The 42331-nt window shown below is 65.5% G+C and carries 42 protein-coding genes and 1 pseudogene (1 of these 43 running past the window's edge); 27 read left to right on the top strand and 16 right to left on the bottom strand.

Features of this window, described 5'->3' with window-relative positions; translation table 11 throughout:
• The first annotated feature begins 165 nt into the window (after positions 1–165).
• Complete coding sequence (gene gcvP, locus VN706_20475; GenBank protein HXT18018.1) at positions 166–3069, top strand: aminomethyl-transferring glycine dehydrogenase; 2904 nt, start codon at positions 166–168, stop codon at positions 3067–3069.
• Positions 3070–3072: 3 nt separating this feature from the next.
• Here gcvP and gcvH read toward each other — a convergent pair whose 3' ends face one another.
• Both gcvH and coaE read right to left on the bottom strand, forming a co-directional pair.
• A complete protein-coding gene (gene gcvH / locus VN706_20470; GenBank protein ID HXT18017.1) occupies positions 3073–3462 on the bottom strand; it encodes a glycine cleavage system protein GcvH in 390 nt (129 codons plus the stop codon).
• 56 nt (positions 3463–3518) lie between these two features.
• Entirely contained in the window at positions 3519–4148 is a 630-nt protein-coding gene (gene coaE, locus VN706_20465; GenBank protein HXT18016.1) for a dephospho-CoA kinase, read from the bottom strand.
• Positions 4149–4280: 132 nt separating this feature from the next.
• On the opposite strand from coaE, the pseudogene folE reads away from it, so the two are divergent.
• From folE to VN706_20440, 5 genes and pseudogenes are all read left to right on the top strand, one after another.
• Positions 4281–4847 (top strand): annotated as a pseudogene (gene folE / locus VN706_20460) (GTP cyclohydrolase I FolE).
• A gap of 152 nt (positions 4848–4999) precedes the next feature.
• On the top strand, positions 5000–5485 hold the full coding sequence (locus VN706_20455) for a hypothetical protein (GenBank protein ID HXT18015.1): 486 nt from the start codon (positions 5000–5002) through the stop codon (positions 5483–5485).
• Positions 5482–5880, top strand: a complete 399-nt coding sequence (locus tag VN706_20450) for a prepilin-type N-terminal cleavage/methylation domain-containing protein (protein HXT18014.1) — start codon at positions 5482–5484, stop codon at positions 5878–5880. Before VN706_20455 ends, VN706_20450 begins: the two co-directional genes overlap by 4 nt.
• Positions 5880–6791, top strand: a complete 912-nt coding sequence (locus tag VN706_20445) for a prepilin-type N-terminal cleavage/methylation domain-containing protein (protein HXT18013.1) — start codon at positions 5880–5882, stop codon at positions 6789–6791. Before VN706_20450 ends, VN706_20445 begins: the two co-directional genes overlap by 1 nt.
• Positions 6792–6804: 13 nt before the next feature.
• A complete protein-coding gene (locus VN706_20440; protein ID HXT18012.1) occupies positions 6805–7920 on the top strand; it encodes a pilus assembly PilX N-terminal domain-containing protein in 1116 nt (371 codons plus the stop codon).
• Positions 7921–7930: 10 nt separating this feature from the next.
• Here the strand turns inward: VN706_20440 and VN706_20435 are convergent, their stop codons facing one another.
• Genes VN706_20435 through VN706_20425 form a run of 3 tightly spaced genes read right to left on the bottom strand, consistent with a single transcriptional unit; the run spans position 7931 to position 10232 of the window.
• Complete coding sequence (locus tag VN706_20435; protein ID HXT18011.1) at positions 7931–8914, bottom strand: tetratricopeptide repeat protein; 984 nt, start codon at positions 8912–8914, stop codon at positions 7931–7933.
• Positions 8915–8927: 13 nt separating this feature from the next.
• Positions 8928–9485: a hypothetical protein gene (locus VN706_20430; protein ID HXT18010.1), complete on the bottom strand. Its 558-nt coding sequence runs from the start codon at positions 9483–9485 to the stop codon at positions 8928–8930.
• 33 nt (positions 9486–9518) lie between these two features.
• The gene (locus VN706_20425) at positions 9519–10232 is read right to left on the bottom strand and encodes a helix-turn-helix domain-containing protein (GenBank protein HXT18009.1); all 714 of its coding nucleotides are present in this window, start codon (positions 10230–10232) and stop codon (positions 9519–9521) included.
• Between the two features lie 351 nt (positions 10233–10583).
• On the opposite strand from VN706_20425, the gene VN706_20420 reads away from it, so the two are divergent.
• The 4 genes from VN706_20420 to VN706_20405 are packed head-to-tail and all read left to right on the top strand — an operon-like array spanning position 10584 to position 14822.
• Positions 10584–11150: a GspH/FimT family pseudopilin gene (locus tag VN706_20420; protein HXT18008.1), complete on the top strand. Its 567-nt coding sequence runs from the start codon at positions 10584–10586 to the stop codon at positions 11148–11150.
• The gene (locus VN706_20415; GenBank protein ID HXT18007.1) at positions 11147–11569 is read left to right on the top strand and encodes a prepilin-type N-terminal cleavage/methylation domain-containing protein; all 423 of its coding nucleotides are present in this window, start codon (positions 11147–11149) and stop codon (positions 11567–11569) included. The genes VN706_20420 and VN706_20415 overlap by 4 nt, the downstream gene beginning before the upstream one ends.
• 11 nt (positions 11570–11580) lie before the next feature.
• A complete protein-coding gene (locus tag VN706_20410; protein ID HXT18006.1) occupies positions 11581–12786 on the top strand; it encodes a prepilin-type N-terminal cleavage/methylation domain-containing protein in 1206 nt (401 codons plus the stop codon).
• Positions 12787–12797: 11 nt separating this feature from the next.
• Positions 12798–14822: a hypothetical protein gene (locus VN706_20405; protein HXT18005.1), complete on the top strand. Its 2025-nt coding sequence runs from the start codon at positions 12798–12800 to the stop codon at positions 14820–14822.
• A 73-nt stretch (positions 14823–14895) separates the two neighbouring features.
• On the opposite strand, the gene VN706_20400 is transcribed toward VN706_20405, so the two are convergent.
• Both VN706_20400 and VN706_20395 read right to left on the bottom strand, forming a co-directional pair.
• Positions 14896–15516, bottom strand: a complete 621-nt coding sequence (locus tag VN706_20400) for a thymidine kinase (GenBank protein HXT18004.1) — start codon at positions 15514–15516, stop codon at positions 14896–14898.
• Positions 15513–17102, bottom strand: a complete 1590-nt coding sequence (locus VN706_20395; protein HXT18003.1) for a DbpA RNA binding domain-containing protein — start codon at positions 17100–17102, stop codon at positions 15513–15515. The genes VN706_20400 and VN706_20395 overlap by 4 nt, the downstream gene beginning before the upstream one ends.
• A 195-nt stretch (positions 17103–17297) precedes the next feature.
• Between VN706_20395 and VN706_20390 the strand changes: the two genes are divergently transcribed.
• The 12 genes from VN706_20390 (at position 17298) to VN706_20335 (ending at position 30048) form a co-directional block, all read left to right on the top strand.
• Positions 17298–18479, top strand: a complete 1182-nt coding sequence (locus VN706_20390) for a pyridoxal phosphate-dependent aminotransferase (protein ID HXT18002.1) — start codon at positions 17298–17300, stop codon at positions 18477–18479.
• Between the two features lie 141 nt (positions 18480–18620).
• Positions 18621–19118: a hypothetical protein gene (locus tag VN706_20385; protein ID HXT18001.1), complete on the top strand. Its 498-nt coding sequence runs from the start codon at positions 18621–18623 to the stop codon at positions 19116–19118.
• Positions 19119–19221: 103 nt separating this feature from the next.
• Positions 19222–19500 carry an Lrp/AsnC ligand binding domain-containing protein gene (locus tag VN706_20380; GenBank protein ID HXT18000.1) on the top strand — a complete coding sequence of 93 codons (279 nt, stop codon included), beginning with the start codon at positions 19222–19224 and terminating at the stop codon, positions 19498–19500.
• Between the two features lie 11 nt (positions 19501–19511).
• Positions 19512–20141 carry an O-methyltransferase gene (locus tag VN706_20375; protein HXT17999.1) on the top strand — a complete coding sequence of 210 codons (630 nt, stop codon included), beginning with the start codon at positions 19512–19514 and terminating at the stop codon, positions 20139–20141.
• Positions 20138–20917: a class I SAM-dependent methyltransferase gene (locus VN706_20370; protein HXT17998.1), complete on the top strand. Its 780-nt coding sequence runs from the start codon at positions 20138–20140 to the stop codon at positions 20915–20917. The genes VN706_20375 and VN706_20370 overlap by 4 nt, the downstream gene beginning before the upstream one ends.
• A gap of 46 nt (positions 20918–20963) precedes the next feature.
• Positions 20964–21956, top strand: a complete 993-nt coding sequence (locus tag VN706_20365) for a hypothetical protein (GenBank protein ID HXT17997.1) — start codon at positions 20964–20966, stop codon at positions 21954–21956.
• Positions 21957–22001: 45 nt separating this feature from the next.
• The gene (locus VN706_20360) at positions 22002–23984 is read left to right on the top strand and encodes a hypothetical protein (protein HXT17996.1); all 1983 of its coding nucleotides are present in this window, start codon (positions 22002–22004) and stop codon (positions 23982–23984) included.
• 52 nt (positions 23985–24036) lie between these two features.
• Positions 24037–24852, top strand: a complete 816-nt coding sequence (locus VN706_20355; protein ID HXT17995.1) for a hypothetical protein — start codon at positions 24037–24039, stop codon at positions 24850–24852.
• Between the two features lie 148 nt (positions 24853–25000).
• Positions 25001–26206: a DNA repair exonuclease gene (locus VN706_20350; protein HXT17994.1), complete on the top strand. Its 1206-nt coding sequence runs from the start codon at positions 25001–25003 to the stop codon at positions 26204–26206.
• Entirely contained in the window at positions 26206–28653 is a 2448-nt protein-coding gene (locus VN706_20345) for an SMC family ATPase (protein ID HXT17993.1), read from the top strand. The genes VN706_20350 and VN706_20345 overlap by 1 nt, the downstream gene beginning before the upstream one ends.
• Entirely contained in the window at positions 28653–29624 is a 972-nt protein-coding gene (locus VN706_20340) for a GNAT family N-acetyltransferase (GenBank protein HXT17992.1), read from the top strand. The genes VN706_20345 and VN706_20340 overlap by 1 nt, the downstream gene beginning before the upstream one ends.
• A gap of 61 nt (positions 29625–29685) precedes the next feature.
• Positions 29686–30048 carry a hypothetical protein gene (locus tag VN706_20335; protein ID HXT17991.1) on the top strand — a complete coding sequence of 121 codons (363 nt, stop codon included), beginning with the start codon at positions 29686–29688 and terminating at the stop codon, positions 30046–30048.
• A 35-nt stretch (positions 30049–30083) separates the two neighbouring features.
• Here VN706_20335 and VN706_20330 read toward each other — a convergent pair whose 3' ends face one another.
• Positions 30084–30254, bottom strand: a complete 171-nt coding sequence (locus VN706_20330; GenBank protein ID HXT17990.1) for a hypothetical protein — start codon at positions 30252–30254, stop codon at positions 30084–30086.
• 335 nt (positions 30255–30589) lie between these two features.
• Here VN706_20330 and VN706_20325 point away from each other — a divergent pair, with 335 nt between their 5' ends.
• From VN706_20325 to VN706_20310, 4 genes are read left to right on the top strand one after another with little or no spacing between them, the layout of a single operon-like run.
• Positions 30590–31012: a 6-carboxytetrahydropterin synthase gene (locus VN706_20325; GenBank protein HXT17989.1), complete on the top strand. Its 423-nt coding sequence runs from the start codon at positions 30590–30592 to the stop codon at positions 31010–31012.
• 14 nt (positions 31013–31026) lie between these two features.
• Positions 31027–31734: an SDR family oxidoreductase gene (locus VN706_20320; protein HXT17988.1), complete on the top strand. Its 708-nt coding sequence runs from the start codon at positions 31027–31029 to the stop codon at positions 31732–31734.
• Between the two features lie 14 nt (positions 31735–31748).
• Positions 31749–32375, top strand: coding sequence for a Trm112 family protein (locus tag VN706_20315; GenBank protein ID HXT17987.1), 627 nt, complete (start codon positions 31749–31751; stop codon positions 32373–32375).
• Positions 32372–33292 carry an NAD-dependent epimerase/dehydratase family protein gene (locus VN706_20310; GenBank protein ID HXT17986.1) on the top strand — a complete coding sequence of 307 codons (921 nt, stop codon included), beginning with the start codon at positions 32372–32374 and terminating at the stop codon, positions 33290–33292. The genes VN706_20315 and VN706_20310 overlap by 4 nt, the downstream gene beginning before the upstream one ends.
• On the opposite strand, the gene VN706_20305 is transcribed toward VN706_20310, so the two are convergent.
• From VN706_20305 to VN706_20290, 4 genes are read right to left on the bottom strand one after another with little or no spacing between them, the layout of a single operon-like run.
• Entirely contained in the window at positions 33283–35127 is a 1845-nt protein-coding gene (locus VN706_20305; protein HXT17985.1) for a long-chain fatty acid--CoA ligase, read from the bottom strand. The genes VN706_20310 and VN706_20305 overlap by 10 nt on opposite strands.
• A gap of 12 nt (positions 35128–35139) precedes the next feature.
• Positions 35140–35937, bottom strand: a complete 798-nt coding sequence (locus VN706_20300; GenBank protein ID HXT17984.1) for a hypothetical protein — start codon at positions 35935–35937, stop codon at positions 35140–35142.
• Complete coding sequence (locus tag VN706_20295) at positions 35934–36701, bottom strand: ParA family protein (protein HXT17983.1); 768 nt, start codon at positions 36699–36701, stop codon at positions 35934–35936. Before VN706_20295 ends, VN706_20300 begins: the two co-directional genes overlap by 4 nt.
• Position 36702: 1 nt before the next feature.
• Positions 36703–37152 (bottom strand): tetratricopeptide repeat protein, encoded by a 450-nt coding sequence (locus VN706_20290; GenBank protein HXT17982.1) that lies wholly within the window; start codon positions 37150–37152, stop codon positions 36703–36705.
• Between the two features lie 161 nt (positions 37153–37313).
• On the opposite strand from VN706_20290, the gene VN706_20285 reads away from it, so the two are divergent.
• The gene (locus VN706_20285; protein ID HXT17981.1) at positions 37314–37844 is read left to right on the top strand and encodes a phosphoribosyltransferase family protein; all 531 of its coding nucleotides are present in this window, start codon (positions 37314–37316) and stop codon (positions 37842–37844) included.
• A gap of 67 nt (positions 37845–37911) precedes the next feature.
• Here VN706_20285 and VN706_20280 read toward each other — a convergent pair whose 3' ends face one another.
• The 4 genes in view from VN706_20280 to VN706_20265 are tightly spaced (at most 30 nt apart) and all read right to left on the bottom strand, a layout consistent with a single transcriptional unit that may run on beyond the window.
• Positions 37912–38463 carry a V4R domain-containing protein gene (locus VN706_20280; protein ID HXT17980.1) on the bottom strand — a complete coding sequence of 184 codons (552 nt, stop codon included), beginning with the start codon at positions 38461–38463 and terminating at the stop codon, positions 37912–37914.
• A gap of 12 nt (positions 38464–38475) precedes the next feature.
• Positions 38476–40497 carry an NAD-dependent DNA ligase LigA gene (gene ligA / locus VN706_20275; protein ID HXT17979.1) on the bottom strand — a complete coding sequence of 674 codons (2022 nt, stop codon included), beginning with the start codon at positions 40495–40497 and terminating at the stop codon, positions 38476–38478.
• 30 nt (positions 40498–40527) lie between these two features.
• The gene (locus VN706_20270; protein ID HXT17978.1) at positions 40528–41256 is read right to left on the bottom strand and encodes a GAF domain-containing protein; all 729 of its coding nucleotides are present in this window, start codon (positions 41254–41256) and stop codon (positions 40528–40530) included.
• A gap of 28 nt (positions 41257–41284) precedes the next feature.
• On the bottom strand, positions 41285–42331 hold the 3' portion of the coding sequence (locus VN706_20265; protein ID HXT17977.1) for a diguanylate cyclase. It continues 42 nt past the right edge of the window; only the last 1047 of its 1089 coding nucleotides appear in the window; the start codon falls outside the window, past its right edge; the stop codon is at positions 41285–41287.

Genomic DNA, 42331 nt, shown 5'->3' with positions numbered 1-42331 from the left:
CCCTTTCGGTTCGCCCTTTCGGTTCGCCCTTTCGGTTCGCCCTTTCGGTTCGCCCTTTCCCAATCACCCCGCCTCCATCCCCCACCCTTGCCCCTAAACTAAATTCCATAGTCATCCATCGCGCCCCGCTCGGACCACGGGGCCCGCGCCCTCCAGAGGACCCGCATGACCACTCAGAGTCAGGTTATGTCCGCCGCGGATGCGGCGAGCTTCATTCCGCGCCATATCGGACCGTCGCCGGCCGACGTGCGCGCGATGCTCGATCTGCTCGGCTACGACACCCTCGACGCGTTGATCGACGCGACCGTCCCGTCGGGCATTCGACTCGACCGGCCGCTGGCGATTCACCGCGCGATGACCGAGCACGAAGCGCTCGCGAACCTGCGCACCATCGCCCAGCGCAATCAGATCTACCGATCGTACCTCGGCCTCGGCTATTACGACACGGTGACGCCGCCGGTGATTCAGCGGAACGTGCTCGAGAACCCCGGCTGGTATACGGCGTACACGCCGTATCAGGCGGAGATTGCGCAGGGACGCCTCGAAGCGCTGCTCAACTTCCAGACCGTGGTCATGGATCTGACCGGCCTCGAGATCGCGAACGCGTCGCTGCTCGACGAGGGCACCGCCGCGGCTGAAGCGATGGCGATGTCGTATGCCGTGCGCGGCAAGCCGGGGAAGGAGACGTACTTCGTCTCGGACGAGTGCCATCCGCAGACCATCGAGGTCGTGAAGACGCGCGCCCACGCGCGCGGCGTCGACGTCGTCGTGGGCGACTGGCGCGAAGCCGCGCTCAACGACGACGTGTTCGGCGTGCTGCTGCAGTATCCCGCGACCGACGGCGCGGTGCACGACTACCGCCAATTCTGCGACCGCGCGCATGCGGTGCAGGCGATGGTGACGGTCGCGACCGATCTCATGAGTCTCGTGCTGCTCTCGCCGCCCGGCGAATGGGGCGCGGACGTGGCCGTCGGCAATTCACAGCGGTTCGGCGTCCCGCTCGGCTACGGTGGTCCGCATGCCGCGTTCTTCGCGACGAAAGATGAGTTCAAGCGCCAGCTGCCTGGACGCATCATCGGCGTATCGCGCGACGCCGACGGCAAGCCGGCGCTCCGCATGGCGCTGCAGACGCGTGAACAGCACATTCGGCGCGAGAAGGCAACGAGCAACGTGTGCACGGCGCAGGTGCTGCTCGCGGTGATCGCGGGCATGTACGCCGTGTATCATGGGCCCGAGCGCCTGCGCGCGATCGCGACGCGGATTCATACGCACGCCGCGACGCTTGCCGCCGGCATCGAGCAGATGGGATACTCGCTGGCGCACGACGACTACTTCGACACGATCTCCGTGGAGCTTGGCCATCAGCCGGCGACCGACATCATCGGTGCCGCGCGCGCGAAGCGGATCAACCTCCGTGCGTCGGGCAAGTCGTGCGTCGTCGTCGCGCTCGACGAAACGACGACCGCCGCAGACGTCGACGATCTGCTCGAGATCTTCGCGACGGGGCATGGCGCGCCGCCGACGGTCGAATCGCTCCAGGAGAAGGTGGATCCGCGCTACGACGAGCGCTTCATGCGCACGTCGCCGTTCCTCACGCATCCGACGTTCAACAGCTATCACTCCGAGACCGAGATGCTGCGCTACATGCATCGTCTCCAGTCAAAGGATCTCTCGCTGACGACGTCGATGATTCCGCTCGGCTCGTGCACGATGAAGCTGAACGCGACGGCGGAGATGTATCCCGTCACGTGGCCCGAGTTCGGGAAGATCCATCCGTTCGCGCCGGTCGAGCAGGCGAAGGGCTATCGCGAGATGTTCGATCGTCTCGAGAAAGCGCTGGCCGAGATCACGGGGTTCGCCGCGGTGTCGCTGCAGCCGAACGCGGGCTCGCAGGGCGAGTATGCCGGCTTGATGGTGATTCGCCAGTATCACGAATCACGTAACGATGCCAAGCGCAACGTGTGCCTGATTCCGCAGTCCGCGCACGGCACGAACCCGGCGAGCGCGGTGATGGCGGGCATGAAAGTCGTCGTCGTGAAGAACACCGAGGCCGGCGACATCGACATGGCCGACCTCGAGGCGAAGGCGAAGGAGCATGCCGAGACACTCGCGGCGTTGATGGTGACGTATCCGTCGACGTACGGTGTGTTCGACGAGACGATCGTCGAGGTCTGCAAGATCGTGCATCGGTATGGCGGCCAGGTGTATCTCGACGGCGCGAACATGAACGCGATGGTCGGCCTGGCGCGTCCGGGCGACATCGGCGCGGACGTGTGCCATCTGAATCTGCACAAGACGTTCTGCATTCCGCACGGCGGCGGCGGCCCGGGCATGGGTCCGATCGGCGTCGCGAAGCATCTCGTGGATTTCCTGCCGACGAATCCGGTCGTGAAGACCGGCGGCGCGCAGTCGCACGCCGTCATCTCGGCGGCGCCGTGGGGCAGCTCGAGCATTCTGCCGATCTCGATGATGTACATCGACATGATGGGCGGCGAGGGCCTGACGGAGGCGACGAAGATCGCGATCCTCAACGCGAACTACATCGCGAAGCGGCTCTCGGCGCACTATCCGGTGCTGTACAGCGGCAAGCGGGGGACGGTGGCGCACGAGTGCATCGTCGATCCGCGGCCGCTCAAGAAGTCGGCCGACGTGGAGGTGGAGGACATCGCCAAGCGGCTGATGGACTATGGCTTCCACGCGCCGACGGTGTCGTTCCCGGTGGCGGGCACCTTGATGATCGAGCCGACGGAGAGCGAGTCGAAGGCCGAGCTGGACCGCTTCTGCGACGCGCTGATCTCGATCCGCGAGGAAATCAGAGAAATTGAATTAGGAATCGCTGATCGCCAGGACAACCCGCTCAAGCATGCGCCGCATCCATTGCTGCGCGTGGCGGCCGACAAGTGGGAGCATGCCTACGGCCGCGAGCGCGCGGCATTCCCGGTGGCCTGGACGCGGGAGCACAAGTTCTGGCCCGCGGTCGGCCGCGTGGAGTCGGCGTACGGCGACCGGAATCTGGTGTGCTCGTGTCTGCCGACGGACGCGTACGCGGAGGCGGTGGCTGAGCGCTGAGCGCTACTGCCCCAAATGCGCCCCATACGCATCAGCATTCATCAGCCCGGCCTTCTCGGCCGCATCCTTCAGGCGAATCTTCACCATCCACCCGTCGCCGTACGGCGACGAGTTGACGAGCGCCGGTTCCTTGTCGAGCCGATCATTCACGGCGACGATCTCGCCGGCGACCGGCGAATACAGTTCCGACACGGCCTTCACCGCTTCGACGGTGCCGAACACGTCGTGCTTGCTGAACGAGGCGCCGACTTTCGGCAGCTCGATGAACACGATGTCGCCCAGCTCGCCCTGCGCGTAGTCGGTGATCCCGACCGCGAACACGTTCGCGTCGTCGGTCGGCTTCAGGTACTCGTGCTCTTCAGTGAACAGTAAGTCTTTCGGAATTTCGGACACGACGTGGCGCTCCTCAGTCGGTGATCGGACGAGCGCGGAGTCTACGTGTCCGGCGCTTACGGCGCAACCGCCGCCGGACGCTCGTTCTGCGCCTCGCTCATCAGCTCCGCCCAGACGTCCTGGACGCGTCGCTCGAGCTGCGTGAGGGTGCCGTCGTTGTCGATCACGAAGTCGGCGCGCGCGCGCTTCAACTCGGCCGGCATCTGCGCGGCGATCATGTCCATCGCTTCGGTCTCGCGCAGGCCGCGGTCCTTGACGAGACGCTCCAGGCGAATCGCGCGGTGCGAATCGACCAGAATGATGCGATCGAAGCGATCCGTCATGTGCCGCTCGAACAACAGCGGAATGTCACACACCACGATGCGATCGCCCCGCTTGCGGGCCTGGTCGACCAGCCGGCCGCGCAGCCGCTCGACTTCGGGATGGACAATCTGATTAAGTTCTTCGAGCTGTTCGTGGTCGGCGAAGACGACGCGTCTGAGCGCCGCGCGATCGAGATGGCCGTCCGGGGCAAGGACGTCGTTGCCCCAGCGGGCGACTATTTTGTCGAACGCCGCGGTGCCCAGCTCGACGGCCCGCCGCGCGAGCACGTCGGCGTCGATGATCGTGGCGCCGCGCTCGGATAGCAACTGCGCCACCGTGGATTTACCGCTGCCGATGTTGCCCGTGAGTCCTACCAGGAGCATTGGGGATTCCTCGGTTGGCTAGCTGGGGCACGCTGCGGCAAGCCCCAACCTACGGAAGCGTTTAGAGAGCGTCAACGCCAAACAGGAGCGGTCGTGGTCGGCACTGATGAGTCGGTTGACAAACATCCGTCGAGCGAAGAGTTCCGCGAACTGGTGCGCCGACAGCTCGAGCTCCTCGGCGAGGATCCCGATCGCGAAGGGCTGTTGCAGACCCCGCACCGCGTCGCCACGTCGCTCGCCTGGTTGACGCGGGGCTACGAGATGGACGTCAATCACGTCGTCGGCGAAGCGCTGTTCGACGCCGAGGGCGCCAGCAACATGGTCATGGTGCGCGACATCGAGTTGTACAGCCTCTGCGAGCATCACATGCTGCCGTTCTACGGCAAGGCGCACATCGCGTACATCCCCAACGGCAAGATCGTGGGACTCTCGAAGCTGCCGCGCATCGTCGAGGTGTTCGCGCGGCGCCTGCAGGTGCAGGAGCGCCTCACGGAACAGATCGCGACCGCGCTCGACGACGTGCTGTCACCCATGGGCGTAGGCGTGGTGATCGAGGCCTACCACCTGTGCATGATGATGCGCGGGGTCGAGAAGCAGAATTCCAAGACCCTGACCAGTGCCGTTCGCGGCCTCTTCCGGTCGGATCAGCGGACGCGCGAAGAATTCCTTACGCTGGCCTACGCGCCGCGTCAACCATAAACCATTATTTGACAACAAGTTATACAGCAGCGGCCCCGCGACCCCCTCGCGGGGCCGCGTTGCGTTCCACCAAAGGGTGACCAAGGTTACAGACTGAGCAGTACTAGTTACGTAGTGATATGTTGTGCCGTCTACGTAACAGAAGGATGCCCATGTTTCCTGCTGAGCCCAATCGTCGAACCGCGATCCGTTCGCGCCTGCCTGCTCGCCGTGGCTTCACGGTCCTCGAGCTGGCGGTCGTCATGTTCGTCACTGTGCTCGTCGGCGGACTGTCCTTGGGCCGCATCCACGACATCATGAATCAACAGCGCGTCTACCGTGCCTCGGCCGTGATTCGCACGAACGTCGAAGCCGCGTTCGCGCTGGCCGCGCGAAATCGCCGGCCCATTCGTATGAGCTGGGACGCGAGCAAGTCGCAATTCAACGTCACCGACCGCGCCGGGACCACGGTGTTTCGTCACGTGAGTCTCGGTCTCGATCCGTATGGTCTGCCGAGTGGAGCGGTCGCGTTCTCGGAAACGCCGATCGAAGTGTTCTCCAACGGCCTGGCGAGCGACACGCTCGTGATCACTCTCTCGGCGAACGGCACGACGCGCACGATCCGCGTCTCGCGCGCCGGACTGGTACAGTCGCAATGAAGCAGACCAGGGAAGGCTTTTCGCTCATCGAGATCATGGTCGCGCTGACCATTCTCTCGCTCGTGCTCGTGTCCCTTGCCCGGCTCGCGACCATCGTCGCGATCCGCGGCCGCGACAACGACACCTATGCCAAGCGCTCCGCCGCGCTTCTCCAGGAAGCCAACAAGTTCGGGTCGATGCCGTTCGCGAGTCTCGCGAACTTTCCGACGAGCGACAAGTCGTTCACGAGCGGCGACTTCTCGTACACGCGGAAGCTCACGATCACGAACGTCAACGCGCAGCGCTACACGATCAAAATCGTCGTCGCGCCGACGAACACGGCGATCGCCAAGGACTCGGTCATCATCGATCGCACCGCGCCCGCGACGTCGAGCGTCCTCTGCAAGGGATGTTGATGATGACGCGCACGTCGACCACTCGCCCCCCCGCACGCAGCGGCTTCACGCTCATCGAAGTCGTGATCGCGCTGACGATCCTCGGGATCATCGGCGTGGCGGCCACCAAGCTGCTGACGGCCCAGTCGCGCTTCTACGACAAGCAGACGAACCTGCGCAACGCGCGCACCATCGCGCGCAGTTCGATGAATCTCATTCTCTCCGATCTCCGCATGGTGCAGGATTCCGGCGGCGTCGATTCGGCGACGGTCGACGGGCGATTGATGCGCGTGGTCGTGCCGTATCGCTTCGGCCTCGTATGCGGCACCAACGGCTCCGTCACGACGGTGAGCATGCTGCCGAACGATTCGGCGACGAACGCCATGTCGGTCTACGCGGGGTTTGCGTTTCGCGATCCGACCAGCGGTCGCTACGTGACGGTGACGCCGGCGAATCCCACGGGCTCGGATCAACCGGTGGCGTCGGTGTCGCCGAACACCTGCACGGGCAGTGGCGGCGGTCAGGCACAGATTCGCACGTTGTCGGTCAATGGGCGCTCAGGCGCGATTCTCGACCTGAAGGCTCCCGGACCGACCGGCGCGGCGGCGACGGCGCCGGTATTCCTCTGGCAGCGCATCACCTATTCGTTCAAGGCGTCCGGTGCGTTTCCCGGATATCTCGGCCTGTATCGCAACGTGCAGGGTGGAACCAACGAGGAGTTGCTCGCGCCGTTCGATTCGACCGCGCGCTTTCGCTACTACGTCGCGGGCGACGATACGTCGCGGACGACGGTGCCGTCGGTCGATCAGATCCGCGGCGTCGATCTCGTGCTCAATTCCTTGAGTCCCCGCGCGACCTCCGACAATGCCGCCTCGCATGCGCCGTCCAAAATGGTGACGTCGGTGTTCTTCAAGAACGTGCGTGCGTACTAATAGGAGTTTTCTTATGACCCGACTCAAGAACCGGGACGGCTTCGCGCTGCCGATGTCCATCCTGATCATCGCGGTGCTGACGGCCGCCGTCGCCGCGTCGTTCTCATCGACGACCGCGGAATATCTGACCAATCGCGCCGAGCGCGGCACCAATCGCGCTTATCATCTCGCGGAAACAGGGCTCGAGCAGTTCATGGTCATGCGCGGCACGACCGGTTGGTGCCTGCACTGTGGCGACCCGATCGCGGTCGATTCCGAATGGACGCGCGTCACGCTGCCGGGCGGGTATGCCGACGTCGTTGCCGTGAAGGTCCGCCCCGCGATCGATTCGACGACGCCGGCGTTGTTCTTCATTCGCTCCAAGGGCGTGGACACGTCGGTGCAGATTGGCGGCGCGGGGAACGGCACGTCCGCCGAGCACACGGTTGGCGTCTACGCCAAGTGGACCACGGCGACGATGAAGGTCACGGCTGCGTGGGTCAGCCTGTCGGGTCTCGTGAAGAATGGAACGGGCACGATCGACGGCACCGACTTTTGCGGGCAGGCGCCTTCGGTTGCCGGCGCGCAAGTCGACAAGGGCGATCTCATCGTCAACGGCGGCGCGTCGGTCTTCGACGGAAGCCCGCCGGTCGATACCAGCCAGACGTTCACGCAGCTCAAGACGAACACGCCCATCGACTGGGACGGCATCATCAATCAGAACTCGATGCCGGCGGACATCACGATTCCCGGACAAGCGTTCCCCTCCGCGGCGACGTTCGCGGCGGACACCAATTACTGGCCGGTCATTCGCATTCACACGAACGGATACAGTCTGCCCAACCAAGGGCGGGGCATCATCATCGCCGACAGCGACTTCGCGATCAGCGGCAGCAACATGTGGGCGGGCATCGTGCTCGTTGGCGGCACGCTCACGTCGAACGGCAACAACACCACGTACGGCGCGACGCTCAGCGGCTTGAACTTCCTGCTCGGCGGCACGCCGTCGCCCAGCAAGGTGGACGACTCCGACGCCAACGGCCAGAAGACGTACGTCTACGACTCGTGCTCCGTCTCGAAGGCGTCGTCGCGGCTGCGAAAGTACATCACGATCCCGAACTCGTGGAGCGACAACCTGGCGTCCTGGTAGACGCCGGGGCTCAGCGCGGAAGCCCGCCGAGCGCCACGCGAACGGCCTCGGCGTCGCGTGACGCGCCGAGGGCATCAAATAACTCTAATGCCCGCTCGAGCCAGCGCCGCGACTGGGTCGTGTCGCCGCGATCGGCCCACGCGAGCCCGAGATCGAGCGACGATTCGGCCTCGAGCAGCTTGCCCTGCGTGCGCTTGGCCAGGCGCACCGCTTCGTGCAGCGCGCGCTCCGCTTCTTCGTAGCGGCCCGAGAGACGGAGTGCGCGCCCCTTCCATCGTAGCGCTTCGCCGCGGCCCGCTTCGTCTCCAAGCTCCGAGAAGATCGACAGTCCCAGGTCGGCGCTCGCGATCGCTTCCTCGTAGCGCTCGCGTCCGCAGTGCAGCTCCGTGCGGTTCATGAGGACGTGGCCGATCGACTGGCGGTCGCCGAACGACTCGAGCAGCTGAAGACAGCGATTGTACGCGTCCTCGGCATCGTCCCAGCGGCCTTCGTCGGCGTTGAGCATGCCGAGGTTGTGAAGCGCCATCGCTTCGCCGCGGGTGTAGCCGGACTGCTGAGACATCGCTCGGCTGCGCGCGTAGTAGCTGCGCGCCGCGTCGAGATTGCCCTCGATGTTCTCGATGGCGCCGAGGTTGAGCAACACGCGGCCGCGCTGCACGTCGTCGCCGGCGAGCTCCAGCGCGATGGCGTAGCACGCCTTGGCTTGCGTGTACTCGCCGCGCGCGTGGTGGACGACGCCCAATCCGTTCTCGACGCGCGCCCTCAGTTCCTTGAGGCCATGCTGTAGCGCGATGGCGCGCGCCGCCTCGTACTCGCGCGCCGCGTCGTCGAAATGGGCCTGGCGCCAGTTGACGCGGCCGAGATGAAAGTGTGCGTCGGCGACCACGGAGGGATCGTGGTCGCCCAGCGCCGACGTATATGCAGCGGAGGCCTCGAGAAACTCTCCGGCGAGTTCCGAGGCCTCCCCTGCGACGATCGCGTCGCGACTCCCCATTCAGGCGGTCCGATCAGACGTCAAGAAGGTATCCGGAGAAGTGATCCAGCGGCGCGGCGATCGTATGCCACCACGTGGAAAAGGTCGCCTGGATGTGCTCCTGAAGTCCATCCACCTCGTCGAGATAAATCACGTTCGGCACCGTTCCGCAGCTCGACGCGTCGAGCACGAGCCCCGCGGGCTTCCGGAACTGCAGGCCCTGCGGATAGAAGTCGATGCGTAACGTATTGCCCGCCGGCACGACGCCACTCACCGTGACGTTGCTGTCGAGCGCACCGGGCGGAATGATGAGGCGATGCGGGCCGACGTTGAGCGTGCCGCCGCTCGGTCCGATGATGGCGGAGCCCTGAAGCGGCGCGTCGACGTTACACGCCAGCGGTTGTTGATTCGATGAAGAACTGTTCTGCGCCTCGCCCACTGAACCGGGCACCGGCGTTCCGTCATGCCAGTCGCCGCCGTACGCGTGCGACGCGGTGGCGGTCGTGATCGCGCGCGGAGCAGTCGAGTCCGTACTACTGCATGCGGCGAGCGTGATCGCCGTGCAGGCCAGGATGAGGCGGCGTCGCTTCATGTGTGAGAAACCTCGGCTCGTAGATGAAGGGTATCAGACCGCGAGCGCGAGCTTGCGCTTGCCGATCCGGGTGGTTGGAGTTTGCTCGCGGTTCACACTCGTTTGACGAAGCATGGCGCGAATCACGTACGCCGCACCGCCCCGCGCGCGAATCTCGTGCGGGGCTGCGTGCAAATACCGCTGGCACGTGTTGCGGAACGCACTTCCCGAAGGAAAGTCCAGCGCCGCGGCGATCCGATCCGCGCTCCGATGGCGATCTTCGAGCAAATGCGCGGCCACGATGAGGCGTCCCCACGTCAGCAAGCGCTGCGGCGGCGGAAAGCCCGCCGACGCAAGCCGCTGCGAGACCGTACGTCGGGGCAGTGCGAGCAAGCGCGCCAACTCTTCCGGCGCCAGGCGCTCGTGTGCGCGGGTGACCGAGAGCAGCGCGGCGTCCCGTACCGTGGAGTCGACGCCGCTGAGCGATTGCGCGACCACCGAGCTCAGGCTGCGCGATTCGGCCTGTTCGACGAGTGCGAGGAGTGCGCGCGGCGAGTCGTCCTGATCGACGATGACGAGTCCGCTCATGCCCTGCCGGCCGGCGTCGAAGAGGTCGTGGGCGCGCTCGGGGGAATACGAGACGTAGGCGATGAGCGTGAGCCGCGGCAGCCGCTGCTTGAGCTGGCGAATGTGCTCGAAGTTCGCCTGCCCGTGTGCGAACAGGTCGATGACGGCCAGACGAACCGCCTGCCGTTCGCACGCTTGCATGAGAGTTTCCCAATCATCGCATGCCACGACCTCGTGACGGTCGCGGATGGCCGTTCGGAGCCGTTTGACTTGTGTTGCGTTAGGCAGGAGCGTCGCAATGACTCCCATGAAACCTCGGTCGACGACCGCGAGAAAGTGTAGCGTCTCCTTACAGGGACTTTATTCGCGCTCGGTTGTCACGTGCAAGGCGCAAGACCGCAGAATATGACGCTTTCTGCCGAACCTGTGATGATCAGTGTCACACGTCCGCATAGCCTCTGAGGCCATGTTGTCGTCCTTAAGTAAGCAGCCAGGCCAGAGGATTTCATGGGTCGCAATCATTTCGCAAGACACATCCCACGCGGTGGTATAGTGGCGCGTCGCACGGGCTTTACGCTCGCCGAGATCATGGTGGTGGTCGTGATCTCGGGAATGATGATCGCGATCGCGATCCCGCGGATCGACACGACGAAGATCAAGGCGGACGCCATCGCAACCATCGTGCGCACTACGCTGCAATATGCGGAGCGCCAGGCGATCACGCGACAGCATGATATGGTCGTGAGCTTCGACACGACGGGCGAGAAGATCCGCACGTTCTGGGACATCAACAATGACGGCAGCTTCGAGAACACTGAACGGGTGAGCCTTCGCGGGCTCGACGTCGGTGTGTTGTTCACCGATCCGTCGGTGAGCGGCATTACCGGATCCCAGATCACGAACCCGGTGTCCGGCTCGAACATCAGGTCGCTGAACAACTGGCCGACGATCACGTTTCACCGCGACGGCTCGGCGAGCACGGATGCCGAGATCTACATCAAGGTCGCGGGACATGGACCGCCGTGGTATCGCGCGGTGCGCGTCACGCAATCCACCGGGCGCGTGGACTGGTACCGACTGAACACCTCCACTAACGCCTGGGCGCAGGCCAACCAATGACGACTCGTCCGAATTCGTCCGGCATGCCTACGCGCATGCGTGCACGCGCCGGTCTGTCGCTGGTCGAGGTCATCGTGGCGCTCGCCATTCTCGGCGGCGTGCTGATGGCGCTCGGCATGTTTTCCGTGCGGTTGTCGCAGTCGACGTCGTCGTCGCGCATTCGCATCGAGGCGGCGCAGCTGGCCGCGGATCGACTCGAGGCGGTGAAGAGCGCACCGCGCTACACCGCGATCGAAAGCTTGTACGTCGCGACCGAAGCGGTTGTCGGCGGACACCCCGGATTCTCGCGGCAGACGTGGGTATCGCGCGTCGGCGGTGCCGCTTCCGATACCATCGACTACAAGATCGTCACCGTGCAAGTCGCCAACTCGCAGCTGACCGGCAACGTGCGCAAGACGACGGTCATCGCACCATACTGACGGAGGCACGCGTGATACCCAAGGCATCTCGGGCGCCCGCGGCGCCGCTCACCCTTCGCGCACGCCGCGGCTTTACCCTCGTCGAAATCATGCTCGCGATGACGCTGATGCTCACGCTCATCGGCCTGAGCACGCAGCTGTTCCGCAAGCAGGGCACGTTCGTGTCGGCGCAGACCGGCCGCCTCGACGCACAGCAGAATTCGCGCTTCGCGATGTCGATGCTCGAGCGCGAGCTGCGCGTGGCGGGCGTCGGTGTCGTGGATGCGCAGCCGCTGCTCGTCATGGCGAACACGCTCGGCATCACGTTCAACGCGGATCTCGTCGCGGCGGACACGGGCGATCTGGGCGCCGTGTACATCAATCCCGACGCCGACTCGGCATCGATCGACGTGTTGCGGAACAACAACAAGATCACGCTGCCCGGCACCTCGAAGCAGTATCCGGACAGCACGTACATGTCGAGTCCCGGCGTGCCGAGCAATGCGGAGACGATCTCGTATTACCTGGTGCAGGATTCGACGAGCGGGCACTCGCACGAGTACGTGCTCTGGCGGCGCGTGAACGCGACGACGCCGCGTCTCGTCGCGCGCGGCATCATCTACAACGGCGCGTCGGACACGATCTTCCACTACTTCAAGTCCGACACGCTTGGCAATCTCACGGAGATCTCGCCCGCGGCACTGCCGCTCGTTCATTCGGCGCCGATCCATGGCTCGCAGGCGGACACCGGCAAGTCGGCGCTGACGGACAGCATTCGCCAGGTACGCGCGCAATTCACGAGCGTGTTCCGCGATCCGCGCACGCCGAAGGACTCGGTGCTGCGGCGGTTGAATCTCACGATCAAGCTGAAGAACGCGGGACTCATTCATCACTCGACGTGCGGTAATCCGCCGCTCGCGGTGGCCACGGTGACGGCGGTCGTCACGGCCGCGAACGGTACCACGATTCCGCAGACGTACGTGACGGTCGGTTGGGGGAGTTCGACCGATGACGGCGCGGGCGAGAAGGATGTCGAGCGGTACGCGGTGTATCGCCGGCTGCAGGGCACGACGTCGTTCGATCAGCCCATCGGCAGCGTGCCGGCGGGCCACTCGACCTACGCGTTCCAGGATTTCGATCTGATCAGCGGTCAGAAGTGGGAGTACGCGGTATCCGCGCTGGATTGCACGCCGTCGAATTCGCCGGTGACGATCTCGTCCGCGGTCACGATTCCGTGAGGGTGAATGCCATGACTACGCATCGCAACCGATCCGGGCGCGCTCGGCGCCGCGCATTGAAGCTGTCGCTTCGCGCGCGCCGTGGTGTGGCGCTCTTCATCTCGATGTTCTTCGTCGCCGGCATCGGCGCGCTCGCACTGTCCGCCATCTATCTGACGGCGAACGCGACGCTCCTGAGCAAGACGTACGAGAAGGAAGACGATCTCAAATACATGTCCGAGGCCGCGCTGGCGATCGGCAAGGCGGAGCTCAACTTCAATCCCGCCGCGCTGCCGAACACGAGCTACGTGGCGCTCATGACGAACAAGACGCTCAAGACCGCGGACAATCAGAATGTCCCCGGCATCACGGTGAATCTGTGGGCCGGGCCGTCGGGCTCGACGAGTGGTCAGTTCGGTCGCTTTGCGAGCATCGTGGCGCAGGCGGTGGACGCGAACGGCACGAGCTTCGTGCGGCGTCTGGAGCTCACGCAGGAGAGCTTCGCGAAATTCGCCTACTGGACGAACAGCGAGAACAACGCGGCGGGCGGCACGATCGTCTTCGCCAACAACGACGCCTTGTGGGGTCCGGTGTGGTCGAACGATACGATCAACATCGCGTCGTCCGGCGCGAACTTCCACGACGACGTCGGCACGGCGGCTCCGCTCATCGTCGGCGCCAGCTACGGCACCTTCGCCAAAGGCTACCAGGTCAAGCAGAAGAAGATCAGCCTGCCGACGCTCACGACGTTGAGCAGTCTGTCACCGCTCGCGACCGCGAGCGGCTACAACTTCACGACGGCGTACACGGGCGATGCATCGGGCGTGTTGATGCGCATCGAGTTCCTGTCGATCGACTTGAACGGCGACCACGATTCGACGGACACGGACGAAGGTTTCTTCCGCGTTTACAAGGCGACGAGCAACAACGACTGGCTGCGAGCCGACTGGCCCGGTACGGAGACCGCGCTGCCCGATCCGACGAAACTGATCAATTGCGGCGACTGGCATGCGGTCGCTGGATCGGCGGACCTCAAGTTCTTCCCCTTCTCGGTGCACGTGCACGCGGTTGACGGGCACGGCAACACGATCAACAACTGGTTCGATACGGTGACCGCGGGCGGCATGAACGGCGGTGTGAATCCGGCGAACGTTACCTCCGCGCATGCCGAAGGCGACTCGCTCACGGCGAGCGACGACAAGCTCACGGGCATTCTCAAGCATGCGAATGCGCGCTGCTACCTTGGTGGCGATCCCCACCTCGTGGCCGTCGCGCGTACGACCGGCCTCGGGTACACCGTGGACAAGATTCACAAGGGCGGCGACGACACGACGTTCACCGCGACCGATCAGTATGGCGCGTGGCAGACGTGGGGTGGCAGCGTTCCGGCACCGATTACAGCGTTGCACCGACCCGACGCGAGCTACTTGTATCCGTTGTATCGCGGGTACAACACCAATACGAAGGGTGTGATCTACGTGAGCGGCACCGTCGGCATCAGCGGCGTGCTGCGCGGCGACATCACGCTCTATACGCCGCACTCGGTCGTGTACCTGGACGATGTGCGCTACGCGAACGATCCGGCGAATGGCGTGTGCATCGACATTCTCGGAACGATCTCCGGCGAGAACAGTTACGTGGCGTACAACTCGATCAACTCGCCGCCGCCGATCAAGGTCTCGAGCACGCCGAATCAATACCGCAGCTTCGACGATACGCCGAGTCTGGATTTGCACGACGTAGTGATGGCGCTGGGAACGTCGTTCTCGGTGGAGCACTACGACCAGGGTCCGCAATCCGCGATCACGTGCGGCACGACCACGTCGGGCCGCGGCTGCTTGAACCTCACGGGCGGCTTGATTCAGAACAATCGCGGCGCGGTCGGATTGACGAGCGGCGAAGGTTACATCAAGCGATACAGCTACGACCGCTGCGCGGTGTCGAATCCGCCGCCGTATTTCCCGACGACCGGGCGGTTCCTGGACAATCGGTACTACGAGTACGATCCGGTGAAGTTCAATGTGACTTCACTGTTTAAGAGTTTGGTACCGCACTGATTCAGCGCTGCGCGCGGTGCGGCCGCTACGCGATGGTGTGGCCGCGCAGCGCGCGTGGCCTCACCGCCGCGCGCTACAACAGCCGAACCTGATCTTCATCTCGACGCGGCACCGAATGGCATGCGCGGCACCGCGCCTCGTACGACTCCGTGCTCCCGACCATGATCGTCGGTGAGTCGTACCGTGCGGGCTTGCCGCCAATCAACCGCTGATTCCGACTCGCCGGATTGCCGCAGATCACGCAGATCGCGTGCAGCTTGTCCACGACCTCGGCGACCGCGAGCAACTGCGGCATTGGGCCAAACGGCTCGCCGCGAAAATCATTGTCGGTGCCGGCGACGATCACGCGCACCCCCTTGTTCGCGAGAGACGTCACCAGCGGCACGATCGAATCGTCGAGGAATTGCGCCTCGTCGATCGCGACGACCTGTGTGTCGGGCAGGAGGGCCTGCGCGATCTGCTCCGGTGTATCGATGGGAATCGCCTCGACGGTGCGGCCGTCGTGGCTCGACACGTGATAGATGCCCGAATACCGCTCGTCCAGGTGCGACTTGAACACCTGCACGCGCTTGCGCGCGATGATCGCGCGGCGCACGCGACGAATGAGCTCTTCGCTCTTGCCGCTGAACATCACGCCGCAGATCACCTCGATCCAGCCCGCGCTCGCGCCGGCGAAGTAGCCGTCGGAGATCATTTCGGCGGGCGGCGGGATGACGGTGATGAACGATCCGAACGCTCGCGACGCGGACCACCCCGTGCGTCACCGCGCGCGTCACCGCGCGCGTCACCGCGCGCGTCACCGCGACCGCCTCCGCCGCGCGGCCCACGTGCATCGCCACCGCCGCGCGGACCACGCGGGCCACGAGAATCGCGAGAATCGCGAGAATCACCACCGTCACGGCCGCGGCCCGACGGGCGACGCTCGTCACGCCCACGCGACTCGCGTCTTCCTTCGCCGGACGGCTGCTTGTCGAGCCGCACCACCGCGCGACGCCCCTTGATCTCCGTGCCGTTCACTTTCTCGATGACCGTCTCGGCAACGGTGGCCGAGATCTCGACGACCGAGTGCGACTCGCGCACGTCGACGCGGCCGATCTCGCCGCTGCTCACGCCGCCCTGATTCGCGATCGCGCCCACGAGATCGCTCGCGCGAACGCCGTCCCGGCTTCCGACGCCGACGAACAGTTTCGCCATCGACCCCGGATCGCGCTGCGAGACAGGGACCGCGGCAAGCGCGGAACGATGCGCATGACGCTCGCGCTCGAGCATCTGGAGCAGCGCCGCCGCGATCTCGATCCCATCATAATCCTCGAGCAGCGGCTCGAGCGACAGGAGCTCGCGCCCGAAGTGCGCGTCGTCGAGCACGCGACGAACGTCGACGCGTACGCGCGCATCGTCGTTGCGCGCGCGTTCGCCGGATTGCGCCAGGGTCAGCGGCTTGACGTTCCCGCCCGCGGCGAGCGCGCGCAGGCTGGCGAGCTGTCGCGGCTGCACGAGCGCGATGGTTCGTTTCGCGGCGCCGGCGGCCTCGCGCAGCTCCTCGCGCGACGCAGGCAGATCGAACAGAATCGCGAGCTCGATGCCCGGCGACGCCGCTCGCCCCACGTGAACGCTCTCGTCTCCCGGGCCCGACGCGCGCAGCATGTCGCGCACTTCGCGCTCCGCATCGTTCTCGCGCACGAAAATCAACGCGGACGCCGGATCGGTTTCATCGAGGGCACGACGCAGCGCGTCGAGTCGGGCATGATACGACACCGCGACATACTCGATCGCGATGGGCGCGCTGCCCTCGGCCCCCGCTCCGGCCGAGGCGACGCGGCGCGCGCGGCGCGCATAGCGCTCGACGAGCTCCTCGACACCAGGCGTGATCTCGGACGCGACCATCGTGCGCGTTGCTTCCTTCGGCACTTCGATCATCAGGGCTTCGAGCGAGCTGGTCTCGCCGCGCGTCAACAGCTCGTCTACCCAGGCGATGCAGATCGCGCGCACGGGTTCGAGCTTGAGTGCGGCCGAACGAAGCAACGCAACGAGTGTCGACGGATCGCCGGCGAGAATCTGCGGCCGCCGCAAACGAACCAGGCGGGCGGCGCGGGGGGCCGAAGTCGCGGCGACGATTTGAATCGCGCGATCGCCGGCCAGGCGAACGGCGGCCGCTGCCGCCGCGGCCGCGGTGTCGGAATCCGGGGTGACGACGAGCAGCTGCAGCTCCGGTCGTTCCGCGTCGAGCCGTTCGATCAACGGCTCCAGGAATTGCGCCATCGACGCCCAGTCGTGCGGCATGACGTACATCGCGTTCGAGTTTCTCGACACTCCCGCCGGAGCTGTCGTGCCTTCACGTGCTTCTGAATCCACCCGTGCATCCCCCGAATCCACTGTCAAACAGTCGTCGAGCGACGGGGCTGTCGTCGTGCCCGCGCCACTCGTAAGATGTGAATTATAGCCGCCGCCCGCCCTCGTCCCCACCGCCCATCATTCATGTCGAGCTACGCTCCATCGGCCAACGTCGCCGAGCTCCGCGAGTCCGCGACGATTGCCGTGTCGGCTCGCGCCAAGGCGCTCAAGGCGATGGGACGCGCGGTCATCGACCTGGGCGCGGGCGAGCCCGATTTTCCGACGCCCGCGTACGTCATGGACGCGGCCCAGAACGCGCTCGCCGCCGGCGCGACGCGATACACGCAAGTCGAAGGCATCTTGCCGCTGCGCGAGATCATCGCCGAACGCGCGCGCGGAACCCGCCCGGGGGCATCGCTCGACACTAGCAACGTCATCGTCACCTCGGGGACGAAGCAAGCGTTGTTCAACGCATGCTTTTCACTGTTCGGCGCCGGCGATGAAGTGCTGGTCCCGACCCCTGGCTGGACGAGCTACTACGAGATGCTTGCCCTCGCCCGCGCGGTACCCGTTGCCGTGCGCGGTTCGCGCGACCGCCAGCTCAAGGTGACCGCGGACGATTTGCGCGCCGCGAGCACGGCGAAGACGCGCGGCCTCATCATGAATTCGCCGTGTAATCCAACAGGCGCCGTCTATTCGCGCCAGGAGCTCGCCGACCTTCTCGCGCTTGCCGAGGATCGCGGCTGGTGGGTGATCAGCGACGAGATCTACCGCGCGATCTCCTACGACGGCGAAGCGCCGTCGCTACTGTCGGTCGCGCCTTCGATGGACCGTCTCGTGATCGTCGACGGCGTCGCGAAGTCGTTCGCGATGACCGGGTGGCGGATTGGCTGGTCGGTGGCGCCGCGCCCATTGACGTGCAGCATGATCGCGCTGCAGTCGCACACGACGTCGAATGCCGCGACGTTGTCACAGCATGCGGCACTCGCGGCGCTGTCCGATGAGGCGTCTGCATCGCGCGCGATCGCCGCGATGGTGGCCGAATTCAGGACGCGGCGCGACTCGGCGCTGGAACTGCTCACGAACGCCAACGTCGACGTCATTCGTCCTCACGGGGCGTTCTATCTGTATATGCGCGTCCGCAACGCGGCGACAGGCGATCCGGAGCCTGGATCGACATTCGCCCGGCGCCTGCTCGAGGAGTACGAGGTCGCCGTCGTGCCGGGCATCGCATTCCATTCGCCCGAATGGATCCGCCTGGCCTATGCGGCGCCCGCGGAACAGGTGCTGGAGGGGGTGCGGCGGATCATCGCGGCGGGTATATAATAGGCCCTGTGTGATCCAGGTCACGAAATCGATTGATGCCCGTGGCGTTGGATCGAGCCTGCGCGACGCCGCGCAGTCGTGCACATTCGGAATCGATGCCGATTCCGTGTCTGGCCGCCCAGGGACCCCAGGGAGCGATTCGTGAAGATCGCCGTCCAAGTACAGCCGGCGAACGGAATGCCGCAGGAAGTCGAATATCGCTGGGACCCCGATACCGAAATCCTCTCCGCACAGCTCCTGCCGCCCGCCACGGGCGAAGGAATGTCCGGATCGGTGGGCCTCGAAGGCAGCGACGGGTCGTGGCTGATCCTCGACGTGTCGGCCGGGCGAATCAACGGCGTCGAGATCGCGGTGTGGCCGGACGTCAGGCAAATGCCGTCGCTCCAGCCTCCGGCCACGGTGGAGGACGCCAGAGTCGTAGTGCCGTCGCGCCGTTCGCAACCCGAGATTGCGTCGCTCGAGAGTACAACCAGGCTCATCGCGGAAGCCGACGCGGCGCAGCGCAACTTCCACTTTCGCGTCGGCAAGCCGCGCGAGACGCGCACCGTGCGCCTTGCGCGAGATCTACTTCTCGATCTCGACGAGAAGAGCCAGATTTCAGGTCTCTGGCTGCTGAATGTTCCTCCGGCCCCTCTTTGATGATTGTTCCGCACTTCGGCGCTACGCACCTGCGCTCGGAATACCGCAGCGGCAGCTATTTACCGCGGAGCGTCGCTCCGCTCGCACCTTCGCTCGGAATGCTGTGATAACAACCATTGTCTTGATCCGCGTCGATCCTTCGCTCATTCCTACCGCGGCGAACATGCTCGCCGGTGTGGACGGGGTGACCGAGGTGTACTCCGTCTCCGGCGACTGGGATCTCGTCGCGATCGTCCGCGTGCCGCAGTACGACCAGATCGCGCGCGTGGTCACCGAGATCTTTCCGACGGTGCCCGGCATTCAACGTACGCAGACGCTCACCGCCTTCCGCGCGTACTCGAAAAAAGACATTCAAGCCGCCTGGGACATCGGCGTCGAGTAGCGAGCATACTCATGGCGGATCGCGCGGGAGATTACATCGCCGGATTGTTCAGCGCCGAGGATCAGGTGCTGGCCGATTTGCGTGAGGAGGCGGATCGCACCGGGCTGCCCCCGATCGCGATTTCCGCCGACGAAGGACGCCTGCTGCAAGTCCTCCTCACCGCTATCAACGCGCGCCGCGTGCTCGAAGTCGGCACGCTCGGCGGCTACTCGGCGATTTGCATGGCGCGCGCGCTGCCGCCCGGCGGCCGGCTGCTCTCGATCGAAATCGAAGAGAAGCACGCCGCGTTCGCACGGCGCCACGTGGATCGTGCGGGGCTCACGGACCGCGTCGAGATTCGCGTCGGCCGCGCGCTCGACGTGCTGCCGTCGCTCGACGGCGAGAAGTTCGACGCGATGTTCCTCGACGCCGACAAGGAACCGTTGCCCACGTACTTCGATTGGGCGCTGCGACTCGTGCGTCCCGGCGGATTGGTCATCGGCGACAACGCGCTGTGGGGCGGCCGCGTCTACGAGACGAGCGACACCGACGAGCGCACGCGCGGCGTGCGTGAATTCAATCGCCGGCTCGCGACCGATCCGCGCGTGCTGGGCATCATCGTGCCGACGCACGACGGAGTGGCGGTCGCGGTCGTGCGATGAGCGCGCGGGAGGGAGAAAGGCAAGGCGAGCCGCGCGCGACGGGCGATCATTTCTCCGAAGTGTCGGCGGCCTACGCTGAGTTTCGCCCGCATTATCCGCCTACGCTGTTCGAGTTTCTGGCGTCGCGTCCCGCGAAACGCGTCTGTGCGTGGGATTGCGGTGCCGGATCGGGGCAGGCGACGGTCGATCTCGCCGCATGGTTCGATCGCGTGATCGCGACCGACGTCAGCGCGACGCAGATCGCGCGCGCGCCGCGGCATCCGCGCATCGAGTGGCGCGTCGAGCCGGCGGAGCAGACGACGATCGATGCGGGCAGTATCGATCTCGTCACGGTGGCGACGGCGCTTCACTGGTTCGATCATCCACGATTCTACGCCGAAGTGCGGCGCGTCGCGGCGCCGGGGGCCGCGATCGCGGCCTGGGTCTACACGCCCGCGCGAATGGATGGCGAGGCAGGCGTGCTGCTGCGACGCTTCGCGCGCGAGACCGTCGGTGCGTATTGGCCACCCGAGCGGCGGCACGTCGACGAGGCGTACGCCAATGTGCCGTTTCCCTTCGAGCGAGTCAGTGCGCCCGATCTCGTGCTCTCCGAGGATTGGACGCTGGATCAGCTTGCCGGCTACGCGCGCACCTGGTCGTCGACGGCACGGTACGTCGCGCGGCATGGCGTCGATCCCGTCATCGAGCTGTCGGCGCAGCTTGCAACGGTGTGGGGGCAGCACGAGCGGAGGCGCATCGAATGGCCGCTCGTCATTCTCGCCGGGAGGGTCGCGTGAGCGCCGTTGTCGCTTGTCGGCCCGCACGTTAGTCTGGACCAAGCCGATGTCCGCCCCCGTCTTCGATCCGTCGTTTCGCGGCGCCGTGCGCGTGCTGGCGCAGCTGCTGCCCGGAGCGGCGCTCGCGTCCGGTACTGAGCCGCCGCTCGAGGTGTCAGCGCGTCCGACGGAGCCCGCGCGGACGATCAGCACGATCGTGATCGAGGGCGGCGCGATGCGCGCCCACCGGGTCTTCGACGCGCCCACGGTCGGCATTGCCGCGTTTCTCGACGGCACGCAGGTGAGCCGCACCATCTTCGCGACGGACGAAGGCATTCCGTTCATCTACGGCACCGTCGCCGCGGTCATTCGCGAGCGGCGCAATCGCCGCCTCTACACCTGGCGGCACCTCGTGTGGCACCGGCTCTACGCGCCACGCACACGGCTCACCGCGGAACTCGTCGAGCGGCTCGAGGCGAACGGGATCGCGGTGCGCGACGTGACGGCGACGGAAGACGGAGCGCCCGTGGGCGATCATCCGCTCGCGTGGCGCGACGCGGCGATCCATCTTCTGCAACGGGATCGTGAAGCGGCGGAGCAGGAGCTGGCGGTCGACTGGTGCGGGCGCGAAGAGCGTGTGCTGTTGATCGACGGCGGCATCAGCGGCTCGGAGCGTGTGGCGCACGCGAGCTGCGCGATCGGCGTGATCAAGAGTCATCGCACGTTGTACGCCGAAGGCGAAGCGTTGGCGCGCGTGTTCGGGTTGAAGAAGGGCGAGCGCTCGAGCGTGTTTCGCGTGACGTCGCCCAAGCGCGCGACGGTGGCGAGCTGGTACTTGCGGATGCGCGATCGCAGCGGGATCGATCCGATGTGGGGGCTCGTCCGGGTGGAGGTGGCGTATCCGGAGCGCGCGGACGAGCCGCCCATCGGGCGGCGCGCCGACCTGGTGTCGCGCTGGATTCTGGCCGAGGCGGCGCCGACGGCGCTGCCGGACGGGCGGTGGGACAAGATGGTGTACGGGATTCGGGACTGCGAAGAGTTCCTGCGGGCGGTTGTATGAGATATGGAATAATAGAATATTTAATGTCATATTGGTACTAATTCGATGATCGATTCCGTCGATTCCAAGCCGTCGCCCGCCGCCGCGCCACTCGGCCGCGTCGTCGCTACCGAGCGCAAGCCCAACACCCCGCACGAATTCCATTTCTGGACGGCGCTCGACTCGCCGGTCGGGATCGGGACGATCGTGCGGGTGGACGGCGAGCAGCCGGTGAACGGGCACATTCCGCGGATCTACGGCATCGTCGTCGAAGGCTTCAGCTACACCGATCTCCAGACGCCGCTGCACGATCTGCTCGGCCACGACGGTACGCCGGACGGCGCGTCGCTCGCGGCGACGCAGCGCACGGAGATCCGTCTCTACTCCGCGGCCGTGCTGCGTCAGGTGCCGGAGGAGCCGCTCCAGCCCGTTCCGATGGGCCGCGTGTTTCTGGCCGACGATGCGGACGTCGCGATCGGCCTGCGCATGGACGGCTACCTGAAGGAAGATTCGCGCACCGGCATTCCCGTTGGTGTGTATCGCGCCGGCGGCACCGACGCGCCGATCTACCTCGATGCAGATTTTCTGATTGGCCCCGAAGCCGCGCACTTGAACATCACCGGCGTCTCGGGCCTGGCCACGAAGACGAGCGCCATCGAATGGATTCTCTCGTCGATCTTCGCGCACTTCCCGGAGAAGAAGGGATCCGTCGCCGCGGTGTGCTTCAACGTGAAGGGCCCCGACCTCTGCTTTCTCGATCAGCCCGGCCAAATCGGCGAAGAGGACAAGGCGCTGTACGAGAAATGTGGCGTGCCGGTCGGGCCATTCGAGAACGTGCAGTACTTCGCGCCGTTCAAGTCCGACGGCTACTCGCTCAACACGCTGCGCTCCAACGAGCGGTTGCTGCACAACGTCTCGCCGCTCACGTGGGGACTGCGCGAAGTATTGCAGTATGCCGAAGTCCTGCTGAACAAGGACGACGTGGACGCGAAGGCCGATGCGCTCATCGATTTCATTCGCGAGCGGATCGTCGATCGCGAGTTCAGCGACCAATTGCTTGGCAACAAGACGTACCTGGTGCGCTCCTTCGCCGACCTCGAGGAATGGTTCCGCGACGTCCTCTCGGCGCTCGAGGGAAAGAACAGCGACGGATGGCGCACGCATCATGTGGCGACGATCCGCAAGGTCCGAAATCGTCTCTCGAACATCTCGACGCGGTGCGCGGGGTTGGTGACCGACGACGGCGCCGTCAGCGATCTGCCGTTCGGGAGCTTTGCGGATCGTACGGTGTACGTAATCGACGTCGCCTCGCTCGAGGAGGCCGCGCAGGATCTGATCTTCGCGCGCGTCGTCACGAAGCTCCGCGAGCATCTCGAGAAGCGCGACCTGGGCGTCAATCACGTGGTGGTGTTCGTCGACGAGCTGAACAAGTACGCACCAAGCGATGGGCAGGATACCTATGTCAGAAAAATGCTGCTCGACCTGGCGGAACGCGGCCGATATCTCGGCCTCGTGCTGTTCAGCGCGCAGCAATTTCGGTCGCAGGTGCACCGGCGCGTCGTGGGCAACTCGGGCACCGCGCTCTATGGCCGTATGGACGCGGACGAACTGGCGACCCCGGGCTATTCCGTGCTCAGTCCGGCCGTGAAGACCAAGCTGGCGACGTTGGAGAAGGGACAGTTGATGGTGCGGCATCCGCATTTCACGCAGCCGATCTTCGTGCGCTTCCCACGGCCCGCCGTGATGCGCGGGCGTGATGGCGCGGAGTTGTATCCCCAGGCGGTGGACGTGGACGTGGACAACGCGGTGCTGCGCAGCCTGCGCACGCTCGATCCCTCGATCACGCTTGGCTGGGTGCAGGACGCCGTCGGCCTGCGCGAAGATGAGGAAGTTATAAAGGCGCGCAACACGGTGCTTCGGGAGCGCCCGGCGGACGTGAAGAAGTTCTTCCTGGCGCAGCTTCGCCCGATCGCCGCGGCAAAGACCGTGGCGCGCGTTCCGACCGCGGCCATTCGCTCGGCGCCCGCCGACGACCCGTACGGATTCTAGTTTTCATATGCGCGCGCGGTCCTGCTGGAATTTCGCTGGCGCTTTCGCGTTCATGATCGGTGCCGGGGCGCACGCCTCCGCGCAGACGATCACGCTGGCGATCAAGCCGCGCGTCGGCGATACGCTGCGCATGCGGCTCGACCAGGAAAGCGAGATGACCGGCGTTCGCAAGACGACCGCCGGTGAGCTGAGCGCCATGGTCATGACGACCATGAAAATGTTTTCGCGCGCGATCGTCGAAGGGGCGAACGAGGCGAGCACCGCGGTACTCGCGGTCACGGACTCGGTGCGTCTCTCGACGACGGACGATCATTCGCGCGCGGCCGCGGCGCTCGCCGAAGCGCAAATGAGCGGACAGCGCGTTCGCTTTCGCGTGTGGCCCGACGGCACCGTCGGGATGCTGAGCACGGGCGACGGCGCGCCAAAGGAAGTGGCGCAGGTCGTATCGCTCATGCCGGCGACGTTCCCGAAGAGCGCGATCAAGGTTGGCGAGAGTTGGATTCGCGAGATGCCGCTGCCGGACGGCACTCAGATCGGCGCGCGCCTGTCGGGGAAGCTGCATTGCACGTTCCGGCTCGACTCGCTCGCGCACGGCGGGGAGTGGGCATTCGTCTCGATGCGCGGCGAGATGCAGCCGGCGCAAGGCCCGGGGTCGACGTCGAACACGGTGCTGGAGAGCGGCATGGTCAACGGCACCATGCTGGTCGATCAGAAGCGCGGGTGGCTCACGGAGTCGTGGTTCAACATCGTGGTGAATTCGCTGCAGACCTTTGCGCCGGCGACCGGCATACTGTCGATGCGTGTGCATACGCGCATTACGCAGCACATGCATACGTTCGAGCGAAAGAGCGCTGACAAAGAGCGCTGAGGGTTAGATTTGAGGCTGTCATCCCGAGCGAGCGGAGCGAGTCGAGGGATCCTCTTCGCTGCGGAGCGCTGCGGAGGGCTCCTCCGTCGGGACGGGGGTCCCTCGACTCGCTGACGCTCGCTCGGGATGACACCTTTTTAACAGCCGCATGCGCCTGGTCCATCTCTCCGACTTACATCTCGGCTACCGGCAATACCAGCGGCTCACTCCCGGCGGCGTCAATCAACGGGAGGCGGACGTCGCCGCGACCTTTCGCACGACGGTCGACCGCGTCATCGCGCTCCGACCCGATCTGATCGTCATCGCCGGCGACATTTTCCATACAGTTCGACCGACGAACCAGGCGATTCTGCACGCGTTCATGCAATTCGCGCGGCTCAGAACATCGGTGCCCGACGCGATCGTCGTGCTCGTCGCCGGCAATCACGATACGCCGCGTTCGTCGGACACCGCCGGCATCCTCAAGCTGTTCGCGCAGCTCGGCATCACCGTCGTCGATCGCGATGCCGAGCGACTCGTGTTTCCCGAGCGCGAGCTGTCGATTCTCGCGGTGCCCGACGTGCCGGGCATCTCGCGTCCGTCGCTCACGCCGGATCCTGACGCGCGCTTCAATGTGCTCGTACTGCACGGCGAGGTCGAAGGCATGTTGCCGGCGGCGATGGCGATGTCGGATCGCGCGGCGCTCGAGATTTCGAAAGAAGAGCTGGGAGCCGCGCGCTGGGACTACGTCGCGCTCGGCCACTATCACGTGTATCGCGAGATCGCGCCGAACGCGTTTTACTCCGGTTCGATCGACTACACGAGCGCGAACACGTGGGGCGAACTGTACGAGGAGCGCGTCGCGGAGACTGGCGGCAAGGGGTTCATCGAGCGCGATCTCGCCACCGGTCGTCACACCTTCCATTCGTTGCCGTCGTCGCGGCCGCTGATCGATCTGCCGCCGGTGAGCGCGCGTGGTCTGTCACCGGCCGAGCTGGATGAGCGCATTCGCGGTGCGATCGACGCGTGGGACGGCGGCATCGACAACAAGATCGTGCGTCTCGTCGTGCGTGACGTGCCGCGCCACATCGCGCGCGAGCTCGATCACAAGGCGATTCGCGACTACAAGCGGCGCGCGCTGAATTTCCATCTCGACATTCGACGGCCGGAGCTCAATCGATCGAAGGAATCGTCGAGCGCGCCGGGCAAGCGGCAGATGCTCGATCTCAAGGACATCGTCGCGGACAAGCTGCGCAGCCGCCCACTGGATTCCGAGGTCGACCGCGACGTGCTCGTCGCGCGCGCGATGGCGTACATCGACGACGCGTCGTCGATCGCGGCGCCGCCCGCGGCCGCGGCATTGGTCGACGACTGATGCGCCTCAATCGCCTGCGCCTCTGCAATTTCCGCCAGCACCTCGACACCACGATCGAGTTCGACGCGGGCATCACCGGCATCATCGGCCCGAACGGCGCCGGCAAGTCGACGATACTCGAGGCGATCGCGTGGGCGCTGTACGGCATGCCCGCGGCACGCGGCACGCGTGAATCCATTCGGTCGTATCGCGCCCCGGCTCGCGCCTCGGTCAAAGTGGAGCTCGACTTCGAGCTTGGCGGCCATCGCTATCTCGTGACGCGCGGGCTGACCAACGCCGAGCTGTATCTCGACGGCGCGACGCAGCCCATCGCGACGTCGATCAGCGGCGTCACCGACCTGCTGCGCCGCCGGCTCGGCATGAGCCATGAGGAATTTTTCAACACGTACTTCACGGGCCAGAAAGAGCTTGGCGTGATGGCCGCCATGGGGCCCGTGGATCGCGCGAAATTTCTCTCGCGCGTGTTGGGCTATGAGCGGCTGCGCGACGCACAGGATCTGGTGCGTAAACGGCGCAGCGCAATCGAGTCCGAGGCCAAGGGCCTCCGCGCGGGGATGCCTGAGAGCGAGGCGGTCCATCGCGCGCTGGTCGATGCCGAAGCGCGCGTACACGTGGCGCAGGACCACGTCGCGTCGACGCACGAGCGACGTTCGGGCGCCGCACGTGCGCTGCAGGAGATCGCGCCGCGATGGGAAGCGATGCAGCGTGAGCGCGATCAGGTGCAAGCGATCGCATCCGAGCTGCGCGTGCTCGAGAACGAACGCGCCGCCCGGCAGCGCGACCTCGAGCGCATCGAGCGCGATTGCGCGGAGGTCAGTGCGGCGCGCGAAGAAATCGCGCGACTCGTCACGGAGCTCGTGCCGCTGCCCGCACTCGAGGCCGAGCTGCGCGACCTGGAGCGTGCGTGCAACGAGGAAGCGCGCCGCGGCACGCTCACCGATTCGTTACGCGTGCTCGACGAAGAGCTGACGCGGCTCACCGTACGGTTGTCGAAGATCGCGACCGCGCCGGCGCTCGAGACCGAAGCGAATGAAGAGCTGACGAAAGTGCGCGCCGAGTTGGAGACGGTGCAGCGCGAGTTCGAGGCGCGGCAAACTGATTGGACTCGCGACGCACAGGAAGCGGAAACGAAGCGGCAGTCGCTGCTCGATCACTTGCGCGACGTCGAAGCGCAGCGGAATCAGATCATCGAGCTCGGCGAAAGCGGTACGTGCCCCATTTGCGCGCGGCCGCTCGAGACACACTTTCGCACCGTGCTCGAGTTCCTCGACAACCAGATCGAGGCGATCACGGTCGACGGAAAGTACTATCGCGCGCGCATCGAGCAGCTCGCCACCGTGCCGGCCGAGGTGGCGGCGCTCGACGAGCGGCGAAAGCTGTTGTTCGAAAACGTCGGAAAGCTCGAGCGTCGTCTGGCGAAAGTGCAGGCCGCGGTTCAGGAACTTGCCACACTGTCGCGCGACGTCGAGTCGAAGACCGAACGTCGCGACGCCCTCGAGCGCGAGCTCGCGACGACGTCGGCCACCGTGTACGACGCAGGCCGCCACGCCGAAGTTCGCCGATTGGTCGAACGATTGACGCCGCTGTCCGCGCGCGTGACGCGGTTGTCGGCGCAGATCGAGCGCGAGCCGCAGCTCGATGCCGAGCGCGTGCGCACGCGCGGTGTGCTCGATGAGATTCGGGTGAAAGTCGAGTCGCTCGGAGCACGGCGAGCGGAGATCGCGTTCTCCGAACAATCGTTCGCCGATCTCCGCGAGGAGTACGAGACGGCGGCCGGTGCACTGCACGACGCGGAGCTCGCGGCGGTGGCCGCGGACAGCGAGATACAATCCGCTCGGCTTGCGTTGCTGGCGGCTGACCAGGCCAGAGCGGAGCTGGCCAGGGCGGAGGCGCGGCTCGGTGATTTGACGCGCGAGCGGCGGTTGCACGACGAGCTCGACCGCGCGTTCGGCGAGATTCGAACCGATCTCAACCAGGAGATGCGTCCCGAGCTGTCGGATCGCGCGAGCAGCTACATTCGTGAGCTCACGGACGGCCGGTACTCGGAGATCGAGCTGGATGACCAGTACAACATCATCGTGCTGGAGGACGCCATCCCCAAACCCGTGATCTCGGGGGGCGAAGAGGACCTGGCGAACCTGGTACTTCGCCTCGCAATCTCAGAGATGATCGCGGAACGCGCGGGACAGGCATTTTCGCTGTTGATCCTCGACGAGGTGTTCGGCTCGCTGGACGAGACGCGCCGGCACAACGTGGTGGACTTGCTGCGTCGGCTGCAGGATCGATTCGAGCAAGTCATTCTGATCACCCATATCGAATCGGTGCGCGAAGGGGTGGATCGCACGGTGGTCGTGCACTACGACGAGGAGACCGGCACGTCGCGCGTCGAGACGGAATCGCCCGATGGCGGAACGTCGATGGATGTGCGCGCGGGTGCGGCCGACTGATGGCGACCTCACGGTCGTGGCGCCAGCATCCGGTCGAAGGACCGTTTCGCGCGAGGCTCGACGAGATCGGCGAGCTGAATCAGGTCTTCAGCGATTCGTTCACCGAGCGCTATCGCCGCGACGGCATGGTTGGCGTGCGCGTACCGTATCTGAATCCGGCGATCTGGCGATACGCGATCGAGGATGCCGACGACGGGGCGATGATCTGGCGCGATGATCGCGGCCGGCTCGTGGCGTTCAACATGGTGCATCGCTCCGGGATCGAAGGGTGGATGGGTCCTCTCGCCGTGCGCACCGAATATCAGGGCGCCGGAACCGGAAAAGAGATCGTCGCGCGGGGCATCGAGTGGTTGAAGGCCCAGGGCGCCACCGTCATCGGGCTCGAGACGATGCCGCGCACCATGGACAACATTGGCTTCTATTCGCGGTTGGGCTTTCTGCCGGGCCGGCTGACGATCACGTCGACGATCGACGCGGCGTACGGCGAATCGCCGACGGCGCTGATCGGCCGACTGCCTCCGGGCGCGCGGGACGATGTGATGGACGAATGTCGCGCGCTCGTCCAGCGGCTGCTGCCCGGCTACGACTACACCCGCGAGATTCGCCTGACGTCCGAGCTGCAACTCGGCGACACGGTGTTATTGTACGCGGCCGGGCGATTGGTCGGTTTTGCGTTGGCGCACACGGCGCCGCTCGTCGAAGGCCGTGCGCGCGAGGAACTCCGGGTGCTCAAACTCGTATTAGAAGACGAGACGCACTTTGTGGATCTCGTGCGCGCGGTGTCGGACTACGCGCGCCGCAGCGGAACCCGGCGCGTTGCCATTCGGTTGCAGGGCGAGTATCTCGCGGCGTATCAACGAATCATCTCGCTCGGCGGCCATGTGCGCTGGACGGACCTGCGCATGTCGTTCACGGATTACGAAGAGAAACGCCCGCGAACCGGGCTCGTCATATCGAACTGGGAGATTTGACGTGCCTTCCCCCCACTCCCGCGGCCCCCGTATGCGTTCAACATCCTTGCGTGTTCGAGCAGTGATCCTGACGCTCGCCATGGTCGCGGCGTGCGCGCACAAGAATTCCCCCAACGAGGAGCTGGAGCCGCCTCCGGATCCGATCGCGTTGCACGTGAAGAATGAGAATTTCCTCGACATGAACGTGGCGGTGGTCGCGAACGGCGTCTCGCGCCGGCTTGGTACGGTGTCGGGCAACGGCGCCGGAACGTTCAGCATCGCGTACAACGTGGCGAGTGGTCAGCTGATCACGATCACCGCGACGCCGATCGGGGGGCGTGGGTACGCGTCAACGGGTGGACTCAGTCTGAGCCCGGGGCAGGTCATCGAATTCCGCGTCGCGTCGCAATTGCGACAGAGCGCGGTGGCGGTGCACGATCCGTAACGGCGAAGGCTCGTCGCGCGTCTGTCTGCCGCGGGTTACGCCGGCGGTTTCGGGTGTCGTCGATCGCCGCGCACGACAATGCGCCAGATCACGATGAAAACGCCGAGCGTGAGTAAGAGATGAATCCATCCGGGTCCGTCGAACGCGAGTGCGCCGATTCCCCAGATGATGATGAGTGCAATGCCAACGAGTAATCCGAGATCCATTGATTGACCGTTTGCGTGTTGGTCTCTAAATTGCCTTTGTGGAAGATAGAAGCAACTTGTCGGGACGGAGAACTCCGTTTTTGAGCCAACAAGTCCTTCGAGTGGGTTCGATAATCTGTCACTGACGTCACGCCCCCAGTGCGGGGGAAGGCGGTAGGTTGGCGGTGAGGGCCTCATTATTCGACTGGGCTTCATAAAACCCTCTCCGGACCGAATTCTCGAACCCCGCGGGTCACACCGCGGGGTTCGTCTTTTGTGGGCGTATGGGCGTACGGGCGTATGGGCGTATGGAAGACGCCCATACGCCCCGACGTCCAGACGCCCATATTTCATTCATGCCGAACACTCCCACCGTCACCATCACGCGGCGGCTGCAATTCAACGCGGCGCATCGCGTCCACAATCCCGCGCTCTCCGACGAGGAAAACCAGCGGCTCTTCGGCAAGTGCAACAATCCGAACTGGCATGGCCACAACTACACGCTCGACGTGTCGGTGTCCGGCCCAGTCGATCCGCGCACGGGCTACGTCATCGACCTGGGACGGCTCAAGCAGATCGTCGAGCGCGAGGTCGTGAACAAAGTCGACCACCGCAACTTCAATCTCGAGGTGGACTTCATGCACGACGTCATCCCGACGACCGAGAACATCGTCGTCGCGATGTGGCGCGTGCTGGAGCCGGCGATCGCTCCGGCGAAGCTCCAGCGGCTCGTGCTGTGGGAGACGCCGAACAACTACGTCGAGTACGACGGCGCATGAGAGGAGCGCACGCCGTGTCGCTTCGCACGGCGGTGGTGACCGGCGCGTCTCGCGGCATCGGCCTGGCCGTCGCGCGCGAGCTGGCAGCGCACGGCGCACGCGTCATGATGATCGCGCGCGGCGAGCGCGCGCTCGAGGCGTCGGCCGACGCGATCGGCGCATCCGCCATTCCGTTCGCGTGCGACGTCTCCGACGCCCGCGCCCTCGACGACATGGTCGCCGCCGCGAACGATGCCTTCGGCGGTTCACCGGATCTTCTCGTGAACAACGCCGGCCTCTTTCGATTGTCGCCGGTGCATGAAACCACCACCGACGAATTCGCCGAGGCGCTGGATGTCAATCTCGTCGCGCCGTTCCGGCTCGTGCGCGCGTTTCTCCCGGCGATGCGCGACCGAAAATCCGGCCACATCGTGACGATCGGCTCGATCGCCGACCGCGTCGCGTTCCCCGAGAACGCCGCATACGCCGCGGGAAAGTTCGGCCTCCGCGGCCTGCACGAAGTGCTCCGCGCCGAGGTGGCGAAGAGCGGCGTGCGCGCGACGCTCGTCTCTCCCGGGCCGGTCGATACCTCGCTCTGGGATCCGATCGATCCCGACAACCGTCCGGGTTTCAGCCCGCGCGCCACCATGCTGCGTCCCGATGCCGTCGCACGCGCCGTGCTCTTCGCGGCGACGCAGCCGGCCGACGTCAGCATCGACGAGCTCCGCCTGTCCCACAGCTGACAGAATATTAGAGAATGCTCATTGCGCTCGTCGACATGCTTCGATGCCCCAGAACGCACGATGAGACGTGGCTCGTGGCTTCGATCGACCGCGCCGAACGCGGCGACATCGTCGACGGCACGCTTGGCTGTCCGATCTGCATGACCGAGTACCCGATTCGCGACGGCATCGTCTGGTTCGACGACGATGCACCGCGCCCGCCGTCGGCAGCGCCCAACGAGGCGGAAGCCACGCGACTCGCCGCCGCGCTCGATCTCACCGATCCCAAAATGGTGGCCGTGCTTCACGGAGACTGGGGCGCGCATGCACCGTTACTGCCGGGGCTCACGCCCGCCCCGATCCTGCTCGTCAATCCGCCGGCGGACATCGTGACCGGCGACGGCGTGTCGATCGTCGTCGCGAATCGCGCGCCGCTCGCGCGGGCGTCCGTCGATGCCGTCGCCATGGCCGCGGCGTCGAACGAAATGGCCGGCTCGCTCGTCGCCAGTCTTCGCGCGGGCCGTCGCATGCTTGCCCCCGCATCGATGAGCGTTCCACCGAATTTCACCGAGCTCGCGCGCGACAATGACGTGTGGGTCGCGCAGCTCGACGCGCAATTCGTGACCAGCGCGCCGATCATGCCGCTGAGGCGCGCGCGGTGAAGAACGGGAACGTGTTCATCGCCGGCGGCACGGGCGTCGTCGGCCGGCGCGTGATCCCGCTGCTCGTCACGGCAGGCTACCAGGTGAGAGCGGCCGCGCGCTCGACCGAGAGCGCCGATCGCCTGCGCTCACACGGCGCCGAGCCGGTGGTGGTGGATCTGTTCGATGCGGCTGCGTTGCGGCGCGCAGCGGGCAAACCCGACGTCGTGATCAATCTCGCGACACACATGCCGTCGAGTACGACGAAGATGATGTTCCCGTGGGCGTGGCGTGAGAACGATCGTGTGCGGCGCGAGGGCGCCGCCAATCTCGCCGCCGCGGCTCGCGCGACGGGCGCCGACTGCTACATCCAGGAATCGTTCGCGCCGATTTACGCGGACGGTGGCGACGAATGGATCGACGAATCGTGGCCGGTGGCGCCGGCGCGCTACAATCGTTCGACGCTGGATGCCGAGCGCGCGGCGAACGAGTTCACGCGCGCGGGCGGACGCGGGATCGTGCTGCGATTCGCATTCTTTTATGGCCCCGATGCGTTCACGACGCGCGAGATGATCGCGATGGCGAAGAAAGGAACGTCGCCGTTGCCCGGTGCGCTCGACGCGTACGTCTCATCCGTCTCGCACGACGATGCAGCGTCCGCGGTGGTGGCCGCAATCACTGCACCGTCGGGCACCTACAACATCGCCGACGACGAGCCCCTCACGCGTGCCGAGTGGCTCGACTCGCTCGCCGCGGCGCTTGGCGTGGCGCGCCCCAAACCCATGCCGAAGTTGTTCGAGGTACTCGGCGGGTCGAGCGTGGCGCTGCTTTCCCGGTCGCAGCGCATGTCGAATCGCAAATTTCGCGACGACACGGGTTGGCGTCCTTCGACGCCGAGCATGCGCGACGCTTGGGCTGACCTCGTGCGTCAGCCGTGAACCGGCTCGGCCTCCGGCGCGCCTGCTTCGTAGAGTGAGTCGATGAGGGGTTTGTAGGCTTTGTCGACGACGCGACGCTTGACCTTGAGGGTCGGTGTCAGCTCGCCGCGCTCCACCGAAAAGTCGTGCTCCAGGAGACCGATCTTCTTCGGCATCTCGAAGTGCGCGAGGTTCGCGACCTCGCGCATGACTTCCTTCTCCATCTTCGCGCGGATGGTGGGCATGGCGAGGAGCTGCGCCCGGTCGGTCCACAGGATGTCGTGCGTCTTCGCCCATTTCTCGAGCGAATCCCAGTTCGGCACCACGAGCATGACCGGAAACTTGCGCTTGTCGCCGATCATCACCGCCTGGCTCACGTACTTGTTCGTCTTGACTTTGTTCTCGATCGGTTGCGGCGCGATGTTCTTGCCGCCCGCGGTGACGATGATGTCCTTCTTGCGGTCGGTGATCGCCAGGAATCCGTCGCGCAGCTCGCCGATGTCGCCGGTGCGGAACCAGCCCTCGGCGTCGATGGCTTCGGCCGTCGCGGTCGGCTTGTTGTAGTAGCCTTTCATCACGTGCGGTCCGCGCGTGAGGATCTCGCCGTCGTTGGCGATCGAGATCTCGACGCCGGCAACCGCCTTGCCGACGGTGCCGATGCGGAAGTCCGCCGGCGTGTTGACCGCGATCACCGGCGACGTCTCGGTGAGGCCATAGCCCTCGAGAATCACCAGGCCTGCCGCGTAGAAGAACTTGTTGATCTCCGGCGCCAGCGGTGCGCCGCCGGACACGAAGTATCGCAGCCGGCCGCCCGTCCGCGCCTGCAATTTAGAGAATACTAATTTCTGGGCGATGCGGTATTTGAGCGCGAGGAACCCCCGCGGCGTCCCGCCGGCGAGCGTGACGTTCGCCCACGCGTCGGCGACGCCGCGCGCCCAGAAGAAGATGCGCTTCTTGGCGCCGCCGCCCGACAGCGCGTTCTCGAGCACACGCGCATACATCTTTTCATAGAGCCGAGGAACCGACAGCACCAGCGTCGGACCCACTTCCGTCATGTTGAGCGGCACCGTGTCCACCGACTCGGCGTACGCGATGCTCGTGCCCGTGGCCAGCATGAGATAGTGGCCCGCGTTGCGCTCGAAGATGTGCGACAGCGGCAGGAAGCTCAGGCACGTGTCGTCGCCGCCGAACGGAATCGCCGCGCGCCCCGCCTCGACGTTGGAGTAGATGTTGTCGTGCGTGAGCATCACGCCTTTCGGCTCGCCCGTCGTGCCCGAGGTGTAGATGATCGTGGCCACGTCGTCCGGCCGCACCGCGTCGGCGCGCGCGCGATGCGCGCGCCGACGCTCTTCATTGTCCACGTTCGCGCCGGACGTCTCGAGGCTCGCGAGCGTCAGGTCGGCGCCTTCGGGCGACGCGGCGAACGTGATGATGTGCCGCAGCGCGGCGCACTCGTGGCGTATCTCGAGAATCTTTGCCGCCTGCGATTCGTTCGAGACGAAAATCGCGACCGCGCCGCAGTCGCGCAAAATGTACGCGATCTGATCGGGCGGCAGGTTCGGATAGATCGGCACATCGGTCACGCCGATCGTGAGGCAGGCGTAATCGGCAATCGCCCACTCGGGACGATTCTCCGACAGCAGCGCGATGCGGTCACCGCCGCGCACGCCGAGCTCCTCGAGACCGAACGCCGTGCGACGCACCCGGTCCAGCAGCTCGGCATGAGAGATCGGCTCGTAGCGGCCGTTGCGCTTGACCTGCAGCGCGTTCGGCTTGCCAAACTTCTCGACCGCCTGGAAGAACAACTGGTTCAGCGTGCCCGGCGCGGAATTGCGTGGTCCGCCGCTGGCGATCATGTGTCCTCCGGATCAGAACCCGAAGCTTACCTTCACGGGAATGACGATGCGCAGCGGCGAGCCGGTGAGCGGCGCACCGCGATACGATGCGGTCGCGGCGATCACGACGCTGTCCAACCGCGTGCCGGCGCGCACCGTCGAATCGGCAATGAAGCTGGAAATGACGGTGAGCTTGCGCGCCGCCAGACCCGAAGCCGTCGTATCGACTCCCGACACGTTGTTCTGATCATCCAGCAGAAACGCCGCCGGCGACGACGCGCGACTCGGCGGTGAACTCGTGATCGTGAACGTCACGCGCACGCCATCGACCGTCGTGTCCTTGTTCGCCCCGCCCGTGACGCGGACCTGCACGTTGACAGAGCCCTGCGAGGAAAGAGAGTCGGCTCCGACCGGCGCCTTCAGCGTGTCATTCTGCGCCGTGAGTGTATTCGCGATCGTCGTCGGCGCAACGGTAACGGGAAGAGCAAAGACCGGCGTTTGCAGATTGCCGACCTGCCCGACCACGTGCGCGATGCCGAGGCTGTCGCCGAAGACCACGCCCTGCACGAAATGCGCGTGTGGAATTGAATCCGTGATGAAGAACGTCGCGCCGGTCTCGCCGACCGGATTGCCGTTCTGATCGAACGCGACGATGGTCGGCGGTGCGGGCGTTCCGTTGCTGTCGCGCATGACGTCGCCGCGCACGACGAACGTGGCGGGCAGCTGCAAGTTCGAGATCGACGACGGCCCTTTTGGCGCCGACAGATCTACGCACGCCATGGCCACGAGACAGCCGACTGCGACCAGGTTCGATACCGCGCGACGATTCACTGAAGTTTCCCTGCGAGGTGCTCGGCCAACGCGCGATAGGCCTGCGCCGCCGGATCGTCCGGCGCGCGCAACACTACCGGCTGCCCTGCCGCGAACGCGTCGATCGACGCCGCGGTGCGCGGTACTTCCATGTCCAATACCAGTCCGCGCGGTAGCTGTTCCCGCACATACGCTGCCACGCGCTGCGAGGCGGCGCTGCCCGGTTCCACCATCGTGAGCAGAATGCCTTCGAGATTCAGGCCGGGATTCTCCCCCAATGCCGCGCGAATGCCGCGCAGAATCTGCGTCGTCGTCTGGAGCGCGAGCGGCTCGCATTGAAGCGGTACGAGGACGTGCTGGCTGCAGGCGAGCACGCGATGCGTCACCGGTCCCAATCCCGGTGGCGTGTCGACGATGACCGTGTAGCCGCGTTCGCGCGCGCGGTCGAACAGCTCCGCGGTGCGCGGTGATTCGGCGAGATTGCGCAGGTAGGTGTCGTGTGTCGCGCTCTCGCTCACGCTTCCCGCCGAAACGACGCGCAGCCAGGGCAGCGTCGTCGTGCGTACGACCTCGTGCATCTCGTGCGTGCCGGCCAGAAAATCCGACAGGCCGATGCGCGTCGTCGCCGCGCTCAATCCGAGACCGAAGCGGACCGAGCCCTGTGGATCGGCGTCGACCAGCAGCGTCTTCGCGCCGGCGCGAGCGAGCGCGGCTGCGAGATTGATCGCGGTGGTCGTCTTGCCGACGCCGCCCTTCTGACTGACGATCGCGAGGACCTTGCCCACGCTATTGTGGCTCGTCGGCGATCGCTTCGCCGCTCCGCAGCACCGTCAGCGTTTCCTCCGCGTGCCGAACCCAGCGTTCCGACTCGGGGCCCGAGGGCGGCTTGGCGAGGAACGCCTGAAGATGCTCGGCCGCGCCGTCGCGGTCGCCGCGCTTGAGGAGGAGGAACGCGAGCCCGTAGTGCGCACCCGACAGATGTGGTCCGACGTCGAGCGCCTGCTTGTACGCGCGAATGGCTTCTTCCGGGCGATTCGTCTTCGTGAACGCGATCGCCATGTTCTGGAGAATTTTCGTGTCGTTCGGGCGATCGCGTAGCGCGAGACGGTACGACGTCAGCGCGGCGTCGTAGTCTCCCTGACGTTCGAGCGCCATCGCCTCGCTCAGATAATCCAGGCGCTGCGGCTTGACGTCGCCACCCGATTTTCCGCCTAACAGGCGACTCCACCAGGACATACGGCTCGAGTGTGTTGAAGAACGATGCAGGTGGGCGGCAGCGCCGCGATCCCGGCTTCGCAAGGCGCCACGCAGGGCTGCTGGCAAGGCTCGCCGGAAGAATGAGTTTGGCTACGCAAAGCTATCTGCCGCGGGGGATCGGAGCAACGTAGGTTACCACCATGAGCCCGCGCCGAACTGATGTCGAGCATTCGAAAGGTGTTTTCGAGGTGGAGTGGCCGCTGTTCGGCGAGCTGTCTCGCGGCCTCGCGCTCAAAGTCGCGCGCGCCTACGATCCTGAGCTCGTAATCGGAATCGCCACTGCGGGAGTCGTGCCCGGCGCCGTCATCTCGGCGATCCTGGGCCGCGAGTTCCACTCGATGGTCGTGAGCCGCCGTTTCGGTGCCGATTCGGTGCGCGAGACGCCGGCCGTGTTGAGCGCCGTCCCGCAATCGGTGCGCGGCAGGCGGGTGCTCGTCGTCGACGAGACCTGCGATACCGGTGACACCCTCCGTCTGGCCGTTGCGGCCTGCGTCAACGCCGGCGCGGCCGACGTGAAGACGGCGGTCGCGTTTCGAACGGGCCCCTACGTGCCCGACTTCCATGCGCTGGCCACGGAAAGCACCATCGTGCTGCCGTGGGACAGGGAAGTGCTCATCGATGGAGAGCTGGTGGCGAACCCCCTCTATTCAGAAGCACTCAAGAGCACTTGAGAGCACTTGAGAGCACTTGAGAGCACCGAAGGGCGCGGTTGGCTGACCGACTCGATCGCGTCGTGCGCTACCCCTGCACGGCCTGATCGTATGGAATACCCTGACCCATCGCGTCGTACACGCGCTGCATGGTCTCGCCGCTTCCCACGAGGAACCGGCAGCGCGGCGCGCCCATCGAGCGACATTCGACTTCCATGACGGCGAGCGGCTCGCCGGCCAGTCGGCCGAAGAAGTCGGCCATCACGCCCGCGGTGTAATAGCAGCCCGGAAACTCGAGCGGAAACGCCGGGTCACTCTCGGCCCAATCGGGCGAATCGATCGTCGCGACGGAATCGAGCGCGCCGATCTCCATCGCGCCCCACCCGGTCTCACGAAAGAACTCGGTCGCTCGCAGCGCGAATTCCGCCGCGGGCAGGGCGTCGGGTGCGGGCAGCCCGTGCGTGGCGAGCCAGCGCGAGAAGGCATCGTACAATGCGGGACCGCCCGCGTAGCCGGCCTCCTGCAGCAGCGCCGCCGCGTTCGGGCCGACGTCGCGAAACAGCGCGCTGCGCAGCGCGATCAGCGACTGTCGCGTGAGCGCGACGAGCCCGTTGTCCGGCAGGTCGATCGATTGCGCCATCGGCCTCTCCCTTCAAAGTGATGAGCGACGCTTGAATTCCGCTTCGTCGATCGTCTCGACGCCCAGCTGTTTTGCCTTTTCGAGCTTGCTGCCGGCGTCGTCGCCGACCACGACGAAGCTCGTCTTCTTCGAGACACTGCTCGCCACGCGCCCGCCGTTCGCCTCGACGAGCGCGTTGGCCTGCTCCCGCGAGAGCGTCGGCAACGAGCCCGTGATGACGACGGTCATCCCCTTGAGCGCGTCACCGGTCTGCGTCGTGGGCTCGTCAAAGGTAAGCTCGTGCCGGCGCAACTTCTCGATCAACTTTAGAGCTTTCTTATCGGCGAACCATTCGACGAGCGAGTCGGCGAGCGTTTCGCCGATGCCGTGAATCGCCAGCACGTCGTCGCGCGTCGCCTCGACGATCCGGTCCATCGTCCCGAAGTGCTTGGCGATCTGCCGCGCCGCGATCTCGCCGATGTTGGCGATCCCCAGCGCGAACAACAGCCGCGACAACGGCTGCGCCTTCGACGCCTGAATCGCTTCGACGAGCTGCCACGCGCTCTTCTCGGCGAAGCGCTCGAGCTGCGTGAGCTGCGACGCGGTGAGGTCGTAGAGGTCGGCGGCGTCGTGCACGAGCTTCGCGTCGACGAGCTGCGTGATGCGCGCGTACGACAGTCCGCGAATGTCCATCGCCGAGCGTGAGGCGAAGTGCACGAGACTCTCGAGCTGGCGCCCGGGGCAGTCGAAGTTGGGGCAGTACTTCATCCCGAGCTCGGCGCCACTCACGAGCGCGGAGCCGCACGACGGGCACGAGTCGGGCGGCTCGTACGGCTGCTGCGAGCCGTCGCGCTTGTCGGGCACGGGCCCGATGATCTGCGGAATCACCTCGCCCGCGCGCTTGACCTGCACCACGTCGCCCACGCGCAGGTCCTTCCGGGCAACGAGATCGAAATTGTGGAGCGTCGCGAGCTTCACCATCGCGCCGCCGATCTCCACCGGCTCGAGCACCGCATATGGATTGATCGTGCCCGTGCGGCCCACGTTCACGCCGATGCCGAGCAGCTTTGTTTCGGCGATGTCCGGCGCGAACTTCCGGGCGATCGCGTAGCGCGGCTCGCGCCCGCCGATCACGCCGAGCTCGGGCCATAAGGGCAGGGCGTTGACCTTTACCACGCCGCCGTCGATTGCGAAGTCGAGGGCACCGCGCACCCTGTGCTCGATCTCGGTCGCCCACGCATGCACCTCGGCGAGATTCGCGCAGCGGCGGTAGTGTGGCGCGACTGGAATGCCCCAGCCGGCGAGTAGCGCGAGCAGCTCCGACTGCGTCGTCACGGGCAGCGACTCGCCGTCGGGCAGCGCCATCGCGTAACCGAAGAACTTGAGCGGGCGCGACGCGGTGATCTTCGGATCGAGCTGACGAAGCGCGCCGGCCGCGGCGTTGCGCGGATTCGCGAATACCGCTTCGCCCGCGGCGACGCGCTCTTCGTTCATGCGCTCGAACCCCGAGAACGGCATGTAGACTTCGCCGCGAATCTCCATCATGAAGGGATGAGCGCTTCCCCTCAAACGTAGAGGGATGGCCGAAATCGTGCGGAGATTCGTCGTGACGCTCTCGCCGACGGTCCCGTTCCCGCGCGTCGCCCCTTCGACCAGCACGCCTTCGCGATACGACAGACTTACCGCCGCACCGTCGATCTTGAGCTCGCAGTTGTAGCCTTCCGTGCGCACGTCGTCGCCGGCCACGCGCACGAGCCGCTCCTCCCACGCGGCGAGCTCCTCTTCGTTGAACGCGTTCGCCAGCGACAGCATCGGCACCAGATGCGTGTGCTTGACGAGGTGTGTCGCGGGCTCGGCGCCGACGCGCTGCGTCGGCGAATCCGCCGTCCGCAGCGCGGGATGAGCATTCTCTAATTCGACGAGCTCGCGATACAGCCTGTCGTACTTCTGGTCCGAGATCGTCGGCCGGTCGAGCACGTGATAGTTGTACGACGCCTCGTCGATCTGCCGCCGCAGCTCCGCGGCCCGCGCCGACAACTCGGCGTCGTCACTCACGCCCATCGCCCGGCGCCCATCGCCCAACGCTCATCCCTTGGCTTCTTCGTCGATCACTTGCATTGCCACGGTCACGAGCCGCTCCAACTCCTCGTCTGACGCCTTCGGCAACAACGTCTCCGCCCAGACGTGATCGTCGCCGCGCGTATAGCGGTCGAGCAGCCGCCGCACGAACGAGATCAGCGCGATACGCTGCAGATCGGCGCGGCGCTGCCCAACGGTGGCGTCCTTCTGATCGCGGAGCAGCGCCTCGAAGCGGTGCGCATTGCGCAGCGCCTTGGCCGTCAGCGACGCGACCACCTGGCAGAACCGCACGTCGGAATCCGAGAACGGCTCGGCGTCGCGCTCCGTGCGCAGGAAGATCGCGCCGATCACGTTGCCTTGCCATTGGATTGGCACCACGACGATCGACCGCACGTTGCGGCTGTCCAGCGTCGCCTTGATGCCGCGCAGCGACGGATCGTTCGCGGCGTCGGGAATGAACACCGTCTCGCCCGAATCGAACGCGCGCTTGAGCTCGGGATACCGATTGAGATCGACGACGAGATTGCGGATCGTCGGATCTTCGTAGCTCGCGACGAGACGCACCTCGTTCTGCTCGCCCGACAGGAAGATCGCGCAGCGATCCAAACCAAACGCGTCGCCAAGCTTCCGTGCAATCGCCTGTAAAATGTCGACGAAGTGCAGGGAGGATGATATTTCTTGAAGAATGTCGACGATCGCAACGAGATGATCGCGCTCGCGCTGCAGCTCGTTCACGCGGGCGCGCAAACGAGCTACTTCGTCGTCACGCTCCGCTCTCCCATCGGATCCCGGCGTCTGCGACTGGGACGGTGTGGGATGCGAGGGTGCCTCCGACGGGGGGAACGTCGCTTCGGGGTCGGTCTGGTCCATCGTCTTCCGCGTGCTCGTTGAATTCGTCGCTGTCGAATCGAACGACCTTGTTCCGGCCGGTTTCCTTCGCCACGTACAACGCATCGTCGGCCGAACGCACCAACCCATCGCAATGCGAGATGCGCGGATGCGGCCAGGCGGCAACCCCGAAGCTTGCCGTGCGCTGAATCGAGGTGCCGTCGAACGTAAAGGTATGCTGCTCCACGTTTTTCCGCACCCGCTCGGCGAAGGTCACCGCCGCGTCGAGCACGGTGCCCGGCAACAGCAGCATGAACTCCTCGCCGCCGTAGCGTCCGGCACGGTCGATCTCGCGCACTTCGTGTCGCAGAATCTTGGCAAACTGCTTGAGCACCGCGTCGCCCGCCTGGTGCCCATAGGTGTCGTTCACGCTCTTGAAGCGGTCGAGATCGCACATCACGATCGAGAACGGTTCGTTCAGGCGCTTGGCCAGCTCGAACATTTCGTCGATCCGCTCCTCCAGATGCCGTCGATTATCGAGCCCCGTGAGGGCGTCCGTCTGTGACATGTGTCGCAGACGTTCGTTCGCCTCGAGCAACTGGCGCTCGCGCTCCTCCAGCTCTTCCTGCAGCCGCTTGATGCGCAGCATCGAGTTGAGCCGAGCTTTCAGCTCCGCGAAGTCGATCGGCTTCGTGATGTAATCGTCCGCGCCGGCCTCGAGCCCCTCGACCTTGTTCTCGGTCGCGTCGAGCGCCGTCTGCATGATGATCGGAATGAACGGCAGCGCCACGTTCCCCTTCACTCGCCGCGCGACCTCGATGCCGTCGATCTTCGGCATCATGACGTCGAGCAGAATGAGATCCGGAACGGTACACTCCACCTTCTCGAGCGCTTCCTCGCCATCCGCGGCCGACTCGGTCGCGTAGCCCCACGATTCCAGTCGAGCGCGCAGCAGCTCGACATTGTCTTCGTGATCGTCGAC

It is taken from the genome of Gemmatimonadaceae bacterium (assembly GCA_035606695.1).
Taxonomy (GTDB): Bacteria; Gemmatimonadota; Gemmatimonadetes; order Gemmatimonadales; family Gemmatimonadaceae; genus JAQBQB01.
The sequence above is the reverse complement of the archived record's forward strand: the minus strand, read 5'-3'. Positions and strand labels throughout refer to the sequence as shown.

Excerpts from the sequence above, each read along its gene's own strand:
- VN706_20345 (HXT17993.1), top strand. The coding sequence starts at position 26,206 with ATGCGCCTCAATCGCCTGCGCCTCTGCAATTTCCGCCAGCACCTCGAC.
- VN706_20455 (HXT18015.1), top strand. The coding sequence starts at position 5,000 with ATGTTTCCTGCTGAGCCCAATCGTCGAACCGCGATCCGTTCGCGCCTG.
- VN706_20375 (HXT17999.1), top strand. The coding sequence starts at position 19,512 with ATGGCGGATCGCGCGGGAGATTACATCGCCGGATTGTTCAGCGCCGAG.
- VN706_20355 (HXT17995.1), top strand. The coding sequence starts at position 24,037 with ATGATCGGTGCCGGGGCGCACGCCTCCGCGCAGACGATCACGCTGGCG.
- VN706_20325 (HXT17989.1), top strand. The coding sequence starts at position 30,590 with ATGCCGAACACTCCCACCGTCACCATCACGCGGCGGCTGCAATTCAAC.
- VN706_20305 (HXT17985.1), bottom strand. The coding sequence starts at position 35,127 with ATGATCGCCAGCGGCGGACCACGCAATTCCGCGCCGGGCACGCTGAAC.
- VN706_20400 (HXT18004.1), bottom strand. The coding sequence starts at position 15,516 with ATGATCTCCGACGGCTACTTCGCCGGCGCGAGCGCGGGCTGGATCGAG.
- VN706_20445 (HXT18013.1), top strand. The coding sequence starts at position 5,880 with ATGATGACGCGCACGTCGACCACTCGCCCCCCCGCACGCAGCGGCTTC.
- VN706_20450 (HXT18014.1), top strand. The coding sequence starts at position 5,482 with ATGAAGCAGACCAGGGAAGGCTTTTCGCTCATCGAGATCATGGTCGCG.
- VN706_20340 (HXT17992.1), top strand. The coding sequence starts at position 28,653 with ATGGCGACCTCACGGTCGTGGCGCCAGCATCCGGTCGAAGGACCGTTT.
- VN706_20315 (HXT17987.1), top strand. The coding sequence starts at position 31,749 with ATGCTCATTGCGCTCGTCGACATGCTTCGATGCCCCAGAACGCACGAT.
- VN706_20430 (HXT18010.1), bottom strand. The coding sequence starts at position 9,485 with ATGAAGCGACGCCGCCTCATCCTGGCCTGCACGGCGATCACGCTCGCC.
- VN706_20425 (HXT18009.1), bottom strand. The coding sequence starts at position 10,232 with ATGCAAGCGTGCGAACGGCAGGCGGTTCGTCTGGCCGTCATCGACCTG.
- VN706_20365 (HXT17997.1), top strand. The coding sequence starts at position 20,964 with ATGTCCGCCCCCGTCTTCGATCCGTCGTTTCGCGGCGCCGTGCGCGTG.
- gcvP (HXT18018.1), top strand. The coding sequence starts at position 166 with ATGACCACTCAGAGTCAGGTTATGTCCGCCGCGGATGCGGCGAGCTTC.
- coaE (HXT18016.1), bottom strand. The coding sequence starts at position 4,148 with ATGCTCCTGGTAGGACTCACGGGCAACATCGGCAGCGGTAAATCCACG.
- VN706_20285 (HXT17981.1), top strand. The coding sequence starts at position 37,314 with ATGAGCCCGCGCCGAACTGATGTCGAGCATTCGAAAGGTGTTTTCGAG.
- VN706_20330 (HXT17990.1), bottom strand. The coding sequence starts at position 30,254 with ATGGATCTCGGATTACTCGTTGGCATTGCACTCATCATCATCTGGGGA.
- VN706_20395 (HXT18003.1), bottom strand. The coding sequence starts at position 17,102 with ATGCCGCACGACTGGGCGTCGATGGCGCAATTCCTGGAGCCGTTGATC.
- VN706_20290 (HXT17982.1), bottom strand. The coding sequence starts at position 37,152 with ATGTCCTGGTGGAGTCGCCTGTTAGGCGGAAAATCGGGTGGCGACGTC.
- VN706_20280 (HXT17980.1), bottom strand. The coding sequence starts at position 38,463 with ATGGCGCAATCGATCGACCTGCCGGACAACGGGCTCGTCGCGCTCACG.
- VN706_20360 (HXT17996.1), top strand. The coding sequence starts at position 22,002 with ATGATCGATTCCGTCGATTCCAAGCCGTCGCCCGCCGCCGCGCCACTC.
- VN706_20370 (HXT17998.1), top strand. The coding sequence starts at position 20,138 with ATGAGCGCGCGGGAGGGAGAAAGGCAAGGCGAGCCGCGCGCGACGGGC.
- VN706_20405 (HXT18005.1), top strand. The coding sequence starts at position 12,798 with ATGACTACGCATCGCAACCGATCCGGGCGCGCTCGGCGCCGCGCATTG.
- VN706_20435 (HXT18011.1), bottom strand. The coding sequence starts at position 8,914 with ATGGGGAGTCGCGACGCGATCGTCGCAGGGGAGGCCTCGGAACTCGCC.
- VN706_20390 (HXT18002.1), top strand. The coding sequence starts at position 17,298 with ATGTCGAGCTACGCTCCATCGGCCAACGTCGCCGAGCTCCGCGAGTCC.
- VN706_20415 (HXT18007.1), top strand. The coding sequence starts at position 11,147 with ATGACGACTCGTCCGAATTCGTCCGGCATGCCTACGCGCATGCGTGCA.
- VN706_20350 (HXT17994.1), top strand. The coding sequence starts at position 25,001 with ATGCGCCTGGTCCATCTCTCCGACTTACATCTCGGCTACCGGCAATAC.
- VN706_20440 (HXT18012.1), top strand. The coding sequence starts at position 6,805 with ATGACCCGACTCAAGAACCGGGACGGCTTCGCGCTGCCGATGTCCATC.